The sequence below is a fragment of the Streptomyces fuscigenes genome (assembly GCF_021556455.1).
GTDB lineage: Bacteria > Actinomycetota > Actinomycetes > Streptomycetales > Streptomycetaceae > Streptomyces > Streptomyces fuscigenes.
Genome location: NZ_JAKGCV010000003.1, coordinates 1 through 57,671, shown reverse-complemented (window position 1 = coordinate 57,671; position 57,671 = coordinate 1). Strand labels below are relative to the sequence as shown.

Sequence of the window (57,671 nt, the reverse complement as noted above, 5' to 3'; positions counted from 1 at the left end):
TGGTCACGGACCCGGGGCCCCAGATCATCGGAACGTAGTCGACGCCCTTCGGCCTGGCCAGGGCTCCGGTGCTGGACGTCCAGTTGTAGTACCAGCTCACGCCGGACTCGGCGAGGGCCTTCCCGGCTCCGTCGACGGGGTTGAGCCCGACGCCCCGCTTGTCCCCCTCGTTCCCGGCCGGCTTGGCCGGTGTGCCGTGGTGCGGCGGGGTGGGGGGACCGGCTTCTTGACCGGGTGCGGCTTCGTGTGGACGGGGGGCCGCACGGTGTGCGCCGGTCCCCCGGTCCCGCTCCCGACTCCGAAGGTGATGGTCATCCCGTGACACCTGGAGCAGCTGCGCATCGTCTGGTTGCCCTGCTCATGATCCTGGGCGGACCAGGCGTACGCGGTGGGGCACCTCTTCTCGATCGCGTCACTGTACGGGGTCGGGGCATCGCGGTTCGGGTTGACGCAGACGAGTGGCCTTCCCGTGGCGGGGTCCTTCGTGAGGTTCGCGGGAGGGCAGGAGGACAGGAGGTCGATGGCGCACCCGGTCGCGGAACACTCGCCGTCGGTGGGCCCGTTCACGTCGTTCGGCGTGATGGTGACCGGCGTCGACACCGCGTCGACGTAGCTGGCGTCGTACCAGACCCCCGCCGGATCACTCGGGTTGAAATTGAACTCGGCCAGACTCGCCGGCTGTTCACCGACGGAGCAGTGGTCGACGTACGGTCCGCAGTCGCCGACCGCGCAGTGGAACGTGGAGCCGTTCTCACCGCCGCACCCCTGGCGGGCGAAGATCCTGCCCCGCCAGAATCCGGGGCCCGTGTGCTCGGGAATGGCGATGGGCTCGGACTTCGCGCCCGGGGCGAGTTGCGGCAGCCCCGTGAGCGGGATCGATCCGTCCCCGTTGACCACACTGCCGACCCAGATGGGCGCGTCGGTGTTGTTCACGATGGTGAGGGTGTGATCCGCGGAGCCGGCCGTCGCGGCCTCGTTGATGGGGGTGGCCGAGCGGCTGAAGTGCACGGCGGTGGCCGTGCCCGACACACCGACGATGACGAGCAGGAGGGCCAGCAGGAGTGAACGTGTTCGTCTGCGCATGGGCATGCCTCACGGGTCGAGTGGTGAGCGCACGATCTGGGCGTGTGCGCCGGTGAGGGCGATCGGCGATCGCTCGCGCCCGCACGACGGATGGCCGGGGTGGGTGGTTCACGGCCCGCCCCGGTCCGGCGGCGTCGCGCGGCGCGCGTGCTCGACGGGGTCAGCCTCGGCGGCCAGGGGACTTCGCCCTCGTGGGCGTGCCGGGACGCCGGACGGGCTCGTGAGGGGGCTGGGTCGCGTTCGCCCCGTGCGCCCCGCGTCGCGGCTCAGCAGCCGACGACGACGCGTGGCGGGCCACCAAGGCGTTGGCCGGCGCCTTACTCACCGGGAGCACGGGACTTGACGGGGTGGACATCGGCGACACGTCCCCGGAGCCTCGCGGGGACGGGGAGGCCTCCGGCTGCTTCCGCGCGAGTGGCGGCGCGGGTGAGGGCGGCGGTGCTTCCCGTCTGTCTCTCGACGGCGGAGGCTCACTCGCGGTTTGCCGGGCGGAGCCACCCCGCTTCTGCTCCCGTCCCTGCTCCCGCTGCTGTCCGCGTGCCTGGACCTGCGGCCCGGCTTCCCGTTCGAGGAGGAACGCTCGTATCCCGGCAAGGTGCCGCGCCTCCGCCTCCGCCTCCTCCTGGAGGCCCGTCAGCCGACTGAGCAACCACGCGTTCCTCGGAGGCAGGCGCAGGGACCGGTGTGCGTCGAGCCGGGACCCGACGGCCTCCGCCAACTGCGCCAGCTCGTCCGGCGGCAGCTGTTCCAATGGCCGCCCCCGCACGACGGGAACCCGGCCGCGGTGCGCGGCGTCCTGCCTCCCGGCCTGGTCACCGGGCATCCGGGGCGGCCGATCCGGCGGTGCGGGCCCGGCCCGCCGTGCGCCGATGATCCGGCGCAGCAGCCGTACCAGCTCCTGCCACAGCGAAGGCCGCCCGCTGCCTCCCGCCGGCTGCGGCCCCGCCTCGGTGTCCTGACCGGGCGACGAGCTGAACACCTCTCCCAGCCGCGAGGCCCCACGCCGCAGACGGCGTTTCGCCTCGCCCCACACCGCGCCTCTGCGGGTGCCCAGGAGCTTGTCGGCCTCCTGCCGCCAGTACGCGGTGGCCCTCGTCCTGGGCGGGACATCCCGCTTCCACCGGAGCCGGTTCCCGGCCGCCTGCTCGGCCATGTCACTCTCCCCTCGCCCTCGCCCTCGCGCCCCCAGGGGCCGAGGTCACTCCCTCACGAGGGTCCACTGGTGGTCGTCCAGGTCGCTGCATCCCCAGACGGTGATCTTGACGTGCGCGTTCTTCCTGCCCGTGCGCGCGACGTCGAGGCACTGGTCGCCGCTCTTCTGGTTGCGGATCCAGTACGTTCCGTCCGAGCGCTTGTCGAACCACCAGAGCTGGTTGTCGCTGGGCGTGTTGTAGCAGTGGTACTCGCTCACCGAGGTGCCCGACTCCCTGGGCCCGCTGGCTGGCAGGTCAAGGCAGAGGCCGTCCTTGACATTGCGGATCAGGTAGAGATCGGCTCCTCCGGTCCCCTTGGCGCTCGGGTTCTTCTTCAGCGTCCACCGCTGGTTGTCACCACTCGACGGGTGGCACGTGCCGTCCTGGAGGGGCTGCGACGGCTTGCCCTTGCCGGTTCCCGGCAGATCCAGGCAGGAGCCCCACTTCTTGTTCTTGAGCACGACCGGGCCGGCGGGGAGCTTCGGACCGTGCCGGCGGGGCGGGGCGATCTCGGGATGCGGAGCCGGCGGGACCGCGATGACCGGTGGAGGGCCGGAAGGGGACGAGGAGGCCCTGCGGGAGGCCGACGGGGAGGGCGAGGCCGGGGCCGACTTCTTGGGAGAAGGGGAGGGCGACAGAGCCGGCGACGGAACAAGGTCGGCGGGCGGCAGCACACGGTGCGGGGCGTCACTCGGAGAGGGAGGCGTCTCCCTGACCGAACCGGTGGCCTGATCCCGGCTCCCGCCCCCCGAACCGCTGCCGACCACGATGAGGGGCACGACCACCAGGAAGGCCACCACGACGCCCGCCGCCCCGACGACCACCGGCCGCTTGAACAGCGGAGGCGACTCGTACTCGTCGTCCGACTGCCCGCTTCCCCTGCCGCGTGACGAAACGGCCGGGGGCGGGGTGACGCCGGACGATCCGCCACGCGGCAGAACGGGGCCGAGTGCCCTGCGTGCCATGTCACCGACAGCGGAGAAGCGGGGGGTCTCCGGACTGCCGGAGGCGGCTGGGCTCTCGGCACGTGCGTCGGGATCCGTGGGACCGGCGGGGTGGGGAGACTCCTCGGTCTCCCCACCCTGCCCGTCGAGTCGGCCGGCCGGGCCGTCCGGCCGCTCCGTTCCGGGCCCGTCATCGGCGTACGAACCCGGAACGATGTCGCCGGCTGCTTCGCCCGCGCCCTCCTGCCGCTGCCCCACCAGCCTGCTCGAGCCGTCGGGAGCCACCTCGACGATCGCCACGTAGTCCGCCGCCGGGTCGGTGATGGCCGCCGTGACGGCGGCGTTCCGGCTGCGCGCGTAGCCGTGGAGGGTGTCCAGGACCGCGACGTCCGCCTCCTCACCCCCGATTCTGGGCACGCGGACTCCATCCACGACGGCGTCCCCGTCCTCGCCGATGAGCACGGCGATGAGGGCGGGTCCCCCAGTCGCCGCGGAAGCTTCCGCCTTGCCGAGGTCCACGCCCTGCCCGATCCTGGGATCCGTCCGCCCCGTGCTCGGCCCCTGCGGCCCGTCCGACTCCTCACGCGGGCCCATGGCCCCTCCCCTCTCGATGCCGCGCCACGGAAATCGCACCCGTCACACGACGGTGCCGCTCGCGGCGTATCGACGAACGGCAACGGCACCAGGGCCGCGGTGGTTCACCGGCCCCCGCCCGAAGGGCCTTTGCCCACGCGCCGACCGGTGGATCGGCGCCTGCGCGCATCCGGATCAGCCGGGGCCGACCCGCCACCGGGCCGCACGCGCCACTCCCCCAGGACGCGGTGGCCCCTTGACGGCCCGTCGCCCTCGATGCGCGCCCGAAGGAGCGGAGCTTGCCGCACAGAGGAAGCCGCGGCGGAAGGGGGTTGCCGGACAGGTGGCAATCAGGCTGATAATCACTGTGGTCTCTGGGGACTCAGCAACCCTGTGCCCGAAAGACCCGTGGAGACCCTTTCGTCGGCATGTGCATATCCCTTCGGCCACCTCCGGCCGAGGCGTGACCATGGACGGACGATTCGGCACAGTCGAGGGGATCGATGATGAACGCCGGGCGCAAGCAGCAACAACGGGCGGACGGACGGCCGCCTTTAGCGGCATCGGGAGACCAGCGTCAGTCCAGGTCCGTCATCTGGACGGTGGCTCTCGCGGCCGTGTTCGCACTGGTCGGTGGCGGAACCGTGGGAGTAGCGGTACTTCGCTCGCACATGGGGGCGGACTCCCGGGCGACGAGCAGCGCGCAGTCGACCCCACCGGCCTCTTCGTCGCCTCCCTCACCCATCGCCCCCGCGTCCCCCCGGCCCTCACCCCGTCGCGAGCCGGAGCGCAAGAGCAGTCCGGCTGCCGCCCCGACGCCGACCGAGCGGCCGAATCCGCCTCACTCGCCGGTGACATCAGCCGGCCCGCCCGCGAAGGCCGAGCCGACCACCGGTCGGATCACGGGACCGGGCGACGTGCACACCTGCGTGGACGTCACGGCGACAGGCAGGTCCGCCGCCAAAGGGACAGCCGTCATCCTGTCGCACTGCGACGACTCGCCGGGGCAGCAGTGGACGATGGCGGGAGATCACACGATCCGCAGCCTGGGAAAGTGCATCGACATCGTCGGGAGCAGTTTCGGCGAGAACTCCAAGCTCCAACTGTGGTCCTGCGACGGCCGATACGGCGAGCAGTGGGTCCCGGTGGACGACGGAGCGCTGCGGAATCCCAGCGCGGGACTGTGCATCGACGATCCCGCGGCGGAGACGAATTCCGGCACGCGGCTCCAGCTCTGGGAGTGCAACCATCTCTACACGCAGAGCTGGACGACTCCCCGTGTCCCGGACACGAACACGCCGATCCGCGGTGCCCGGCCCTCGTGAGGGATCACACGTCCCGTCCACGGCAGTCCGGTGGTCGTCGCCGGCTCCACCCAGGGGCGCTCGGCGCCGCGGGTCCGGCTGGGCAGACCCCACCATGCCCTGCCGCATCCCCCTTCCGCGGCCCGGACCGGTGCGGGTGACCTCCTGCCGGGGCAGGGCGCACACCTTCCGCACCGCACCGTCCTGTCGGCGGCCGCGTACGGACCCGGAAGGCACTGTCTCAGGCTCGGCTGCCGGCGTGCGTACGGCTGGACGGCCGGAGGAGGACGCCGCGCCCGCGCGTGCACGTCCCGCGGGCCGCACCTCCGCGCAGCGCGCGGCCGTCGGCCACGCGGGGCGGGAGGCATCCGCCGAGGAAGGCTCCGGCGGGGTCGTGCCCCTGCCACCGGGTGACGCCTCCGGGTCAGGGCGCTGCATGATCAGCCGGAGTTGCTTCAACGCGTTGTGCAGACGCGACTTCACCGTGCCCGCCGGTATGCGCAGGACACCGGACACCTCCTGCACGGTCCTTCCGACGAAGTACATCTCGTAGAGCACCTCCCGGTGCCCGGGCGTCAGCCGGCGAAGCGCGTCACCGATGACAACGGAGCTGAGAGCCTGCTCGATGTCGTCGTGCTCCGTCGAACACCCCTCGAGCCACGGATTGCCGTTGACCTCGGAGGGTCTTGCCCGGCGCAACCGGTACTCGTCGATGACCAGGTTCCGCGCCACACGGAACGCCCACGGACGCAGCGGGGTCGCTCCATCGAGACTGTGCTTGCGCCAGCAGCGCAGCATCGTCTCCTGGACGATGTCCTCGGCCTTGTACTGATCCCCTCCCAGCAGACGCAGCACATAGGAGTACAAGTCGGAGCGGTGCTCGTCGAACAGCGCCCGGACTGCCTTCTCCCGTCCGTCCAGCACACCGACGGATCCGAGGACTGTCCCATTCACGAGGTGTTCCCTCCCTTGCGTGCACACCCGCGGCACCAGGCCCACCGTGCGGAACCCGGTGACCCCTCGTCCGGCCGGTCGCGCGGACCTGCAGGGAGCGGGGGGACACCGGGGCGACGATGCGTCAGTGGGGCAGTGGGGCAGTGGCCTGCACGAACGTCTTGCGTCGGGACAAGACGATCTCACCGGGGCTCGCGCGGGGTCATCACACCGTGGAATGAACGGAGCCCGTGAAACCCGGCCGTTCGGCCGGGGCGGGACCCCGGCCAAAAGGCCGGGGTGGTCGGGGCCTCATGCCCCATCGCCGCGTCCCGGCAGGCTTTCGGGCAGGCCGGCGCGGGGTTCCCGAGCGGATCCCCCGAAGCCTGGCCCCAGGGCCGGGGTCGCGCGGTGGGTGGGGAGCAGGCAGGGTGCCTGCCCGGTGAGGGATGTGATGGGCGGTGGCGGCGACCCCGGCGCGGCTCAACGCACCAGACGGGACTCCCACGCCCACACCGCGACCTCGGTGCGATTGCGCAGCCCGATCTTCCGCTGGGCACTGGTGAGATGAGCCTTGACAGTGGTGGCCGAGAGGCTCAGGCTCTCGCAGATCTCGGCGTTCGTGCGCCCATGGGCCACCTCCCGGACCACGTCCAGCTCCCGTGGTGTCAGATCGGCGGACGCGGTCCGGCGAGCGGGCCGGGCGGCGCCGTCGTCGGTGAAGTGCTTCAGCAGGCGGGTGGTGACCGAGGGGGCCAGCAGTGAGTCGCCCTTGGCCGCCGCTTGTACCGCCTCGATGAGGAAGTGCGGGCCGGAGTCCTTGAGGAGGAACCCGCACGCGCCGGCGCGCAGGGCCGCGTACACGTTCTCGTCGAGATCGTACGTGGTGACCACGACCACTCTCAGCGGATCGGCCACGTCGGGGCCCGCGAGCCTGCGGGTGGCCTCGAGGCCGTCGAGAACGGGCATGCTCACGTCCATCAGCGTGACGTCCGGGCGAAGTTCCGTGGCGAGGCGTACCGCCTGGCCGCCGTCGGCCGCCTCACCGACCACCTCGATGCCCTGCTGGGCCTGGAGGATGAGCCGGAAGCCGGTGCGCACCAATTCCTGGTCGTCCGCGAGCAGCACCCGGATCGTCACGGCCGCTCCTTCCGCGGGCGCGGCGGGGCCATGTGCCTGCCGGGCAGCGGCAGCCGGGCGCTGACCCGCCAGCGGTCCGGCGGCTCCGTACCGGCCTCGACGGTGCCCGCCACCGCATCGACGCGCTCGCGCATGCCCATCAGGCCGAACCCGTGGCCCTCGCGTGCCTGGCCGGTCACTCCGTCGTTGACAATGTCCACCAGCAACACTCCGCTCCTCGTTTTCTGCTGGATACGCAGGGCGACACCGACGAAGCCCGCTCGCGGTGCGTGACGCCGGGCGTTCGTCAGGGACTCCAGGACGACCCGGTGGACGATGGTGGCCAGTTCGGGGACAAGGAAGAGGCGGTCCGCGTCCGAGGGCAGCTCAAGCCGCACCCGATCGTCGTCTCCCACGGCCCTTCGTACGGCCTCGCGAAGACTCGTGGGGCGATCAAGGGCGTCCTCCCGGAGCATACCGACGAGTTGGCGCATGGCCTTCACCGCGCTGCCGCCCGCCTGTTCGATCTCGTCGTAGAAAGCCTCGTCCTGGGCAGGCAGCGCACCCCTTGCCGAGGCGACGACCCGGGCTGCCTGGGTGCGCACCACGATGCCTGTGACGTAGTGGATGACCAGGTCGTGCAGATCGCGTGCGAGACCGAGTCGTTCCGAGGTGCGGGCGTGGGAGATCTCGGCGGTCCTCCTGCGATCGGCGTCACGCAGCAGGAGGCCGACGGCCACGGCGATCCCCCACGTCTGCGCCGCGGGGGCAGCAAGCAGCGACCACCCCGACCCGGCGTCGCGCACGAGGGGCGCGGCCACCGCCAACAGTCCGGCGCAGACGGGGAAGGCACCCTGCGACCATCGTTGGAGACGGCGGCAGGCCGCGCCCGTCAGCACGGCGAGGGCCAGCATCTCGGAGAAGGACGACTGCGGTTGCACGGACCGGTCGGCCAGGTCGGCCACGGCCGCCGCCCAGGATGCGAGGAAGGAGGCGAAGGCCGTGCACCACCCGAGGGCCGTAAGACGGTCGGGCAAGGGACGGCGGGACATGGCCAGTACGGCGACGACGGGCCCGACCAGGATGTTCAAGGTCGCCATCATCCCGAACAGGCCATGCGGCAATGCCTGCCGGAAGTTCCAGGAGAGATCGACAACCACCGCCCCGGCGAGTCCGAGGAACTCCACCACAAGCGCGCCGCGCTGGAGCGCGGACGGCTTCGCACCGGTGGCGGAGGCTGTGTTCACGTTGGTCAGCGGACCTCGTGGCTCGTGGAGGTGTGGGAGAGGGGCGGGGCCGGGGGCAGGCAAACGCCGCGTCCGTGAGTCTCCTCTTCCCCGTGACTCGGGCCGGACCCGGCGGCCGGAACCGCTGGACGGCGCCGCGTGCCGCACGGTTGCGAACGGTACGGCCCATCCGGACGGCAGTTTAACGGGTCGGCCCGGGCAGAGGATCACTTTCCCGGCGAACCGTGAACTGCAGGGGCACGTCGAGTCGGTGACCCCAGCCCACCGGAACGCCCCGGAACGCACCCGGAAAGAGAGCAGGCCGCCTATGTCCATCGACGATCCCCAGCCCCCCGACCCCGACGAGAGCCGGGAGGACGCCACACCCGGGAAGCCCGGGAGCGACGAGACGCCGGCCGCCGCCGTCGGCGAGGAGCCCCCGCCACCACGTTTCATCCTCTACCGCGAGGGCCCGGCGTACGGGAGGGAACTGCGTCAGCTGACGCTGTGGACCCACCACGTGCTGCTTCCCGTGTACGGCAGAGAGGTGGACTCCAGCGCTCCCTGGTGCTCCGCCTGGTGGCAACACCCCGAGGCGGTCGCCCAGTTGCACGGCCTGTGGCTGGCCTGGGCGGAACTGACCGGCCCCGGCTCAAGCCTCACGGGCCCGGCCAACTGGCACCGGGACTTCCTGGGTCCCGTGATGGCGAGCCTGCGCGACCCGTCGGGCCCCTTCGCGGGCTGCAAGCCCGGCGCCCACCGCGCGAAGCCGAGTCCGCCGGTGGACGCGGTGGATCCGTTCGGGCCGGCATGAGATTCGGCAAATATGCCGGCAAGACCCGTTCGGTCCGGAAGTTGTCCAAGGATATGATCCTCAATGCCGGTTGTTCGAAATGACGAGCCTATCCTGAAAGGTTGGATTTTCGACGAAAAGGCCTCGTTTCTCGCTCGATGACCTCGCACGACTGGTTTCTGATATCCGTGGCTCAACCGGTCTACGCATACGATATCCCTGCGTTTCTCCCGGCTGCGGCTGCGGCTGCGGCTGCGGCTGCGGCTGCGGCTGCGGCTGCGATCAGATACCGTGCCGGACCCGAACAAGCACCTTCCGCCCGTGTTCACGCAGAGACATGAGGCTGCACCAACCCTGCCCTGTCGTCATACATCCCCCGGAACGTCAGACACGCAGCGCGTGCATCCGCCTCCGTACATGCCGCAAGCCGGCTTCCCGTAGGAACGGGAAGCCGGCTTGCGGCATTGGCTCATCAGGCGACCTCTATCCCCGGCCCTTGCCCTTGTCCTTGCCCTTGGTCTTCAATTTGCCGGACGAATGCCGCCCGCCCCCTTGGTCGCGGGCCGGAGCCGACCTGCTGGACGAAGCCACGGCGTCGTCCGTCGTATGACGCCGACGACTGGTGCTGCTCGACGGGACGAACCCCCCCCCCCCCCCCCCCCGCCGGCGCAGTGGTGGGTGACTGAGGCTGCATCGAGATGACAGACCCCCGCTCAGAGCCTACCGGGGAGTCGAGCGCCTGAGGGATTTGCCCCGGCTGAATCTGGCCCGGCCCGGAACCGATAACTGGGTTGTAGCGCTGAAGATACATCTCCCCGCCGGGATCCAACGGCCGTCGCGCGCTCTCGCTGGCGTGGCGCGTCACGTCGATGCCGGTGGCGAGCGCGCCCGTGTAGGTGCCGACACCGCTCAATACACTGTGGGCGGGCTCCTCGACGAAGTTCGAGATGGTGTTTGCTCCCCCCGAGACAAGCCTGAGCCCGATCGCCCATCGCTTCGCCGTGTTGGCATAGGCGCCGGCATTATGCGTTTCCCGGAATTCCGTATATGACTCCCAGGCCGCAGCGACGACCTGCCCGGCATTACCTCCGTACATGAGGATATTTCTTGCCAGACCGTTCACCAGCGGAGCGGTTCCCATCGCGAGGGTGGGCAACGTATCCCTGGCGAGCTCGGGGAACGGCAGGTTCGCCACGAACTGGATTGCCTCCGGAACACTCCTGCTGATTCCCTCCATGGTCCACTGTGACCGCCTGGCGCTCCACCGCGCGACGTTTTCCCCATCAGACGCGTAGTACCGCCCCGAGTTCCCGTCGTACACCGCTGTGGTGGCTTCGTCGAACAGAGGGGGTGCGTCCTCTGGGACGAGACGGTCGGACAGATGGGGAACTCCATCGACGATATCGTAAGAGCTGTAGGAGGAAGCGCTGGAATTACCGCTTCCATCAGACAGATCTGAGCCTGGCATCTGATCCCTCCTCTACGCGCACGGATTGTCTCGAACAGAGCCGCCGACCGACCCGGCCTCTATCCAGACGGCGCCGAACCCGACACAACGAACTCCGCTCCGCATGCACAACGTTTGCGCGCTACCAACGGTTCGGCGTTTGCCACCTTTCCGTCCCGCCCTTCCTGACAGCCGCGGACCGGTTGATACGCCACGTGGCGTCATGACCTGAAGCGTCGACTGAGCCCTGAGAGCGACGGGCGGGGTGTGCAAGAGCGGCAAGTTCTCTTCAGCCGCGCGGCTGCGGACGCCACCTCTTGTTCGTGTCGTTGACCGCCAGTTCGGCCTCCGTCAGGTCCACGTGCAGGGCGATGCCCGGCCGGTTGCCCACCTTGATGAGGAAGTTGCCGAGACCCGGCGGGTCGCTGCGGCGGCCGCCCGCGCCGTCCCAGGCGGGTGGGGTGGACCAGTCCACCAGCAGGCGCTGCTCCGCCTCGGACAGCTCGACCACCTGGGCCAGTTGGGGCATCTCGGCCGGGGGCAGGCCCGCGCACACCACCATGCCGGCCCGCTCGACGAAGCCCCTGGCCTTCGTGCGGTCCTCCTCGGTCGGCAGGGCGAGGAGGTCGTCCAGGCTGTGGGTGATCATCGCGAGGCCCACGCCCCGCTGGCGGTCGAGGCGGGTCAGGGCGTTGACCCGGTCGACCAGGCCCCTGCCCGCCTGGAGGACGCGCCACAACTCGTCCATGACGACGAAGTAGTTGCGCCGGGGCTCCAGGCCCGCGTCGGCGAGTGCGTGCGCGGCCGAGACGGCGCCGAAGCCGTAGGACCAGCAGGACAGCAGTGCCGCGGCCTGGAGCAGCACCTCGCTGTCGTCGATGCCGCTGATGTCGAAGCAGACCGGGCGGTCGAGCTTCATCGCCTCGGTGGTCGGCGCGGCGAACGTGCCGCCGAGGCGCCCGTTGCCCAGCAGCGCCGTCAAGGACGCCTCCAGGCTCTCGGTGATGTCCCGGTAGCGGGTGAGGTCGCCCCGGTCGAGCGCCACGGAACGCACCGGCTCGGGCGCGTCCTTGAGGACCTGTACGAGGTCGCCGAGCAGCGGGACGCGGCCGTCTCGGTGCCGGTCGTCCAGGACGTCCAGCGCGGCGGAGAGGATGGTCTCCTCGCGGTCGGTCGGCGGTGCCGAGCGCAGGATGGTGATCAGCGCGGACACCATGTGCAGCCGCCGGCCGTGGACGTCGGCGAGCAGCCGGTCGCGGGCGCTGCCGGTGAGCCGGGCCGCGGCGTGGACGGACTCGCCGGGGTCCAGGACGTTGAGGCTGCCACGGCCCCGCCCCAGGCTGATGACCTGTCCCCCGATCGCCCGGATCAGGTCCGTGTAGTCGGGCTTGAGGTCGCCGAAGATCAGCGGGTGCACGCCGTATCCCGACAGGCCGAGCGCCATACGCCGCACGGCGGTGGACTTGCCGAGCCCGGGCCGGCCCAGCACGAACATGGACGGGCTCGCGAGCAGGCCGGTGCGGGTGAACCACGACACCGGGTCGCAGCACACCGTGGCGCCGGAGTCGAGGTCGCGGCCGAGCGGTACGCCGACCATCGGGGTCCCGGCACCGGCGCCGAACGGCCACAGGCCGCACACCTGGACGGTGGTGCCGCGCCACTCGGGCGCGGGGTCGACGTAGCCGACCGTCCCTCCGCCGGGTCCGGGCCAGCCGCGGTGCGTGGGGCGGGTGGGACGGCGGTCCCTGGTCTGGTGTGCCATTGAAGGGTCCCTGCTCTCAGCCGGGGTCGGGGGAACGGAGTGGATCGCCACGGCATCGCCGGGCGCGGCGGCGGCCGGTGTCCGGCCGGATCGGAGGGCGGGGCCCTACATCGAGTCCCGTACGGTCTGAGGGAGGGCGGTGTGCAGGGGCAGGACGAGGCCCAGTGGCAGCGCCGCGGCGAACGCGGCGGCCTGGGAGCCGTAGACCGGGCGTACCGCGATGCGGGCGGCCGGGGCGAGGTTGTCGACGGCGGCCGCCGCCGCGGGCAGCTCGGCCGCCGAGGTGACGGTCGCCGTGATGAGCAGGCCGAAGCGGATCACGCCGTGCCCCTGGGCCTGTTCCTCGCTGGTCCTGCGGGTCGCGGTCACCTCCGCGTCGTCCCTGGCGTGCCCGATGGCCGACTGCTGCGCGGTGAACAGCGCGTTCTTGTAGTCCTGCTGGACGACGCGGGCCCCCTCGGCACGGGTGTGCGGGCGGTAGAGCAGTGTGACGCGCTTGCGGGCGATGTCGCGGTGCGGCTGCACGAGCGCGGTCAGGACGTTCGAGAAGACCTCGCCCTGCGGGGCCTCGGTCATGGCCCAGGTGACGCTGTACGCGCCGTCGTGGCGGTAGTGGTCCCAGCCCTCCTGGGCCGCCATGGGGCCGGCCTGGTCCCAGGTCAGCCCGGTCCCGCCGGAGGCGCGCGCCCGCTCGACCAGGGTGGCCACGGTCGGGTCGTAGGCGAGTCGCACGGCCTCGGCCAGCTCGGTCGCGGTCATGGGCACAGCGGTGCCCGCGCCGGTCGCGGACAGCGCCGCGGTCAGACCCGGCAGGCGGGTGCCGATGTGCAGTGCCATGTCCTCGGCGCTGCGCCGCGGTGCGCCGGGCCGGGCGGCGCCCGAGTAGGTCAGGGCGATCCTGGTGGCTATGCGCGCCGAGCCGGCGGGGTACGCCGCCAGCACCTCGCGCAGCATCGAGGTGGCCAACTCGGCCGCACCCTCGACGACGTTGCCCGCGATCTCCTGCTGGAGCCGGACGCCGGAGTCGGGGGCGGTCTCCACGGAGACGCTGGCGGCGACGAGGGAGGGCTCGGAGCCGAGGGCCGAGAGCCACTGGCCCCAGTGCGCGACCCAGGTGTCGACCTGCCGCTGGTCGACGAGCGCGGCGCCGTCGGCCGCACAGGAGATGACGACGGTGTGGTGCCCGGTGGACGGGATCGTGATCACGGCGAAGGGCCGGCCGTAGCCGTCCTGCGCCTGGGTCAGCGAGGAGGCGGCGGCGAGCCCCGGCAGCGTGCAGGTGCCGTAGCCGGCCCGGCCCATCGGGCCCGAGCGGTACAGGTGGCCGCCGGACGCGGTGGTACGGCGCCACGCCAGGCGGACCCCCGCGCGCTGCATGAGCGTTCTGCCGTGCCGGTCGCGTACGGCGAGCGGGGCCGTGGCGAGGGCCAGCACCACCGCCAGGGCGAGCGCGGCCCATACGGAGACCAGCGTGGCCAGCACGACGGCCACCAGCCCGGCGAACAGCAGCAGGGTCGCCCCGAGCGACAGGCCGCGCAGCCCCGAGGTGCGGGGCCTGCGGAAGTTGCCGTAGGTACGGGCGGTCGGTGCTTCAGTGGCGGACACGGGGTTCCTCCTGGTCGTCGGTGTGGGGCCGGGGCGCGGCCGGGTCGCCGGTCTGGTGGTCGTCTGCGTGGTGGTCGCCCGCCGGGCTCCCCCCGGCCCCCGGCCGTGCGGACTCCGTGGCCGTGCCCGCCTGTTCATGGGTGGGCTCCGGCCTGCCGGCGCGCGATCCGCCCTCCGGCGTGTCGCGCCCGCTGTCGGTGCCCGGGGCGCGAGCGGCGCCGTCCGCCGCCGTGTGGCTCCGCGCTGCGACCGGTGCGTGGCGGGCGCCGCCGGTGGTCCGGACCGGCCCGAGTGCGGCGCCGGAGACGGACCGGCCGGCCGCAAGGCCCCGCAGGTGCGGGACCGGGAGCGCACCGGTGACCGGGGCGGCCTCGCCCCTGCCCTGGGCGCTGCCGGCCGCGCGGCGCGCGCCGGACACCGCGGCCTGCATCACGGGTGCGGCGAAGCGCAGCAGGGCGGGCAGGGTGAAGCAGGAGAGGACGATCAGCACCACGCCGGAGACCATGGAGACGACCTGGTTGTCGTCGCGCTGCCGGCCCGCCATGGCGAAGGCGGCCGCGTACACGACGGCGGCGGCCGGTTTGTACAGGATGAACGCGAACAGCCAGCCGAGCGACCTGCGGAAGAGGATCCGCCCGGTGGGCGTGGTGCCGGCCGCGGCGGTCAGCGGCAGGGTGCCGGTGAGGATCACCAGCATGGCCGTGCGCGTCACGACGAGGGCGATCTGCGCCACACTGGCCACGACCACCAGCAGAGCCATGAACAGCACGAGGAACGACGAGTCGGTGCCGCCGAGCGCCAGCATCGCCGAGGTGCGCTTGTCGAACTCGGCGACACACTCCGCGACGGGTTCGCCCGCGGGGCTGATCTGCCGGCATCCGGTGGACCTGTCGATGATCCAGACGCCGAACCGGTCTCCCGCGACGGTCAGCAGGTTGACGACGGCGACCCCCGCCGAGGAGGCCACCACCAGCCCGAGAAGCCCTTGGAGCGCCTGCCGCGCCGGCTCGCTGCGGCGCTGCCAGGCGAGGTGCCCGGCCGCGACGAGCAGGCACAGCACCGCGGTGAACGTGGTGAGCCACAGCGTCGAGCCGCGCAGGAACGCCACCGGTCCCCCGGCCGCGCTCAGATCGGCCCCGCCCAGGTTCATCCAGGCGCCGCCCAGCGCCTTGACCGTGGTGCTCGCGGCCTGGGCGGCGCTCTCCGCGATGGCGTCGAAGCCGCTGTTCCCGAGGTCCGTGGGCGCGGTGCCCCTGCCATCGCCCACGCAGTACCCGCCGACGGTGGGCGCGACGAAGCCGAAGTCACAGCCGGCCATCACACACCCGCCCAGGGGGTGTGCCCGGCGAGCGAGTCGACGGGCACGGGCGCGGGCGGGTCGGCGGGGAAATCGAGTCGCCAGTCGCCGTCCTGCCAGCGCACGGTCGTGGTGGCGCCCTGCATCCTGCCGTCGGGGAAGCGCCAGACGGTCTCGATCTCGGCTGCGTCGGCGGCGTAGGAGACGAAGTCGAAACCGGCGATCTGGCCGAAGGCCGCGGGATCCTGGTCCGGGGGCGCCGTCTTCTCGGCGGCCGTCCGGCCGGCCACGTAGGCGTCGCGGCCCGCGCCGACGAGCTGGGTACGGGCCACCGTGCGCCAGTCGTGCGCCGCGAGGTAGCGGACGCTGATCTGGCCGGTGGCGAGGAGGGCCCCGACGGGCGTGTGCGCGTAGCAGCGGGCCACGTCTCCGTCCACCTCGGCGGGGCCCGAGCCGGTGGAGGAGGGCAGGGCGACGGAGCCGTACAGGGACCAGGTCACCCCCGCCGGCGCCGAGGTGGGCACGCTCTGGCTCCGGTCCTTGAGGCGCGGGCAGGGGTCGCGGTCACCGGTGCGTACGGCCGGGGCCGGAGCGGCCCCGTGTGCGGCGGCCTGCACCGCAGCCGGTCCGTTGCCGCCCGGGTCGCCGGCGGTGAGGGCGACGAAGCCTCCCCCGACGGCGACGAAGCCGAGGAATGCGGCGGCGAGGACGAAGCCGGTGCGCAGCCAGGGGCTGCGCGGCTCGTCACCCGCCGCCCGGTTGGCGGGTTCTGCCATGGTGGGTCCGTTCGTCGGGGAGGTGGGGGTGGTGACCTGGCGTCGGGTTCCCCGTCCGCGGGGCCACCGGAGTGTGTTCCGCAGGCGTCGGGGGCTCGGGCGGGTGCGTGCGTGCTCCGCGGCCGCCCCCGGTGACGCGGCCGCGAGGCTCACACGAGCGCGCTGACGATGCCGGAGGCCGAGCCGACCAGCACGCACGCCCCGAGGACGAACCCGAGCCCCCGCACGTGTTCACGTGCGCCGCCGCGTGAGTGGTCGACCGCCATCCTCGCGGCGGTGGCGAAGAGGCCCGCGACGCACAGGGCGGTGACGGACCAGGCGACCCATCTCAGCACCGTGAGCAGGCCGTCGGCGCCGGGCGGCGCCTCTCCCGCGCCGACGTCGGGCACGCCCGAGGGGCCCGGGGACCCGGCTGCCAGATGTGTCAGGGGGGCGAGGTGCGGTGCGGCGTCCAGGGCGGCCGCCAGCAGGCTGGACATCGTGGTTCCTTCCTACACGGTGTGGGTGAGTCGGGCCAGGTCGCGCGCGAGGGCCAGGCACGGGGCCGGCCGGTGTGCCGAGGGTGCCTCTATGTCTTTCGTCAAGCGAGGTGTGGGGTTCGGGGTTGGTAGAAGGTGCCGTCTCGGAGCATGGCGAACAGGACGCTGATGCGGTGGCGGGCGAGGCGGAGGAGGGCTTGCGTGTGGGTTTTGCCTCTGGCTCGGCATTTGTCGTAGTAGGTGCGGGAGGCGGGATCGTGCAGGGCTGCGAAGGCGGAGAGGAACATGGCCCGTTTGAGTTGCCGGTTTCCTCCTCGGGGTGCGTGTTCGCCGTGGATGGAGGTGCCTGATTGCCGGGTGGTGGGGGCGAGGCCGGCGTAAGAGGCCAGGTGGGCGGCGGTGGGAAAGCTGCTGGCGTCGCCGATGGTGGCCAGGAGGATGGCGGCGGTCCTGACGCCGATGCCGGGCATCGAGGTCAGGACCTGGGAAAGAGGGTGGGCCTCCAGCAGGCCCTCGATCTGGACCTCCAGGGCCCGTCGTTGTTCGTGGACGGTGGCCAGCGATTTCGCCAACGACGGCACGATCACGTCCAGGGTGCCGGTGCCGGGGACGATGACGGTCTGTTCGTCGAGGGCGTCGAAGATGTCCTCGACCAGCCGCTGAGCCATGCGTGGGGCTCTGGGGCGCACGAGTTCGACGAGCCTGCGGCGGCCTGCTGTGCGCAGTGCGGCGGGGGATCCGTGGCGTTCGAGGAGCCAGGTGATGGCCTTGTGGTCCAGGCGGGGGCCCAGGACGCGTTCGAGGCTGGGGTGGAATTGGGTGAGCAGGCCGCGGATGCGGTTGGAGGTGCGGGTGGCCTCGGCGGCGAGGTCCTGGTCGAATCCGGTGAGCATGGTCAGCTCGGCGGTGATCTCGTCGCCGAGTTCCAGTGAGCGCAGGGTGTGGGGCATGGTGCGGGCGGCGTCCGCGATCACAGCGGCGTCTTTCGCATCGGTCTTGGCCTCACCCGGATAGAGATCGGCGATCCGCCGCATGGCCAAGCCGGGCAGGTAGGCGACCTTGCAGCCGGCGTCGCGGGCGACGGTCAGCGGCAGGGCGCCGATCGAGGCGGGCTGGTCCACGATGACCAGCACGGTGGTGAACTTCTCGCGGAGCTTGTCGAAGACCGCCCTCAGTTTCGGTTCACTGTTGGGCAGCTGCTTGTCGAAGACGGTCTTGCCGCTGGGTGTGAGGCCGTGGCCGTGATGTGTGCTCTTGCCGACGTCCAGGCCGAAGAAGACGCCCACCTGATTGATCTCGATCACCGTGCCCCCATCAGGTTCGATCCCGTGCCGGCCTGGGCTTCGGTGCCGTTCACGCGCATCCACGTTATGCAGACCTACCGCCTTAGGTTGGCTGGGCCTTGCGCCCGGCCGGGCGGTGGTCGGGCCTCTGATCAGCGTCTCCGACGGCACCTGCCGGACCCGGCGACACCCCCCCCAGGTCATCCCATCCAATGCCGTTGCTTTAGTGGTCGTGCCACCGGTTGTTGAGAGTGACGACAACCGGAGGGCGGCGGCTGGAGGCGGGTTCGCCCGGGGCTTTGCTGCCGTAGCCGGTGATACACGACCGGATCTTTCGCGGGCAGCTACGTGATCTTCGGCGGGGCAGCAGGTTGCGGCCGATCTCGGCGAGTCCGAGGCGCCGGTCCCGTTTGATCGCTGAGGGGGGAAAAGCCGCTCGGTGAGATCACTGAGCGGCGGACGACGTGCAGGGCTCGGGTGAACGAGGTCCGCTCGGCGGTGCTGCGGTGCAGGTGAGCGGCCTCGTTCAACAAGTCCCGGGTGGCGTGGTGCACGATCAAGTGTGCGTAGATTTCCTGCCGCACGCCGTCCGGTGTCTGCGATCTGAGGACCGGCCGGCCGCGTTGGTGGGTCTTGATCTCGTCGAAGACGAGCTCGATCTCCCAGCGCCGGGCATAGAGGACGGCAAGCTCTCCGGCAGGGTATTTCTCATGATCGAGCAGGCTGGTGATGAGCCGCACGACATCGGGCTGTCCATCGACGCGGTACTCGATCACCCGGACCAGCACCGGCGGGGCCTTGACCGTCCCGGCTGCCTTGCTGTGCTTGTTCGCCTCGATCCGGGCGAGGTAGCTGCCGTCGGCCAGGACGTCCTGGACCCGGCGAGCCTTGCGCCGCTCGATCCGCCAGAGCAGATGCGTACCCTGGCCCCGGAGCCGGTGCCAGCGGGCCAGACCCCACAGGCCCCGGTCGGCCAGTAGCAGCGTCCCCGTCCCGACATGGGTGTCCAGGGCGTCGGAGACGATGCGCTCGGAGTCCTGGAACCCGCCAATCGCGGCGTCCAGCACGGCGTGGGAGGAACACTCGGCCACCGCGACAACTCTGGCCTGCGGGTACCCCATGGGACTGCGTTGGGAGCCGGACTTGCCGAAGGCGTCGTTGTTGCCCGCGGAGTCGGGCACGGCCAGCAACATCCCATCCAGGGCCAGCACCCGCAGTCCCCGAAACAGCTCACCCTCCGTGCCGAGCGGCCGGGCCACGGACCGAAACAGCTCCCGCATCACCGGCCAGCCGAGCCGTTGCCGGGCCCTGGTCAATGACGACTTGTTTACCCCGGACCAGGTCCGCAGGCCCTTGTCGCCGGTCTTCACCAGCCGCAAGACCTCCAGGTAGTCGGCCTGCGGAAACAAGCACATCGCCAGCACGAAGTAGACCGTGAACCGGGCGGACAGCAGACGCCGGCGCTTCTCCAAGCACCCCGCCTCACCCACCACCCGGTCCACCAATTCAGGCGGACACGACCGAGTCAGGACTCCCAACCCCAGCCGCTCCAGTCGCGATATCAGCACACCGCTTCAACCGCCCGACCCCCTCAAAAGCAACGGCATTGTCATCCCATCGACAGGGGGCAACAGTCATACCGGGCCCGGAGGCCAGCGGCCCTCTTGCAGGACCGCCAAAAAGATAACGGGGCCGTTTTCCCTTTCCTCGCCTCTATGGCGGGTACCGCGCATTCGCCGAGCGAAGCAGCCTCGGTTCGGGTACGCGATGTGGCGCTCCTGGACGGGGAGTTCGGGGAGGTGCTGGTCCGTGCCGCCGAGGGCCGGAGGGTTCCTGTCCCCTCTGCCGTTGGCGTCCTCGGTTCCCCACGGAGGCTGGGGCCACCTCCCGGACCAATACGCACGTCGGTGAGACGGGTGCAATTGTGCTGGAGAAAAATCGGGCGGGTACGGCCAGGTAGGTTTCTGGACCGAGGGGGCCCTGACTGTCAGTCGATCAGGTCAGATGGTCGGCGAGCCTCCGCGCCATTCGATGAGGAAGATCGTCGCGTCGTCACTGGTATTTCCGCCGCGCGCGAGCTTCAGAGTGTGGGACAGCTCCCGCACTGTGGCACGGACGCCCCGGCGGTGGCCCCCGACCTCGGAGATGATGCCGGTCAGCTGTTCCAATCCGAACTCCTCCTCTCCCCTGAAGTGTTCCTCCACCAGCCCATCGGTGTAACACAGCACGCGGTCGCCGCGCCGCAGGCGGTGCTCGCTGACCAGGGGCTCTCGTCCACCGAAACCGACGGGCAGCGTCGTGCGCCCCGGCAGCTCGCCGACCACCGCTCCGTCGCTGATCAGCAGTGGAGACGGGTGCCCCGCGTTGACCCATTGCAGCCGGCCTGTCGAGACGTCCAGCTGCAGCATCTGGGCTGTCACGAATTTCTCGGGGCCAAACTGCCCTGCGATGACCTCGTCCATGAACGCGTAGATCTCCGGCAGTCTGACGAGCGCCCGGCGTGAGTGGCGGTAGGCGCCGATGGCGGCGGTGGCCATGATCGCGGCGTCCAGGCCGTGCCCCATCGCGTCGATCATGGCAATGTGCAGGATGTCGCCGTTGAGGGCGTAGTCGAAGCTGTCGCCTGCCACGTCGTAGGCGGGTTCCAGGATGCCCGCGACTTCCACCTGCGGGACGGACATGCTCAGCGGTGGCAGCAGCGACCACTGGATCTCGGCGGCCACGGTCATCCGGGTGCGACGGCGGGCCACGGTGAAGATGTCGCTGTAGGTGTTCTTCGTCACCAGCAGGTCGGCGACGAGTCCCGCGAGCCGTCGCAGAAGCCGCCGATCGTCGCCATCCACCCTGTCGAAAGTCAGGGCCATGACACCCAGCTGATCACTCCCGGCAAGCAGGGGCAGGTATATCCGCACACCGTCGGACTGCGGCACCTCGACCGCCGTCCCATCGAGGAACGCCTCGCCCGCGTGCGTCGCCCACACGTCATGGGGAACATCTGTCGCCAGTCCCCTGCCCGGAAGCGGCACGAGCGTCACCTGCTCGTAGTCCTGAACGAGGATCGCCATGTCGCGTCCGCCCATCCGCACGACCTCGTCGGCGACCAGGGGCGCGATCAGGTCGGGCGGCATCTCGTGGGCGCGCTCCAACAGCAGGCCCAGCAGCCGCTCGCCGAACCCCTCGGACCGATCGGTCCCCCTGTTGCCGCCGGCCAGCGCCCAGTCGTTCTCGTCCATGAGATCAGATGCCACCATGTATGGGCGGGTTTTGCAGGCCTCACGCCCCGCGTGTCCCTCCCGGTTACGGCCAGATCTGCCGCGCCCCCGCCACGGCGCTGCCCACGGGCACGGATGGCCTGTCCTGGTGAGCTTGCGCGACCCCGATGGTGTCCAGGATCAGTTCAAGGCGGGTTCCCGTACCGAACTCTCCTGCCGGGTAGCTGCGTTGTTCTGTGCTCGCGAACCGGGCGCGCAGTGTCTGAGCCACCAGCCTGGCGGCATCGGGCGTGGCCGCTGTGATGTGGACCACGGCGAAGCCGGGTCCCGGAAGAGTGTTCTCGGATGTCATGAGATGCCGCCTTGCTGTTCGCGACGCTGTTTCCGCTGCGCCAGTTCGCTATCGGTAGTTGTGTCTCCCCGTACGGCGGGGCCTGGCGCCGCAGGGACCCGTGAACCCCGCGGCGGGAGGGTGTCGCCATTCGGAACAATTCAGTGTCCGCCACGCGACGCCCTGTCTTGGTCGGCGTCACGATGCCCCTGTCGGGTGCAGGTGTCGTGCTCGCGCCGCCACGCCCCCCGGCGTGGGCCCGTTCTGGACCGGCGCGCCACCTTCGTCCTCCCAGGCCTCCTCGCAACCCGCGGCCGAGACGATGTCCGGATCCTGTCACGCACGGGCGTTCGCGGGCTCCGCCAGCTCACGGCCTTCGTCCTCCGCCACGAGCGCGCTTGCCGATCGGGGCAGACCTTCGGCAACTGCTGCCATCAGTCGATCCGCCGCAGCAGAGCTGGTCTGCGGCGGAATCACCAGGAGGTGCCAGCGACCCACGGTGTAGGTGAGGAGGAGGATTTTGTGGCGTCGAGTTCCGGCGTGAACCACCCCACCTTGATCACGTGTCCTGCCACGGCGACCTTGCGGCAGAGGTAGCCGGTAGAGAGGGTGCCCAGCGACCCGGGTGATCCGGTGCCACGTCGGATCGAGCACTCCTGCCAGGGCTGGGAGCTCCTGCGCCAGGTCCCGGGAGCGGGGCCACCACGCACCGTCCAGGAGGCCTCGCGGAGCGGTGGCTTCCTTCAGACGCAGGCGGACGGGGGGATCAGCTGCCGGACGCTGCCGCACATTGGTTTCGGTTGTCGCGATCATGGCGCGAACCCGTCTCCGGCCCAAGCCGAGGCAGGACCGATGTTCGTGACTCGTCGAGAACGCGTCCGCGTGAAAGCCGACGTACGACAGACCCTCGATACTCTCAGCGTACTGCTTCGGCAAGCCGAGCGATTCCGCTCCAGCCCTTGCCTCCTCAAGTTGTCCGTGGTCCTGCAAGAGGGCCGCTGGTCTCCGGGCCCGGTATGACTGCTTCCCCCTGTGGCTGTCGATGATCTGGGGGTGGTGTCACCGGGTCCGAGAGGCGCCGTTGGAGACGCTGACAAGAGGTCCGACCATCGCCCGGCCCGGCTCAGTGCCCGGCCGCTTGCGGACGACAGGTCCGCATGAGGCGGATACGCGCAACCGACGCCGAACCCTGGCCGGCACACACCGTGTCTCGGGAGGACGGGTGCCGCCTGGCGCTGCGGCGGACCGCGGACCTTTGTCCGGGCGAGGCGAAGACCGACGCGAAGGCCGCCGCGGGGATCGCGGACGCCGCCCGCACGATGCCCCACACCCTGCGCTGGCCGACCACTACTCTGCGCATGGGCATCGTGCTCGCCGGATTCCGCCGTATCACCCACGCCTGACCGCAGTCGGCCGGTCCACGCTCGGTAAGCACACGATGGACAACGACCGGCCGACTCCACCGCTCCCCACAAGCAGCGGCACCGAAGGAGGCGGACGAGACGGCCTCGCCGGACAGGGAGCGTCCAGAGCGCCGAGCGCACCTGCCCACGCTGCCCCCGACGCTGCACGCGGCCGCGCGCTTCCCCCCCCCCGGGTACCTGGCTCCTGCAGATGAGGAAATGGGGCGGCCGTCGCCGTCATCTCCCAGGCAGACCTGAATTGGCTCGCCCGCGGGTTGCCGCCTTGCGGGGCGAGGGCGGCGCCGGACGCCACAGTGCCCCTCATAGCCGCAACTCCCGGGGCCCGCAGCCGGGCAATGCGCGGGTCTCACGATCGTTCCCAGGGACGAGTGACGACGTGTGAGACCGCCGGTGCAGGGAAGTCGCGTACAGCGGAGGCATGTGTCGTCGCGGAGACGTCACTTGTGCGCGTCGAGCCGCGACGCCCCTTTCTCCGGACTCCTCCGAGTCCACCCGCCCGCCTCTCAGAAGGCTTTCCCACCATGAGCACTGTCACGATCCCCGAGCCGCGTTCCGGCACACCGGGCAGCGATTTCGCCCGGCTGTCGAAAAGGATCACGGATGCGGGGCTGCTGGGGCGCCGCCCCGGCTACTACACATTGCGGATCACCGCCGTGGGGGGCCTCTACGCCATGGGGTGGGCCGTGTTCGCGGTTCTCGGTCCTTCCTGGTGGACCCTGGCGATCGCGGCCTTCCTGGCTGTCATGTATGGGCAAGTGGCCTTGATCGCGCATGACTTGGCTCATCGGCAGGTATTCAGCCGTCGTCGGCCCAGCGAGGTGTCCGGGAGGATCGCCGGGTCGTTGGTCGGCATGAGCTACGGCTGGTGGCAGGACAAGCACACCCGCCACCATGCCCATCCGAACACCGAGGATCTCGACCCCGACATCAATCCCGATCTGCTCGTCTGGACCTCGGATCAAGCTCGCGCAGCCACGGGCCTTCCGCGGCTTCTGGGTCGCTGGCAGGCGTTTTTGTTCTTCCCGCTGCTCACGCTGGAGGGGTTCAACCTTCACGTGTCGAGCGGCAGGGCGATCGCCGACCGCCGGCTCAAACACCGGACGCTCGACGGCGCCGCACTGTTCGCACACTGCGCGATCTACCTGACCGCGCTGCTGTGGATTCTGCCGCCCGGCATGGCGATCGCCTTCCTCGCCGTCCACCAGTGCCTTTTCGGCGTCTACCTCGGTTCCGCTTTCGCGCCCAACCACAAGGGCATGCCGATCTTCTCCCGCGAAGACCGCCCCGACTTCCTCCGCCGTCAGGTGCTCACCTCACGCAACGTCAACGGCGGCCGCATCACCGATCTCGTGCTCGGCGGCCTCAACCACCAGATAGAGCACCATCTGTTCCCGAGCATGCCGAGCCCGAATCTGCGCAAGGCCCGTCCGATCGTCCGGCGGTACTGCCGGGAGCTGGACGTCGAGTACACGGAGACGGGGTCGGTCGCCTCGTACCGGATGGCGCTCACCAGCCTCCACCAGGCCGGTGCACCGCTCCGGCGGCCCCGCGTCCGGTGGTAGCCCCCGGTTGTCGGTGCGACGGTCGCCGGTGTTCCACATCAGCCCCCGCGGTCCGATCAGGCACGTGAGGACCGAGAGGCGTGTGCGGTCGGCACCGGAGGGAGCGTGGCGGCGGGGCGGGTGTCGTGCCCGTCCAGACGCCCGCTGCATGCCTCAAAGCCACTCGGCCGGCGCGCGCGGGCGCACACCGGAGGCATCACGACACGGTGTGACGACCGATGATTCGCTCCGGCCGAGCATCTGCGGCAGTCCGCTTCCGGTAACCGTGCGGTCGACAGGCCCGGTCACCACTCCCGCTGAGCGTCTTCGGATTCTTGACTGACCGGTTCGTAGCCGGGGAACCGCGCGCAGAGGTGCTCGAAGCGCCTCTGGGCCGCGACGGGGCCGCCGTACGCGCCGGCGTCGGCGATCCGTTGCCAGTCACGGTGCCGGGCTTGGGCGTGATCCATCAACATCATCTCGTCGTAGTCGAGGCTTCTGCGGGCGGCCGAGACGAGCACTAGCGCGGCCACCAGGTCGTCGTCCTCGGTGGGCTCGCCGTGCAAGGGGTGATTGTCGCCGTAGCGCAGCGAGGAGACGACCATCTGCAGAGCCTGCTGTGGTGTGGCTGCCATGTAAGCGTCAGGGCTGTTGCCCTCGTTGATCCGGTGGAAGAGGTCGCCACCGTGGCGGCGGGTAATCCGCTCGCAGGCCGCCTCCTCCCGTTCGTGCTGCCGATATCCGTCCATAGGAAAAGGGTAGTGAACGGGCAGCGGCCCTGGAGAGCGTGCGGGCGTCGACGCCCGCCGTCGGTGTGTCGGTCTTCGAGCGTGGCGACGGCGCAGGCAGTCCCGGCTGAAGGGCTGTGCCTCCACGAGTCCGCATGCGCCGGCCACCCGTGCCCCAGAAGGTGAGAAAGCCGGATCAGCCGTACTCATCAGCCCACACCGCCAGGCCGTCGCGGGGAGCGGGCCTCGGCCTCGACCGCAACAGGCCGCGACGACCGCCAAAGGTTTTTTCCACACCGGTCGCACCGCACTGCGGCGGCCCCATGTCTGTCGCGTCCATGCAGACGGTCGTCTACCGCGGCCGGACCGCCATCCGCCCCGTCGCCGAGCCCGCCCTACCTCTTTGCGGTCGGTGCGAGTGGAATGCGGGCCGTGATGCGTTTCCCGACCGGTTCGCGTTGGATCTCCAGGCTTTCGCACAGGGCCTGGACGATCTCCAAGCCGTGCTGTCCGACCCTCGCCGGCTCGAACGCCAGCGCCTGTGGCAGCAGGACCTCGCTGTCCCACACCTCCACGACCACGAAGACTCCGTCGGTCTCGACGCTCACGACGCAGGGCCCGGGGGCGTACTTGACGGAATTCGTGACCAGTTCGCTGACGACGAGCTGCCCAAAGTCGATCGCGTCGCGCGAGACGGACAGACCGTGGACGGCCTGGAGGTCCGTCAAAAAAGCGGCGACGATGTCGCGGGCGGCGGCGATGCAGGAGGGGGCACCGTCGTAGACGGCGGCCGCCCGGGGGTAGCGGCCACTCACGCCCGCGCATTGTCGCATGGTGCCGCCTGCCGTCCGCATCGCCGTGGGGCCTCGTGTTCCGCGTGTGTGCTTCCAGGCCCTGTTCGGATACCCGCCGGTAGCAGGCTCACACATGGGTCGCGTGGACCGACTGCTGGATGAGGTTACAGCCTCGCCCTGTCTCGGCACACCCGTCGGGGCGACGCCGGCCCGGCCACTCCTGCTTCCTTCCGCCATCAGCCAACGGCCTGGTCGACGCTGTCGAACACGCGCAGGATGTGATCGGCGCCGGTCACCTGGAACAGGCGAAGCAGGGATGCGGACGGAGCGGCGATGCGCAGGTCGGTCGCCTGCGGGGCGATCAGGATCAGGTTGAGGGCGCTGGAATCGGCGAAAATCACGCGGCTGGCATCGAGGATCGTGGTCGGGTGCGTGATGGCGGCGCTTTCGAGGGCGTGGCGCAGGGGCGGGAGGGTGTCGAGGTCGAGCTTGCCGCGGACTTCAAGCACCCACTGAGCGTTCAGGATGTATTGCTCGCCCACCACAGGCACGGTGGCATCGGTGGTGGTCTCATTGTCCTCTGGCGTTGCGGGCACAGTCCGGAGCCCGACGCCGCTACCAGGCGCCGTCCCGGGGCCGGTCGATTCCACGGCCGGGGTTCAGCGTTCGGCGAGCAGGCCGTCACGCAAGGTAGCGAGGGTATGGGTCAGCAGGCGTGAGACGTGCATTTGGGAGTAGCCCAGGACCTCTCCGATCTGCGCCTGGGTTCGCTCGTGGACGGCTGCGGTCAGCCCGCAAGCCTCCGAGGCCCCGAAGGGCTGCCCGAGCACTTCTCGTGCCGCAGGAAGCATGAGGCGTGAGCTATCGGCCACCGCTGACCGTTCCTCGCCGCGTCACCTGATGCCAGACCCCCTGACCGGTTCGGGGGGATGTGGTGCTTCCATCCGACATGCCAGTCGTGCCACAGTGGGCGCAGGACACCCATCACCAGCAGGACACCCTCGCCGACCACATTGTGACGTTCGTCAGCCGGGTCCCCCTCGCACTCCGGAACTTGGCCGACTCGGCTGACAGTGAGGATGTGACGTGGTGACGCTGCCGGCGGGTCTGCCCCCTCGGCTGACTGACGTCTTGACTGTCCCTGACCCGACGACCCATCAGTTATCAAGATCAACGAGCGTCAAGACACCTCTGAGAGCGTCATTTCAGCGTCAAGATATCGCCCGTAACGCACATAGCGCGCATCACGCACACCCATAAAGTCGCAGATCAGCGGCCCTTTACGGCAGGTTCAAGGATCGCGACGCACTCCACGTGGTGCGTCATCGGGAAGAGGCCGGCCTGAGCACGTCTTGGAAAAGACCAGGTCAGGGCCGGTTTCTTGGCTCGCTGTCCTGCGGGTGAGCGGCTGAAGCGTCAAACGAGCGTCACGGTCGACAAGCAGCAGGACGTCCCGATGGCCAGGGTGAGCGGTGATGTGTTCGGTGACGAAGTCAGCATCCGTAAAGGTCGGCAAACGCATGGCGCTGGAGTGCATCAACTCCAGGAATGCCCTCTCGGCGATGGCCGCGTCGGCGAACGCACCGACTCCGACCAGCGTGCCAACAAGGCAGATCGGCGGCGAGCACGGCACGTCGCAGGTCCATCGCCGCCCGCACCCGTACCTGCCCGGCCAGCGTGAGAGGACTATCGGCGTGTGGCCTGCGGATGGTGATCGTCTTCAGCAGCCCGCAAACCGCGGCAACACCGTCGCCTTCCTCGGTGTCGCCTGTTCGGCATAGCAGCTCCAGAAAGCGCGGCTACGCTTCTCACGGCGGAGCGGTTCGTCGGCTGTACCGCGGGCCCGGCCGCGTGGGCGGGGGCGCGTCGAGGACCACCTTGCTCTTGCAGGCGGGTCACCGTGCGGATCGATGGTGCCGAACGGATCGCACCTCGGCTCAGGCACCCGAGCGCCCACTCGCACCCATTGAAACGAAGGCGACCCAGCCGTCCGCCGGAAACGCGAGCATCGGCCCTTGGGGAACCCGACTGCCCTGTACGAGCTTGCCACACCCCGCCATCGGAGAAGGAAACGGGAAACAGCTTCGATCGCCTTGTCCGTCCGGGAGTTGGTGCTGCACTCTTCGGTGCAGCACCGCCTCGGCCCGGACGACCGGGTTTAGGAGGTTCCCGTGCCACATCCGTCCACACCGTTCGGTGAGGAACTGAGGAAGCGGCGTCTGGAGGCAGGACTGAGCCTTACGGACCTGTCCGGTCTCGTGCACTACAGCAAGGCACAGCTCAGCAAGGTCGAGCGGGGCATCAAGGCACCCAGCCGTGATCTTGCGCGGCTGTGCGACGCCGCACTCGGTGCCGACGGGGCACTGATCGCCCTGAGCGCCCCTACCGCTGTCGACTCACCTGCCGTGTCGGCGCCAGGCCGGGTCGAGGAGGAGAACTGGATGATGCACTTGACACCGGACGGCCCGAGCTCCTTCGTGCCCGTGGGCCGGCGTGCGGTGATGAACGCCGGTGTCGCCTCGCTGATGACCTGGAGGTCGGACGGATCGAGTCCAGCTTCCCCGGTCGCCGGCGCCGGCATGCTGGAAGCCTCACGCTCCCTGTTCACGCACTACCGCAGACTCGGTCAGACCGTGGAACCCGGCCTGCTCCTGCCCGTTCTGATCGCGCAGACACACACGCTACGGGAGCTGTCGGCGCAGAGCGACAGCGGCACCAGTCGCCGCCTGCTGGCGCTCGGTTCCCGGTACGCCGAGTACGTGGGCTGGCTGGTGCAGGAGACCGGGGACGAGCGGGCGGCGCTGTGGTGGACACAGCGTGCGGTCGACCTGGCCGCCGCCGGCGGTGATCAGGCACTGGCCAGTTACGCGCTGGTTCGCCGGGCGTTGGTCACTCTGTACCGGGAGGACGCCGAGCAGACGATCGCGCTGGCCCGCCGGGCGCAGAGTGGCGTGCTGCCGTCACGGATCCGCGGTCTCGCCGCACAGCGCGAAGCGCAGGGTCATGCCCTCGCTGGTGATGTCGGCGCCTGTCTGCATGCCCTGGACCGGGCTCGTACTCTGCTCTCCCGCCGGAACGACGATGCCGACGGCCCGGTGATCGGCTCTATGCATCTTCCCGATTCGGTCGGCATGGTCACCGGCTGGTGCCTCCTCGATCTCGGGCGACCGCGCGAGGCGGGCGAGGAACTGGACCGGCAGCTCACTCTGGTCGGCCCCGACGCGGTGCGTACGCAGGTCCGGTACGGCGTACGCCGCGCACTCGCCTATGCCTCCGCCGGTGAGATCGACCACGCCTGCGCGCTGACGGAGCCACTGCTCGACGGCGTGACGGCGGTGCGCTCGGCGACCGTCACGATCGATCTCCGACGGCTCGCCCGGGTGTTGGCCCGCTACCCGGACCATCCACCGGTACGCCGGCTGGCGCCGCGGCTCGGCACCTTGTCACGCCCGACCAGCCCTTTTGAGGAGTCATCGTCGTGAGCGAAATCTTCATCAACTACCGGACCGGGGACGGAGAGAAGACCGCGGCCCTACTACGTCAAGGGCTGTCGCACCGCTTCGGCCCGGGGCATGCGTTCCACGCGTCGCAGTCCATCGTCCCCGGTGAACGCTGGCCCGAACGGCTACTGGCCGCGGTAAGGCGCAGCTCCGTACTCCTGGCCGTCATCGGACCGGACTGGGCGAACTTCCGTAGCCGGGTGGAGGATCCTGAGGACTGGGTGCGCAAGGAGATCGAGGAGGCTTTCACGTGTGAGGTCCCGGTGGTCCCCGTTCTCGACGGACGCAAAACCAGCCGGCTGAGCAAGGCCGATCTCCCGCCGGCGTTGCGGCGGCTCGCAGATCTCCAGTCCATCGCGTTCGACTCCGGTGACACCGAGGTGTGCGTCGCGCGCATCGGTGATCTGATGGCCGACCTGATTCCCGGCCTTGCCGACCGGTCCGGGACCGAGGCGGGAACGCCTGCGCCGGGCAGCGTGAGCAATTCCATCGGGACCGTGAGCGGCACAGCCGTACAGAGCAGTGACTTCACCGGTGACGTCGGCATGGTAGTCAAAGGCGCCCACGGTCCTGTCCACACCGGGAACGGCAACATCTACTCGCATTCACGTCACGTCTCGGGCGGTGACGGGATGACGTACTCCGAGGGGGACCACCATGGTGCCGTCCAGCACCGGTTCGGTGAACGGGACGGTCACGAGGACAAGGACCGGTGAACCAGCACACCGGCACCTGGGTCCGGGCCTCGGGCATCACGGTCACGGGCCCTGGCGACGTCCACATCGGAACGCAACTGCAGGACTCGGACAAGCCGGCCTTCCGCCGAGTCGCCGAGGACCAATTGCGTCGACTGCGCTACGCACTTGTCCCCCCGCCGCGTATGGGCGAGGCTCGTGCCGTACTCGCCGACACCGGCACCGTCATCCTGGAGGGTGACCCGGGCAGCGGCCGGTCGGCCGCGGCCCGCGTCCTGCTGCACGAACATCACCGGGACAGTGGTGTCTTCCACGAACTCCTGCCGGGTGAGGAGGAGGAGCTCTCCCTCCAGGACCCCGCTCTGGTCGGGACCGGTGACCAGTTGCTGTTGGATCTGGCCGCCGCGGACGACCGCCGCTGGGCAGCGGCCCAGGCCGACCTCCCGGCGCTGCGCAAGGCCGTGCACGAGCAGCGGGCTCATCTGGTCGTGGTCATGCCGCACCGCGGCGTTCTCGACCCGGACCTGCAATACTGTCGCGTGGTGCTCGAACGGCCATCCGGCATCGGCGTTCTCCGGCGGCATCTGCGCCTGCACGGTGTGCTGCCTGAGCAATATCTCCGACTGGACGGCACCGTCACCGGGTTCCTGACGGCGAACAGGCCGATGCGGGAGATCGCGGAATTCGCCGACCTGGTGCGCCGAGCACGTGAGGCCGGTCAGCCCGGGGACGGATTCGGTCAGTGGTGCGAGGCGGCCGGGCGGGCGCGAAACGACGGTCGACGGGAGGCCGCCGCGCTCGTCACCAAGCTGCGGGAGGCGCCGCAACGAGCCCTGCTGATCGCGGTGGCCATGCTGCACGGGGCGCATGCCGATGTCGTTCACCGGGCGGCCGGGCAACTGCTGAGCACCCTCGGGTCTCCGTCGGAGGGCGACTCGCCGCTGCAGCAGCGGGACCTCGCTGAGCGACTCCTCGAGATCTCAGCCACTGCCACCCCCAGCGGACAGGTCCGGTTCGAGAGGCTGGACTTCGACTCCGCCGTTCGTGCCCATTTCTGGGACCATATGCCCGATCTCCGTCCCCACCTGGGCACTTGGGCGGTGAGTCTGGTGGAGCTGGACGACCCGCATGTCGTCCCCGTCGTACGCGACGGCCTGGTGGAACGAGTGGCCGGTGAATATCTGCGGACCGGACGTGCGGACGGACTGGGGACTCTCATCGAAGGATGGAGCACCGGTGGGACGAGCCGCGCCCGCCTGGAAGCAGCCGTTCATGCGCTCACCCGCGGGCTTGCGGACCCGGTGCACGCCAGTGACTTCCGCGAGCAGATGTACCAGTGGTGTGCCAAGCGGCGCCTCAAGGGGGAGTTCGCGCAGGTGCTGGTCCGCGTCTGTGCCGACGTCCTCGCGACCAGTCATCCCGATCAAGCCCTGGTCAGGCTCTACCACCTGGCCCGGCGTGAGCGCGGCACGACGCATGCCCGGCAGGCGCTGTGCGAGCTGGTGGCACGTAGCCGCCGGCTGCACCGCGTGCTGCTCGACCGTCTCGCCCGTTCCGACTTCTCACCCGCCAATCTCGGGATCTTTCTCCAAGCCAGCGACCCCGAACTGTTGACGCGGCGCGCCGGCGCCTCGCACGCGCTCGTCGACGAACAGGGCGCGCAGCGCTCCCTGACAACCTGTTGGCACGCGGTACTGACCGAGCTGTCTCCTTCGCAGTGGCAGGCCGGAGCACGACATTGGCTCCATTGGGCGGCCGCCGACACCGGACCGCACGGCGGGCTCCTGCTCGACCTCCTCGTCAGCGCGGCACAGCAGTGCACGGAGAAGCGGGGCAAGGTCCTCGCTCTGCTGTACGCATGCGCCCGCGACGCCGAGCGCACCGGCTCGGGGGATGCGGCGCGGGCCGCGGAGACCACCGGACTGCTGCTCCACAAGATCAGCGCGGCTCAAGGCATCGCTCCGGCCACACCGCAGACGACCTCCCCCAGGGGGACTCGACCATGACCACCGCACGGAAAACCACAACCGTCTTCCTCACCGTTCTGAGCGGTCTCCTGCTGAGCATCGTCGGTCTGACGCAGCGATGGCCGGCATGGGCTTGGCCACTGCTGGCCGTGCTGCTGCTCGTCCTCCCCGCGACCATCTTCCGGATCGCCGCGATGCGGCGCGGCACGGTACCGGTGGCTTTCGAGGAGCAGCTCACGGCCGCCCCCGTGGAACGCACGAACCACCGCGTCAGCCAGGTAGTGCTGCCCAGCAAGTGGGCCGATTACGACTTCGTCTTCTCCGCGACGGTGCGCTGGTACCTCATCGACGCTCCCGCGAATGCCCCCGTTCTCAACCCCGCGGGTCTCGCCGTCGACGCGGTCTTGAAGCGGGCCCGCGCCATCACCGAACAACGAGAACCGGGGCGGGCCTCACTCGTCGAGCAGGAACTGTCCGGCACCCTCAGCCGGATGCTGCCTGAGCCCACCGGGCACCTCCAGGCGATGGCGGAGAACATCCAGCTCGTCCTGGCGCAGCAGGACCAGGAGCGCCTCGACAAGCTCGCCGACATACGCAAGGACGAGGAGGTCTGGGCGCACCAGCGCAAGTACGAGCAGAGTAGACGCCGGTACTTGGGCGAGGACGTCCTCAAGGACACCGGCAGCGCCGTGGTCTGGTGGCTCACCAAGAACGACGAACACGTGGAACGTACGGTGAACGACCTGGCCCTGCTCGCTCAACTCACATCGGCGGCCAACGACACCGACGTTCCCGAAAGGCTTCAGGATCTGATCTCTCAGCAGGCCGGCGAGCCGACTACGCCGGACTTTCCCGGGGAGGGGCCTCCCCCACTGCCACAGGGACGGGAGACGGCCACGATGCATCTCTCCGGCTTCCTCGACAGCATCGGTTTCACCGACGGAGACGTACGCCGCCCGATGCTCGCCGCCCAGATCGCCGGCCTCGTCAAGGAGCAGAACCGCCACGAGACCGCCGAGGAGATCCAGCACCGCTTCGATCCGCCGGCGTCCATTGCTCCGGACGACGACGAGGCGCCCGCCTCCGGCTCCCCCCTCGCCTAGGAGAAGACACATGGACAGCGAACTGGCCGTACTCGCGGCGTCGGGTGCCACCACACTGGTCTCCCTCATGGTTACCGACTCCTGGACACCCGCCCGGGAACTCATCAAGCGGTTCCTGACCCGCACAGACGCGGACCCCGACACGTTCGACGACCTGCAGGACGCGAGGACCCGGCTCCTCGCCGCCGACGCCACGGAACGCGAACGGACCGCCCACGAGATCAGCCAGCGATACGGTGACCGTCTGCGCCGGCTCGCGGAAGCCGGCAACGGCAGCGACGAGGCCCTGCCCGCTCTGCTGACCTCGTTACTGCAACTCTCAGCATCCGCGGCAGACAGCCGGCGCACGGTGGACAACCGCATCAGCGGGGGAGTCCAGCACGGTCCCGTCGTCCAGTCGGGCAGCGTTACCGGGCTTACCTTCCACGTCGATCGCCAGTAGCGCCGGCGCAGGGAGGGCACCGCGCGGTCCTGTGCTCGGTCAACCCGTCCCTGTCGCGGCTCGGACGATACGGGTGTCGTGGGCAACGCGAGTCGGACGAGCCGGCAAGGGAGACGGGCGGTGGAACGGTACTGGCACCGACGCCGTTGAACGCAGAAAGACACGCATGGCGAGCCAGGCGGTGCGCCCATGCCGTCTGCGTACCGGCGGGTGGGATGCGCACGGCATCGGAAGCCGCCGCGACCTCATGCAGCGTGGGATACAGCTCGGGTCCGAACACGTTCGTCCAGGGTCGCTCGATCGCTGACACCAGAAGCTTTTCGGTTCCATTTGGGGGGCCCAGGCTCGCAGAGCGTCAAATGAGCTTCACGGCGGAGAAACAGAACGGCGCCCGCCGCGAGCCTCCAAGGCGTTACACGAGACGCCGTCGGCCGTGTTCAGGTTAGCCTTTGGCACTCGTACGGGGGACCAGCGCGCCTCGATCGCCAGCCGCCCATTCTATGTTGGCGATCCTATCCGCACCCCGTCGAGTTGAGCCGGAGTGGTGAAGTACGCAGTGTCTGCACCGCAAGCCGACTTGCTGCGCGACGCTGGAGCAACGCGGGCTGATCAAGAGGACCTGGCACGGCAGCGGCCACGTCGCCGTGGTTACTGCTGACGGCCGCTACTACCTCAAACATGGCAAGCATCCCCAGCAGGCCCAGGCAGAGAAGGAGCGGCTGGAGGGCGACAGCGCTCAAGCCGCGCTCTCCCGGCCGACGGGGCCGAGCTGGTGTCCCGTCTGCAATCTGCATCAGGGACCCTCACGGTCGCTGATCCTGCGCCTCAGACCCGGGGGCGGTGGCGGGCTGCCTACTATGAGGCACTCCACCACGGGCACGTTCCGGAAGCTCACAAGCTGCGGTGGAACGGTCGCCAGCGCGGCGACTGTGTCTTCACGCTGGTTGATGAGGAGGCTGAGAAGGCAGCCCAGCCTCCTCCCGTGCCGGCCGTCGACGTGCCGGAGACCCTCGATCGCCCTCATCGTCTCGTTCGTGCGACGCGCAAGTCTGTGGGCCGATCCAAGACGGTGGTCGACACCCGGGGCAAGCCGGAAGTCATCCCGCTGTACGTGTCGCGCCCACTCGCCGACCGGGCCCTGCGGATCATGCACGCACTGTTGACGGAAGCGGAAGGCCGCGGCTACGCGGTCGAGACCCAGAGCGACCTGAAACGCGGTGAAGCCCTACACATGGTCGCCATCGTGATCCGGTGCCGGGCCTTTCCCCTCGCTCTCATGGAGCGGAAGACCAAGGTCCCGCACGAGCCGACCCCGCAGGAGCTCCGTCAGCAGGAGCGCAATCCCTGGACGCGCCTGCCCAAGTACGACGAAGGGTTCAACGGCTGCCTCGCTCTCGGCGCGCCTCGGGGAGCTGGTACCAGCATTCGTACTCTTACAGCGACGGTGCCCGGTGGACGCTGGAGTCACGGCTGGGACATCTACTGCAGGATCTCGAACGTCTTGCGGCGGAAGCCGACCGCCGGGAGCAGGAGAAGGAGCTTCGTGAGGCCGAACAGCGGCGCCGCTGGTATGCGGCCGTCGCGCGCGCTCGCGAGCAGCAGATCGAGCAGCACCGGGCGACGGTTCTTACCGGGCAGATTCGGGCCTGGCCGAAGGCCGACGAGATTCGCGCCTTCTGCCAGGCAGCCCGCGCCCGAGCCGGCGACACGCCGGTTGCGGCGGACGAGGCGGATTGGCTGGAATGGGCTGAGGCGCACGCGGTGCAAGTCGACCCCCTGCAGGAACCCTTGCGCACTCCTGTGGATCCGCCGGCCGGTCGGGAGGTACTGCGTGAGCTGGCGAAGATCGATGCCTACGCCTACCCGTGGCCGTTCGACACCGACAGCCGCTGGACACTTTCCGACGACCGGCCAACCGACCCGCGAACGTGACCCGGCCCTGTCCAACCGGGAAACCCCTTCGCCCTGTCCGGGGAGGACAGGGCGAAGGAACGTTCATGAGGCGATGGTGAGCGGGGTTTCCATGCGTTCCCATGCTCCGAGGACGGCCTTGTGGGCGTCCGGCTGGAGGTGGGCGTAGCGCTGGGTGGTCTGGAAGCTCTCGTGGCCGAGGAGGTGCTGGACCTCGTAGAGCGAGACTCCCCTCTGGACCAGCCACGAAGCACACGTGTGACGCATGGAGTGCGGCGGGTAGTGCGGGACGAGCTGCAACTCGCCGTCGTCGCCGAAGTGGTAGGCGGCCTCAACCGCGGGCCACCAGGTCTGCCGACGCCAGTTGCTGTCGGCGAGTAGGCGTCCGGAACGCCCCTTGGTGATGGTCGTGAAGACCACTGCGTCGCGGTCGAGCCGGTGGATGTGGCGTTCGAGGGCCTCCAGGGCGTGGGGCGGGAGCGGCACCTCCCGGCGGCTCTTGGAACTCTTGGGGTACTCCTTGATGCCGGAGTTGGTGTTGACCTCCACCACGAACAAGCGGGAGCGGCGTGTGTCGATGCGGTGGCGGTGCAGGCCAGAGAGCTCTCCCCAGCGCAGTCCGGTGTAGAAGCCGAGCAGGCACATCGTCCTCCAGGCGGGGGCGAGTCCGTCGAGGATGCTCTGCGCCTGGTCGGGCGTGAACCACTGCGGCGGTTTGACCGCGATGGGCGGCAGATCGATGCTGCGGCACGGGCTCACCGCGATCACATCGTCGTCGACAGCAGCGCGCATGATGGACGACGTCAGGTTGTAGGCCCGCTTGATCGCGGCAGGGCCTGCACCCTTCTCGACCAGGGAGCGTATCCAGCTCTGGACGTCCATACGGGTGATGGCCCGCATCTCCCAGTCCGCCCAGCAGGGCATGACGTGGTTCTTGATGCTGGACGCGTCGCCCCGCAGCGTGTGGGGTTCGACGATGCGGGCGTTCCACCACCGGTCGTGCCACTCCCGGAACGCGATCTCCCCGGCCCGCGGGTCGCGCATGCCTCCACGGGCGAACTGGGTCTCCAGCTCGATGCCCCAGGCCCGCGCCTGGGCCTTAAGGGGGAAGGACTCGCTGAACCGGTCTCCGGCCCGGTTACGTACGGTCACCTGCCACTTGCCGGACTTCAATTTGCGCAGGTACGCGGCACTACTCCTTCGTTCGGAAACGGCGAGAGCCGGCCTGGGTGCGAGGGATCACCGACGGGGGCGCGGGGAACCCACCAGCCTCCTGGCGATGAACTCCTCAAGCCCGACAGCAGGGACACGAACGCGAGATCGTTCCGTCCCGGTGCGCAGATCGACGACGGGGAGGTCGCCGGCGGCGATGAAGCGGTAGACGGTGCGGCGGTCGACATCCAGGGCGGCGGCGACAGCAGGGATGGACAACAAACGGGCAGGCATGCGCGAGTCCTCAACAACCGAGGTGGAAAGGGCGAGTCGGCGAATGGATCTCCAGCCGGGCTGTCGGCGGTGCACGGCGCAGGTCAAGTAGTCCTGTTAAGGCAGTGGGACCAGATCGCTGAGGGGCTGACCCACATGACACGGCCGCGTGAGGCGTGGACCGCCGACGTCCGGGATATATGCGGCGGGTGGTCCCGCGCTCGGATCATGAGCCGGAGCGCGGGACGGAAACTACCGCTCGGGAAAGTCCGGAAGGCCCATGATCTCTTCCAGCTGGTCCCAGTCGATCTCGACGTCTTCCAGCCGGAAGCGCTGCGGGTACCGCAGCGCAATCCAGCTCGCGCTCACACCAGCCCACTCGGCGACGGCCCATGCCGGGACGCCCGCCTCGAGCCAGCGATCCAGACAGGAGTCACGCAAGCTGGAAACCTGCTCCCCCAAACCCGCCTGCACCTCGTCCGGGCTCAACACCGCATGGCGAGCCTGCCTCCACGCCCTCTTGTACTCGGAGGACGCCAACGGCCCACCCAGGTCAGCCGGGAACAGCAGATCTTCAGCTTCCAAATTCGCCTCGTCGATCCAGCGCCTCAGCACACCCACGATGTCCGGAGAGACAGGAACCCTCCGGCCCTCGCCGGCACGGACCAGCACCTCCCCGAACTCCCCGTCCGGGAGCGCCACGTCGTGTACCCGAACCGAGGCTGCTTCCCCCGGTGAGAGCGCGGTGCCCGCCATAGAGGCGAGGAAAGAGAAAACGGCCCCCGAAGATTCCTGCTGGATCCACTCCAGAAGGGTGCGGACATGGCCCGCAGAGAGCAAGGACGATTCGTCTATTGCAGCCTTCGACAAGCTATGACTCCTCACACGAGACATCGGGACGCGACGGCGTCCCCTGGTCATCCAATGGTCCGGAGAAGCGCCGGTTTGGCCAACCGGCGATCGTCGGCTATGTTGCGCCCGCGACACACCTCTCACGGACCCGGTTGATGCGCAGAGAGCAGGTTCTACTCTCCCAAGACCGCTCTAGGTTTGCTTCCTTCGCCGAGTTAATCCAGTCCGTATGGGACTCAATGTGTCTGCTGTCGGCGAATCATCCCGAAACCACCCATACCTGCACCCCGGCGGCCAGGAAACAGGACGACAGAGCAGGCGCCTTCTAAGCGCCTACTCTGTAAGCGACGAACGTGCAGAATGCCGCGGAGAGCAAAATGCATACGCCCAAAGGTCGTCATCATTTAGGCTGCAGGGTCTCCCGCCACCCTTGACCCATGATTCTCCAAATTCAGGACTCGGCTCACACTCTCAGGTACTGGGCGCTTTGTAGCGGTGTGGAGAAAGAATTTGTCGATGCTCTGGACGGCCTGAATGAAGTCGTCAAGGTTGAAGGGCTTGGTGACGTGGGCGTTGGCGTGCTTGCGGTAGGCGTCCTCTAGAAGAAGGCACAGGGCAGTGGCCATGAGGTGCGACGAGCGAACCTCACGTGGGATCTCACCGTCTCCTCAGCCGAACGCGAGGCCCTCACCCAGATCGCGGACGGCTGCCCAGGCCAACCGATCCAGTACGCGCCAGCAGACTGACCAAAGCTTCGTAAGGTGCGCCGCATCCCTTTCGAGCCGGCATGCGTTAGTCTGGCAGGCGGATGCCCCAGACCCCGGCTTCGTAGTGCCCGAATAGGTGGTCACCAAGGCCGGCGGGCGAGAGATCGGCGGGCGTCTACCTCCTGAGGGCCGTGTTGACGCGCTTCGCGTCTCCTCGTCGCAGTGGACCTTCGTTACGCGGAGTCGGCTTTCTTCGTGTGACCGGGAGACCTCCCCCATGACGGCAGCATGCCGGTTCCCTGCGCCCCGCACCCGCGTGGCTTCCGCGACCGGCGCTGCTGCCTGACCGATCGGAGAGGCGGGGACGGATGTCCACGCATGCCCTCGACAGTACGCAGCAAGGATCACGGCACGATGCGGGCAGCGATTTCGCTCGCCTGTCCCGGCAGATCGCCTCGGCGGGTCTCCTGCGTAGGCGCCCTTTGTACTACGCGGCACGCATCGCTCTCGTCCTGGTGGCGTACTGCACGGCCTGGGCTGTCTTCGTCGTCGTGGGCAACAGCTGGTGGACGCTGGCTGTCGCGGCCCTGCTGGCCGCGATCTTCGGACAAGTGGCCCTGGTGGCGCATGATGTGGCGCACCGTCAGGTTTTCCGAATGCGGGGCGCCAGCGTCGTCGCGGGCAGGATGGCCGGCAACCTCGGTATCGGCATGGGGTACGGGTGGTGGCAGGACAAGCATTCACGGCACCACGCCAACCCGAACCACGAGGACCTCGATCCGGACGTCGCCCCGGACATCCTGGTCTGGAGTCAGGCGCAGGCACGGGACGCCAAGGGGATTTCGCGGGTGGTCGGGGCGTCGCAGGCGTACCTGTTCTTCCCGCTGCTCGCGCTCGAAGGCTTCAACCTCCACGTCGCGGGTGTACGGGGGTTGGCGAGGCGCACCCTCAAACAGCGCCGCCAGGAGGGGGTTCTGCTCTTCGCAAACTTCGCGTTCTACCTGACCGCGCTCTTCCTCGTCCTGCCGCCCGGCAAGGCGGTGGCCTTCCTCTTCGTCCACCAGTGCCTCTTCGGTCTCTACCTCGGCTCGATCTTCGCTCCCAACCACAAGGGCATGCCGACACTGACGGCGGGCGACCGGCGTCCCGACTTCCTGAGGCGTCAGGTCCTCACGTCGCGCAATGTGCGCGGTGGCTGGTTCACCGACATCGCGCTCGGCGGCCTCAACTACCAGATCGAACACCACCTCGTCCCGAGCATGCCCACGCCCCAGTTGCGCAAGGCACAACCCATGGTCCGGGACTACTGCCGGCAACTCGACGTGGACTACCTGGAAACCGGGCTCCTCGCCTCGTACCGTCAGGCTCTGACGAGTCTGCACGCCGCGGGCGCTCCCCTGCGCGCCACGGGGTCCCGCGCAGCGCTGCCTCAGGCACGGGGCATGTGACCCACCACTCTCCCTGTCGCCCTGGATACCTGTAGCCATGCGGGAGAAGGGAGGCTACGGTTCAGTCAACGCCCCTGCCCCCGGCGACCTTCATTCCACGGCCGCTGTAGGTGATAAGCATGAGGCAGGATTCTCCGGACGAATGCGCTGTTGAGGGCACTGTACGAAGCACGCCGGTTCGCCGAGAGGTCTCGGAAACACAGAGGTGTGCGTCCGTTCTCTACTGCCGGCACGCGGAGGCCCTGTACTCCCTCGCCTTGCTCCTGTACCACGACACAGGACAAGCCGGAGAAGCGCTTGTTACGACGCTGAGCTGGGCATCCACGACACAGCGGGACGGATCCGGCGACTGTGGTGAAGAGCGCCGCCTCCTCGCTTCACGGCTCGTGCAGAACCACCGGGAGCACACCGCGGACCATCCCCGCCCTCAGGGGCGCCAGGCCGGGGACCGCTCCTCGACGGTCCAACTCTCCGCCCAGGAAGAGGCCGTACTGGGGCTGATCCTGTTCGGGGAGCTGAACTACCGGCAAGCCGCGTCACTCACGGACGTATCTCCCACTTACGCCGCCCTCAGACTGCGGTCCCTCCTTAACCGAGCACACGCAGGACAGCACTTCACCCTCACCCCCACCGCGCAAGGAGATGCCCAGTGACGGCCTCAGCGCGCCACGCAAAGTCGTCGGATACACCTGCGATCGCCCTCTCCCGACGTGAATCGGCGGCCCGCTCCACGGATCCTCTGCCCTGGATCAAGGATCCCATGAGGGTCCCGCCGCAGGACGCACGTGAGTTGACGCCGATCTTCTTCGAGCGGCTCGCGGTGCTGGAGGAGGGCACGCCGGAGTACCAGTACACGCGCAACACACTGATCGAGATGAACGACTCCCTCGTGAAGTTCGTCGCCGGCCGGTTCCGCAACAGGGGCAGTGGCGAGATGGAGGACATCGTGCAGGTCGGCCAGGTCGGGCTGATCAAGGCGATCGACCGCTTCGACCTCAGCCGCGGCATCGATTTCAGCTCGCTCGCCGTCCCGTACATCGCGGGTGAGATCAAGCGGTACTTCCGGGACTCGACGTGGGCCGTCCACGTCCCGCGGTCTCTCCAGCAGTTCCGCATAGACCTCGCCAAGGCTGCCGACGAGCTGATGGAGCGCTTTGGCAGGCGTCCCACCGTGCAGGAGTTCGCGGAGCACCTCTATCTCAGTACGAAAGAGGTGACCGAGGGGTTGAAGGCCGCCAACGGTTACGTCGCCCAGTCACTCGACGCACCGCTGGAGAAGGACAGCGGCACCGGTCCGGTCCGCAAACATGCTCGCGCCTTCGGCGAGAGCATCGGCCGGCGCGAGTCGGCCATGGAACTCGTCGAGGATCTCCACGTCCTCGCTCCGCTCCTGGGCCGGCTCGACGCCAGGCAGCGCCGCATGGTGCAGCTCCGCTTCGGCGACGAGATGACACAGTCAGAGATAGGCGCACAACTCGGTATCTCACAGATGCACGTCTCGCGTCTGCTGCGGGACATCCTCGACGGGCTGCGCGCCGGCATGCTCACCGACTACTGAAGAGCGCATGCGCGGCCTCGGGAGGCCGGGATGTCAGAGAGAGGGTGACGGTGCCATGACCGGCGCGGGGGTCCGGTCACGGGCACCGTCGTGCTCCGCTTCGGACCGCGCCGTTGCGCGCACGTACGGCTACGTTCCGCGGTCAATGATCCTTCCCGTAGGGTGGAAGCACGATGAGAGGCGGCGGTCCGTGCTCAGTGCCGAGATGACCGAGATCCTCCGGCTCCTGCACGGCGAATCCGGAGCGCTTCCCGACTGCTGTGCCGCAGTACTGGGCGTGGATCACGTGGTCGTGTCCTTGGCGGTCGATGGTCAGATCACGGAGCAGCTGTGGTCCTCGGGTGCGACGGGTTCATCCTTCGAGGACTTGCAGTTCACCCTGGGTGAGGGCCCAGGGCTGGACGTGCTGCGCACTGGACGGATGATCCTGGAACACGATATGTCCAAGGTGGCGGCCGATCGGTGGCCGGCGCTCCTTCCCGCCATGGCCCATCTTCCCATCGCTGCCCTGTTCTGCCTCCCGCTGGCCCTGGGCGGCATCACCCTCGGTGTCCTGACCGCACTGCGTTCCACCGCAAGGCCCATGACCGGCCAGGAAATGGACGACGTCCTCGCCCTCGTCGGCGGCCTCACACTGCACTTCCTCGCCGCCGACGAGGACCGGGTCGATGCGTGGGTGGCAGTGTCGGCACCCTTGAACCGGGGGCTTCACCGGGAGGTCGTCCACCAGGCCACTGGCATGCTCAGCGTCCAGCTCGGCGTATCCCTCGCCCGGGCACTGTTGACGCTGCGCGCGTACACCTACAGTCACGGCAGGTCCATCATCGACGTCGCCCAGGACATCGTGTCCCGACGACTGCGGCTGGACGAAGACGATTCCGATCCGGACCCGGACCCACCCGAGGAGACAAGGGGATGACTACGATGTCCCGCGAGCAGCAAGTGTCGGCAGTCTTCGTGCAGGTCGCGGACTCCCTGATCGACGACTTCGACCTCATCGAATTCCTGCAGCAACTGTGCGGCCACTGCGTCATGCTTCTCGACGTGTCCGCAGCCGGCATCCTCCTCGCCGACGAGCGGGACATACTGCAGACCGTCGCGGCCTCCGACGAGACCACCGAGATGCTGGAGCTCTTCGCCCTGCAGCACGACCAAGGCCCGTGCCTGGAGTGCTACAGCAGTGGCAGGGCACGCACCAACATCGACCTCGGCAACAGCGCCGCGGTCAGCGCTTGGCCCGCCTTCGCAGCGCAGGCGCGGCGCAGCGGCCTGCACACCAGCCACGTCTTCCCCCTGCGCCTACGGGACCGTGCCGTCGGAGCCCTCAACCTCTTCCACCACGGTTCGCAGAGCCTCACATCGCAGGACGCCTCCCTCGCACAGGCCCTGGCCGACGTGGCAACCATCGCGCTTCTGCAACAGCGTGACATCGGCCGGGAACAGCAGGAAAAGGCCCAACTCCAGTACGCCCTGACCAGCCGCATCACCATCGAACAGGCCAAGGGGATCCTCGCGGAACGCTGGAACAGCACGCCCGACACCGCCTTCCGCGCCCTGCGCTCCTACGCCCGGACCCACCAGCTCCGAGTCTCCGACTGCGCCCGCGGCATCATCGACCAGACACTCGACACCGACGACATCCCGCACCCGTAGCCGCCGCGGCGAAGCTCGCGGGCCGGCATCGCGGGTGACACTCCCGGGCCCCCAAGCGGCACTCCACCGCCCCCGGCCTCGGGCCGGTGACGAACGGACCTGCGCGCGGGTCCGGAACACGCGCCCGTCCCCGCGTATGTGATGGACGCATCACACAGAGCCGGACGAGCCGAACCCCCACCGTCTGACCTGCCCGTCGGCCACCGGCCCCCGTACCTCGGCGCTGCCCCCAGCGCGTGCCACTGTCCGAGTGATGGCGCCGTCACCCACCGACGACATGCAGGACGCACCGGGCCCGCGCACACTGAAGTGGAGAGGGGGGCACTCGACGCGCCGTAGCGCAGGAATGACGCGGCACACTGTGCGTGCGGTGCACGAACAGTGCCACCACATATCTGTCTGGCAGGGATAAACGCGCAGCGGAGATGGTCGGCAATGACAGGCACAGGGCAGAATCCCTCGGTCATGGGCGAGTTGGCGGTGCGCCTTCTCCGGGAGGAGGGATCGCGGGCCTTCGATTCCGCCGTCGGCCGACTCGCGGAGGGCGCGAGCGGAACGGTGACCCGGGTCACCGGCCGTCTGACGGAGGTGGCGGAGAACGACGGCCGGCTTGCCGCCCCCGGGCCGACCGCAGGTATCGGAGAAGTGTCCACGGTCGCCACCCTGGTCGGACTGCACGAGGCGTCACTGAAAGGGCTCGCGGCGGGCAAGGCGAAGGACTTCCTCAAGGGAATAGCCAAGGACGCCGTCACGGGAAAGGTGAAGGACGCGGCCAAGGGAATGGCGAAGGACGCCGCGAAGGACTTCGCCGTCGGAAAGGTGAAGGACGTCACGGACAAGGTGACGGACGCGGCCCAGGGACTGACGGGTTCGGGCAGCGAGGGCAAGGCTGGTAACACGAAGGTCACCAGTGTCATCGAGGTCATGGACATCGGAGTCCCGCTGCGGACGGTGTACGACTTCTGGACGCAGTACGAGGAGTTCGGTGACTTCGCCAAGGGAGTGCAGAGCGTCGACAGGGACGACGACGTCACCAGCAAGTGGAAGGTGAAGATCGCCTTTTCGAACCGCAGCTTCGAGGCCACCGTCCAGGAGCAGGTACCCGACGACCGGATCGTGTGGCGGTCGGAGGGTTCCAAGGGATCCACGAACGGTGCCGTGAGCTTCCACGAACTCGCCCCGTCCCTCACGCGGGTCGTCACGGTCATCGAGTACTACCCGTCCGGCTTCTTCGAGAAGACGGGCAACCTGTGGCGTGCCCAGGGCCGCAGGATGCGGCTGGACCTCAAGCACTTCCAGCGCTACGTCACCCTCACCGACGAGGAGCCCGAGGGCTGGCGCGGTGAGATCCGGGACGGCGAGGTCGTGCGCACGGACGAAGAGGTGCGCGACGCCGAGTCGGCGGACGACGAGGACTCCGAGGACGAAGACGGCGCGGACGACGACTACCGCGACGAAGACGAAGAGTACGAGGAAGACACCGACAACGAAGACGACGAGGACGAGGACGAGGGCGAGAAGGCGGCAGCCCGCTGAGACGTGGCGGCGGAGGCCGGCCGGTGCGGGGAGCGCGGGGAAAGGACACGGCATGCGGCAAGACGTTCTCGGGATCTATCTCAACGACCACCTGGCCGGCGCCACGTACGGGACGGCGCTCGCGCGGCGTATCGCTCGGCAGCACCGCGGCTCGCCCGGCGGCGGGGACCTGGAGCGCATCGCCGAGGAGGTCGCGCAGGACCGGCAGTCACTGCTCCGCATCATGGAGAGGCTTGACGTCCCCGTGCGCGGCTACAAGATTTACGGAGGCATGGCGGCGGAGAAACTCAGCCGCCTGAAGCCGAACGGAGTCATCTACCGTCGCTCGGGGCTGAGTTTCGTCATCGAGCTGGAGACACTCCGCCTCGGCGTCGAGGGCAAGTCGCTCGTCTGGCGCACGCTGCTCACGATCGCCCCCGGCGACAGCCGCCTGGACACCGCCGAGTTGAACGGTCTGCTGCAACGGGCGCGCGACCAGATCGAGACCCTGAGCGCCCGGCGGCTCGCTGCCGCTGAAAGGATCTTCGGCCAGGGGAGGAGATGTATCACGGCAACCATCTGATCATGTCGCCGGTCACCGCAGCCATCCGTCGAAGCGAGGCAACCGAGGCGTCCTGGCCGCCGCGTAGTCGTTGCGCGGCACACCCTCGAAGTCGTCCACCTGCGGCTCCTATCGGGCCCAAGGCGGCAACCGTGCTAACCGGCGAGGGGCACAGCGCCGGGAGGGGCCTTGACCCCTGATGTTGGACACACAAGACGCTGGATCCTCTGAGAACGGAGATGTTGCACTCCTTTGTCTGTGACGGGCACATCCTCGCCGAGGAGCGGTGTCGACGCTGCACGGGTCGGTCCAGCGGCCTTCGGGCCATCGTGCCTGCGCAGACCAATATGAGAGGCAAGTATCTGCAGCTACGGGGCATCGTCGAGGATGGCAGATCGGCCGCTGGCGAAGACCAAGGCCGCTTCGCGCTTCTGCGTGCCACAGCACTCTCGTATGGAACCAGTGGGGCCAGGGACATGACGCGGTCACGTCGCGTACCGGACGACGGGCCTACCCCAGGGGCTGGCCCCCTCAGTGTCATCGTCCGAGAGTGGCCCGTTGCGTCTTTGACGGTTGCGAGGCGTCGGTGAGGTCGGCGCCGGTGGCTGCATCGCGCCAGGAGTGCGCGACGCCGTGCCAGTCCAGGCACATGACTGTGGCGTCGTCCTGCAGGTGGCCCTGATTGGCGTCGACGATAGCCCCGATGAGGGCGCGGGCCGCCTCGCGGGGATGCAGCGCGCGGGTGCGCACGATCAGGTCCGGCAGGTCAAGGCTGCTGGCGTTGCGCTCCAGCATGCCGTCGGTCAGCATCACCAACCGGTCCCCCGGTTGCAGGTCCAGCGACTGGATCCGGTAGGTGTTGATGTCCGGAGCCTGGACGCCGAACGGCCGATCCACCTTCGGGGTGATCTGCTGCACCTGCCCGTCCCGCATCCGCAGTGGCCAGGGATGCCCGGCGTTGATGAATTCGCTCTCACCGTCGCGCAGGCTGATGCGTAGCAGCTGGCCGGTGACGTAGCCCCGGCGACCGTGATCCCGCATGGCCTGGTCGGCTTGGCGGGCCTGTTCGTCGAGGCTGGCACCGGCCCGTCACGCCCGGCGCAGGGCGCCCACCACGAGAGTGGCCAGCAGCGCCGCGTCGACGTCGTGACCCATGGCGTCCGTAACGGAGAGCTGGACGGTCTCCCGGTCGATCACGTAGTCGAAGGTGTCACCCCCGACGTGGTCAGCGGGCTCCAAGGCGCCGGCGACCGCGAACTGTGCCGCCTCGCACGCCAGCGACGTCGGGAGCAGGCGGTGCTGGATCTCCGCGGCAAGGCTCAGTGGGAGGGTGCGCCGGCCCCACTGGTAGAGGTCGGTGAAGGGCCGGTTCGCAATGACGATGTAGGCCAGGGCGTGTGCGGTCTGGCCGATTTCCTGCATGGCCTGCGGGTCCGGCGCCGAGGGGAGGAATAGTTCGATGAGCCCGATGGCGTCCCCGCGGTTGGTCACGGGGACGACGATCCGCACCAGCTCGCCCCCGCCCTTGTCCTCCACGCTCGGGCGCTGCGTGCGGATGACGTCGTCGTACAGGGTGCCCCGCAGCGAGATACGCCGGGCAGGTTCGCCGGTCTCCACGCTGCCCGTAACCCCCAGCCGTACGACAGAGCTACCGGTGAAGTCGGTGATCAGGAACGAAACGGAGGCTGCCCCAAGCTGCTCCCTGAGCATGCGCGCGACCACGTCCACCGACTCAACAGGAGGCGCGGTCTCGGCCGCTTCCAGCGTCTCCGCCAGGGTTATCGCCTTGCTGGAGCGACTCCCCTTCCCGCCAGGGCGAGGAGCCCGTCGACCATCCGGCCCTGCTGCGGTCACAACAACCCCTCACCGCTCGAATCTCTGGCTCTGTCCCAGAGGTCCATTGCACCACGACTGAAGCTTCCCCTTGATCGTGGACACCTGGAGACTGGGATCTTGAGGTTCCAGAGGAAGTAGCGCCAGGTGGGAAGCAAGTACACGAAGCGGTACACCGAGGAGTTCAGGCGGGACGCGATCGCGCTCGTCGACTCCTCGGGCAAGACGGTCACCGCGGTCGCCCGGGAACTCGGCATCAGCTCCGAGTCTCTGCGCGGCTGGTACCGCAAGGCCAAGGCAGACCGGGGTGAGGGCGGCTCCGGTGAGCTGACCAGCGCTGAGCGCCAGGAGCTCAAGCGGCTGCGCAAGGAGGTCCGCGAACAGCACCAGACGATCGAGATCCTGAAAAAAGCGACGGCCTTCTTCGTGAAGGAGAACGACCGGTGAGCGAGCTGTACCGGTTGATCCACGCGGAGAAGGCGACGTACCCGATCGTCCTGCCGTGCCGGGTGCTGAAGGTCGCCCGCTCCTCCTACTACGCCTGGTGCGAGGGCGAGGCCGCTCGTCGTGCCCGGCAGGCGGCCGACGACGCGCTCGCGCACGAGATCACCGTGGTGCACATCGCCTCCCGACACACCTACGGCCTCCCGCGCATCCATGCCGAGCTGCGGCGCCTGGGCCGACGGGTGAACCGCAAACGCGTCGCCCGCGTGATGCGCGAGCGCGACATCCGCGGCGTCACCCGACGCAAGAGGCATTCGCTGACCCGGCCGGACGCGAAGGCCAAGCCGGCCCCGGACCTGGTCGGCCGCGACTTCCACGCTGGTCGGCGACATCACTTACCTGCCCACCGCCGGGGGCTGGCTCTACCTCGCCTGCTGGCTGGACCTGGCCACCCGCGAGATCGTCGGCTACGCCATGGCCGACCACCACCGTGCCGATCTCGTCGTCGACCCTCTCGACATGGCCCACGGCCGGGGCGGACTCGAGCCCGGCTGCGTGATACACAGCGATCGCGGCAGCGAATACACCTCGGCCCAATTCCGCAACTGAATAAGCGAGTTGGGGTTGCGGCAGAGCTGCGGACGCACCGGATCATGCTTCGACAACGCCACCGCGGAAAGCTTCTGGGCCCTGCTCAAAGAAGAGATCGGCACCCGCATCTGGCCCGACCGGGCCACCGCCCGCACCGAGGTCTTCTCCTTCATCGAGACCTTCTACAACCGCCGCCGCCTAGGCAAACACCGCACGTTCGGCTACCTCACACCGGCCGAGACCAGACAGCGGCACCAGCACACCCTCGCGGCATAACGATCACATGTCCGAGATCACGGGGAAACTTCACTTTGCCGGGACCCTGATTCCCCGGCCCTGATCGCAGCTCACCTCCTGCGCGGGGCCGGCAAATACCACGACGACGCTTCGGTCGTCGTTGCCCAAGGAACGTGGTGAACACGGACGCGAGCCCGCCTCATGCCCCAGCGGGCGCGGCAGGGGACGTCCTGCCGCTCCGATACCTACCCGGTCCGGACGGGACGCGGAGCGGTGCGGCGTAGCTGACGGCACGCCCACGCCGCCCGGTGCATCGAACAGAGGGAGCCGGTGACGTCACGGCGTGGTCGTGTCCCAGCACGGTCATTGCTATCCCTGGGCCGCGAACGTCGCGGCCCAGCTCGCACAACTTGCCTGTTCGCGGGCCCTGATGCCTCCGCGAAGACTTCGGAACCGCACCGTACCCGCTCCCCCTACGATCCAGCGTCGTACCCGGACCGGCGAGAATCCGCCAGTCAACGAATAGTGGATGGTCCCGGCGTTGGCAGACTACCTCTGCCCGCTTCGTCGACCGGCCGCCTTCCGCTCAGCGACTTCGCTGTCCGCCGCCTTCCTGGCCATCGCCTTTTTGGCGGGAGGGTTTTTCGGACCCGGCTTGCGTTGCGCCGCCTTCCTGGCCATCGCCCGCTTGGCAGGAGGATTCTTCGGACCCGCTTTGCGGTCGGTGGGCTTCTCGGCCCTACGAGCGGCACGATGACCTGAGGAGCTGGCAGGCTCAGGCGCCTCGGCCTCTTCCGGCTCCTCTTCCTCGTCGTCCGGTCCCTCTTCCTCGTCGGCCGGCTCCTCTTCCTCGTCGGGCTCCTCGTGCAGATCTTCTTCCTGCTCCTTGTATGTCTCGTCCTCTACCTCGTCCGTCGCGTCCTCGTCGGACGTGCCGTTTTCCTCTTCCTCCTCGTCGCTGTCAAGGAGCGAGCCCGTCCGACGCTGGAGGGTGTCAGTGAGGGAAGAGACACCTCGGCTGGTCGCAGCCGAAACAGCCGCACGCCCTGCATCGAGCAGCTCCCCGCGAATCTTTTCACTGAGCTCGGCAACCAGCGGGTTCTGCTCAAGTTTGCTGACCCCTTGACCGATAAGGGCAGCGGGATCCATTCCTCGGCCGACTACGGCGGAGAGAGCACCCAGGAGCAGCTTCCCCTGCTTCGTCCGGCCGGCAAGATAAGCGACCAATATGGCGGCGGCGAGCGTTGTCTTATTGCTATCCATAGTCATGACCCCTGTGGGAGAGTGCACTGCTTGCGTCCCCGGCTCTTCTCTTGACTCAGGGGACCCGGGCCTGACGGCCGCGTAATCTCCACGCACGAAGGTCACCTACGCGCCAGAGACAGCAGCCAGTCGCACGACGACGGCCTCCCCTCCAACCCTCCTCCACCTCACACGACAGTGCATCTTCGTCGGCTCGCAACACTCCCCTGCGCGATGGTCGTGCAGTGGCAGTCAGACGCTGGCTGGGCCCTGCGGGCCGTCGGTTTCACAGCTTCCCGGCCTGTCCACCGGTGGTGACCACGGGCCGGCGTCGCGCAGGTCGGCTGCCCAGAGACGGGCTGTGCCAGGAGCGACGCCACGTTCGCGATCCACATCTCACTCGTCGCCCCCGCAAGTGAAACCGACGCCCTGGAATGCCACCCCGCCACCCTGATGGCGCCACTCGCATGGCGGGGCTGACCGAAACGAAAATCGAACCTATATGGCAATCTTGAGGTGCTGGCGCTATTCGACGACTGCCGCCAAGCGCAGGCCACTTGGAACAGACCCTTACCGGGGACGCGCGGCTGTGCCGCGACGAGGTCCGTCGACCCGCTCGGAGCTGGAGCAGCGGGAGGGTCCGCCACCGCGACCACGTCAGCGACAGGCCCGACGGTCCTGCTGCTCCAGACGCCTCTAGCGTGTCCACAGCGCGTCCGGTTGCCACTGCCGGCTGTCCTCGGTTTCTGCGACCGTCCGCCGATGGTCGACAGCAGGGATCGTCCAGCGCTACGCATACTGGTTGAAGAGGCCCCACCGGGCGGGCATCGTGACGAGCGCGGCCGTGCCGCCGAGCGCCGGCGCCCCGCATGCCTGGAGGGAACTCAAGGCCGCCATTACCCTCTGCCGCTCCTGCCGCTTGGCCACCACCCTCGCCCACGAATACCGTCTGCCGACCTGCGGCATGCTGGTGATGCACTCCGACGGGCTGACTGATCGCTGGAGCGCCACCGACCTCGCCGGCCTGCTGCACCACCCGCCCGCGGTGATCGCCACGGGCCTGATGCGCCGGGCCGCGACCCGTCGTGACGACGCCAGCGCGGTGGTCGCCCAGTCGGCACAGTGATCACGCCCGCCCCCGATCCCGGCGTCCGCTCTCCCGTGCTGGTCACTCCTGTCCGGGCCGAGAGCGATGTGTTCGCCCTTCGCCGGCACGCCAAGACCGTCGCCGACGCGGTTGGCCTGGAGGGTCGGGACCACGTACGCCTGGCCACCGCTCTGAGCGAACTGGGCCGCGACCTGCTGCGCCCGGAGGTGATGACCGCGATCTTCAGCCTGGCCCAGGAACCCGCCGCGCTCCACGCGGTGCTGCGCTGGGACGATGACCGGGCTCCCAGCTCCGAGTCGCTCACGGCCGTCAGCCGGCTGCTGCCGCAAACCCGATACGAGACGGCCGCCGTCCGCCCCGCGCAGCACACCGGCGGCCTGATCGAGATCGTCTGCCCGATTCCCCCACTCGCCGCCCAAGACCTGAAAGCCGAAACGGTCCGTGCACTCCTCGAATCCGCCAGTCCGACCAGCGCGATCGACGACTTGCAGGCACAGACCCGCGACCTGATCGCCTCGCTCCAAGAAGCCCACGCCCAACGCGACGAACTCGAACGACTGAACGAGGAACTGACGGAGACCAATGCCGGCGTCATGGCCATGTACGCCGAACTCAGCGTCGAGCACGAAGATGTCGTAGAACGCTTCGGGCAGGAACACGAACTCGCCCTGACCCTGCAACGCACCTTCCTGCCCGCCACCCTTCCTGATGCGTTGGGCGTCGAACTCTCCTTGCGCTACCTGCCCGCGGCCGCGACGGCGGAGATCGGCGGCGACTTCTACGAGGCCATCGACACCCGCCAAGGGCTCCTTCTGGCCGTCGGTGACGTGGTCGGCCACTCCCTGAAACCGCCAGGGTCATGGGCGAACTCCGCCACGCTCTGCGCGCCTACGCCGCACAGAACCATCCACCGCACATCCTGCTGCAACACCTCGACCACCTCCTGGGCCTGCACCAGCCCGGATGGACCGCCACCGTCTGCATCGCCCTCGTCGAACCCGGCAACGCCCGCGTGCACGTGGCCAACGCCGGCCATCTCCCTCCACTTCTCATCGATCCCCGTGGCGCGCCGCACTACGTGATCGAACACGGCCCGCTGCTCGGCCTGGGCCTGCGCCAGCCCATCGCCACCACCCATGCCGTCGAGGCGGGCAACCGACACGCCGCGCAGCGCAAGAGGATCAGCTCCTCGCGGGCGCTGCCCGAAGGTTTCAACTCACGTCTGACGCTGCCGTCACCCCAGAAATATCGGGAGTTGTTGCCACGCACCGCCCCGGAGGGGACGCTCAACCCAGTCTCCGGCCTGCAAGGAGCAAGACCTGATGGCCCATCAGTTACCAAGATCAACGAGCGTCAAACGGGCGTCAAGATACCTCTGAGAGCGTCATTTCAGCGTCAAGATATCGCCCGTAACGCACATAGCGCGCATCATGCGCACCCATCAAAGCCGCAGGTCAGCGACCCTTTGCGACAGGTTCAAGGATCGCCACGCACTCCACATGGTGGGTCATCGGGAACAGGTCGAAGACCCGCAGCGTGCGCGGCTTGTAGCCGCCCTCCTTGAAGTACGCCAGGTCACGGGCCAGGGCCGCCGGGTCGCACGCGACGTACGCGATGCGGCGGGCGCCGAGCGTGGTGAGGTGGGCGACGGTCTTGCGGCCCGCGCCCGCGCGGGGCGGGTCGAGGACGATGAGGTCGGTCTCGGTGATGCGGGTGCGCGGGAGCACCTGGTCGACCTTGCCGTGCTCGATGCGGACGCGCGGCATCTCGCGCAGGTTGTGCACCGCGTCCTCGGCCGCGCGCTTGCCGGACTCGATGCCGAGGACGGCGCCGGTGTCGCCGACGCGTTCGGCGATGGCGCCCGCGAACAGGCCGACGCCGCAGTAGAGGTCGAGCGCCGTGTCGCCCTTGCGGGGCAGCAGGCCCTGCATGACGGCGTCCACCAGCATCTGCGGCGCCTGGGTGTGGACCTGCCAGAAGCCGCCCGCGCCGACCCGGTAGGTGCGGTCGTCGGCCCGCTCGCGGACGAAGTCGCGGCCGTGCACGCGATGCACTCCCCCGTCGCGCTCCTCGACGCGCAGCACCGAGACGGGCTTGTCCAGTTCGACGAGCGGGAGGCGGCCGCCGGGGCGGGGTGTGAGGACGACCTGGCGGTCGGCGGAGCCGGTGGCGGCGATGGCTTCGACGGTCGCGATGCCGGGCCAGTCGCGGCCCTCCACGCCCAGTTCGTCGACGCCGGGGGCCGCGATCATGCAGTGGTCGACGGGCTGGACGTCGTGCGAGCGGTGCTTGCGCAGGCCCGCGCGGCCGTCCTCGTCGATCGCGTACTGGACGCGGGTGCGCCAGGCGGGCACCTCGCCGGCCGGCAGCTTGTCGCCGGGGGCGGGCACGACCGTGCCGTCCCAGCCCGCCTGCTCGGGGGTGAGGCCCGCGAGGCGCTGGAGCTGTTCTGCGACCACTTCGCCCTTGAGGCGGCGCTGCGCCCCGGGCTTCGCGTGCTGCCAGTCGCAGCCGCCGCACATGCCGGGGCCCGCGTAGGGGCAGGGCGCCTCGACGCGGTCCTTGGAGGCGTCGAGGATCTTCACCGCGTCGGCGCGCAGGAAGCGGGAGTCCGCCTCGCCCTCCGTGATCCGCGCGACGACGCGCTCGCCGGGCAGCGCGTGCCGTACGAAGAGGACACGGCCCTCCTCGGTCCTCGCGACGCAGTGGCCGCCGTGCGCGACCGGGCCCACCTCGACCTCGTACTCGTCGCCGACCAGTGAGGGGGCGTTCGACTCGGTTGGCATGAGGGGGTGACTCCAGAGACTCGGGAGGGAGGATGCGGCCGGGAGGCATGCGGGGCAGCGGTCCAGCTTACGTCCCGCCGCCCGGTGCCGGAGCCGCGCGGCCGTCCGGGCCCGCCTGTGCGCGGGCGGTCCTTTCGCAATGCGGTGCCGGTCAATTCGGGCGGCGGGTTTTCGGGTAATTCCCGGGGCCGTTTCCGGAGGCCCCGCTTTTTGCGGGACACGGTCGGGATGCGCTGCCGGGCCGGTGGCCGTCCCCTCCGGTCGTACCCGCCGCTACCGGGCCCCCGCGCACGTGTAGCCTGAGGGCGGCCGGGTCCGGGGCCAGGGTCGCCTTCGGCGCACTTGAGGCGTCTGACCAGGCACGATACCGGGAGCTGAGGTCATGGGCCCGGGAGTCGGGGGGCCTGCCTCTGGTACGGTAGACTACCTTGGCGAAACTTTTGGTGCCTGGCTCGTAAACGGCTTGATCGCACCCCCTACCAACACGTGGAGAAAATTCCGATGTCTCAGCGTTGCGACTTTTGCGACAAGGCACCCGTTTTCGGCAGGACCGTCTCGCGTCTCGGTCGCCAGGCCATCAAGCGCCGCGTGAAGGGCCGCAGCCCCCGTCGCTTCAACCCGAACATCCAGTCGGTGCGCACCGTGATCAACGGCACGCCGAAGAAGATGAACGTCTGCACCTCCTGCCTGAAGGCCGGCAAGGCCACGCGCGCCGTGAGTGCCTGACGACTTGACGCGCCGGATGGTCCGCGTGATCGGTTCGAGCGTTCGAGCGAGAAGTACCGGAAGTACCAGCAGCACCACCGCGCTTGCTCCCCCTGGGAATTGACCGAGGGGGAGTTTCGCTTTTCCTGGCCCGCCTTCACGTTCAGGCCCACCTTCACGTTCAGGCCCACCTTCACGCTCGGGCCCGCCTTCACGTTCAGGCCCGCCTTCACGCTCGGGCCCGCCTTCGCGTTCGGGCCGCCGTCGCGTCCGGCCCGCCGTGGCGCTCGGCCCGTCGTGGCTCTCGGCCCCGGTGCCCGTGGCGGGCACGCGCGCGGTACGGGCGCCGGCGTGACCGGCCGGCCCGGTCGCCGCGTGGCGGACGGCGGAGGGGCCGGGGTGGGTACCAGGATCTCCTGGGGCCCGCCCCGGCCCCTCTTGCGTGCGACGAGGGCCCGCGCGCCGCCCAGGACCCGCGCGCCGCCCGCCGCGCTCAGCCCTTCCGGCTGCCGCCGCCCTGGGTCGTGTGCTCTCCGCCCGGGCCGCTCGGCTCCTTGGGACGGCGCACGTCGACGGGTCCCCGGCGCACCGAGCCGGGCGCGGTCCACTCGGCGCGCTTGCGCGCCCGGCGCTTGGCCAGTTCGGAGGATTCGAGCTGGAAGGGCACGGACGTGACCATCACACCCGGCATGAACAGCAGCCTGCCCTTGAGCCGCAGGGCGCTCTGGTTGTGCAGCAGGTGCTCGTACCAGTGGCCCACGACGTACTCGGGGATGAAGATGCTGATCGCGTCGCGCGGGTTCTCGGTGCGCAGGGTGCGGACGTACTCGATGATCGGGCGCGTGATCTCGCGGTAGGGCGAGTCGAGGATCTTGAGCGGCACGTTGATGTTGCGCCGCTCCCACTCCTGCCTCAGCGCCTTGGTCTCCGCCGGGTCGACGCTGATGCTGAGCGCCTCCAGCGTGCCGGTGCGCATGAGCTTCGCGTAGCCGAGGGCGCGCAGGGTGGGCCGGTGCAGCTTGGAGACCAGCACGATGGAGTGCACGCCCGAGGGCTTCACCGTGTCCTGGGAGGGCCCGTCCGGCGCCGCGAGTTCCTCGGCGATGCGGTCGTAGTGCTTCCGGATGGCCGTCATCGTGCCGTAGAAGATGACCATGCCGAGGACGGCCACCCAGGCGCCGTGCGTGAACTTGGTCGCGAGGACGACGACGAGGACGAGGCCCGTCAGGAACGCGCCGAAGGCGTTGATGGCGCGCGAGCGGATCATGCGGCGCCGCTTGGCGGGGTCGCGCTCGGTGCGCAGGTGCCGGTTCCAGTGCCGGACCATGCCGGTCTGGCTGAGCGTGAACGACACGAAGACGCCGACGATGTACAGCTGGATCAGCCGCGTCGAGTCGGCCCCGTAGATCACGACGAGCAGCGCGGCCGCGCCGGCCAGCAGGATGATGCCGTTGGAGAACGCGAGGCGGTCGCCGCGGGTGTGCAGCTGGCGGGGCAGGTAGCGGTCCTGGGCCAGGATCGAGCCGAGGAGCGGGAAGCCGTTGTACGCGGTGTTCGCGGCGAGGAAGAGCACGAGCGCGGTGGCCGCGGCGAGCACCACGAACAGGAACGTGCCCTCGCCGAAGACCGCCGACGCCACCTGCGTGATGACGGGGTCGACGACGAAGTGCCCGCCGACCGGGTGGCCGTTGGGCCGCAGCAGGTCGACCGCCGGGTTGTCCGCCATGCGGACCTTGGTGGTGATGGCGAGGGCCATGATCCCGCAGAACATGACGACGGCGAGGCCGCCCATCAGGGCGAGGGTGCTGGCCGCGTTCTTGCTCTTCGGCTTGCGGAAGGCGGGGACGCCGTTGCTGATGGCCTCGACGCCGGTGAGCGCCGCACAGCCGGAGGAGAACGCCCGCAGCAGCAGGAAGATCATCGCGAATCCGGCGAGGCCCGCGTGCTCGGGTTTGATGTGCAGGTCGGAGGTGGGGGCGTGCATGGTGTCGCCGAGTGCGAGGCCCTTGAAGGCGCCCCAGGCGATCATGACGAACACGCCGCCGACGAACACGTACGTCGGGATCGCGAACAGCTTCCCGGACTCGCGCACGCCCCGCAGGTTCATCAGGGTCAGGACCACGATGACGCCGACCGCGCAGATGACCTTGTGCTGCACGACGAAGGGGATCGCGGATCCCAGGTTCTCCACGCCGGAGGAGATCGAGACCGCGACCGTCATGACGTAGTCGACGAGCAGGGCGCTCGCCACGGTGAGGCCCGCCTTGGGGCCGAGGTTGGTCGTGGCGACCTCGTAGTCGCCGCCGCCGCTGGGGTACGCGTGCACGTTCTGCCGGTACGAGGCGACGACGGTGAACATGAGCACCGCGACGGCGATCGTGATCCAGATGGAGAAGTGGTACGCCGACACACCCGCCACCGAGAGCACGATCAGTACCTCGCCAGGCGCGTACGCCACGGAGGACAGCGGGTCGGAGGCGAACACGGGCAGCGCGATGCGCTTGGGGAGCAGCGTCTCCCCGAGCTTGTCGCTGCGGAGCGCCTGCCCGATGAGGATCCGTTTGGGCACGTCGGTCAGTTTGGACACGGGGAGGATGGTATGCGTTCGAACAGCTGAGTGTGCAGCCAGTACCCAAAATCTCCAGTTTCCCTGCTCACACCGCCTGCGGGAGTGACGCTTGCGGTCCTTGTACGTCCTCTTGTCGCACTTTTGTCGCTGCCTCGGTGCCGCGTACGACGTGGCCGGAAGCCGCCGTGGCCGGGAGCCGGGCCCGTGTCGCGGGCCGTCCGGGGTACCCGCGGTCGGCGCGCGTGCCCGGCGCTCGCGGCGGCCTCAACGGCGCGGTGGCGTTCGTCACCGTCCGTCGGTGGCCGACCCGTCCGTGCGCGTCCGCCGGGCGTCGCGGCGTACGCGCGTACGCCGCGTGTATCGGGCGGACGGACGCGGTGCAGGGATGGCGGCGGGCCGGGGTATGCCGATTAAGCTCGTCCCCCGGGGTCGCCGTGCGTGGCGGTCCCGGGTCGCAAGGCCCCAGGTGCCCGGCACGTCGACAAGGATGAGTGAACAGGTGTTTTCGCAGATCGGTGCGATCGGTGCGGCGACCAGGAGTGCGGGGTACGTCACGTGCATGTCGTGATCATGGGATGCGGGCGGGTGGGCGCCGCGCTCGCGCAGACCCTGGAGGAGCAGGGCCACTCGGTGGCCGTGATCGATCAGGACCCCACCGCGTTTCGCAGGCTGGGCTCCGGGTTCGGCGGCCGGCGGGTGAACGGGGTCGGCTTCGACCAGGACACCCTGCGCGAGGCGGGCATCGAGGAGGCCGGGGCGTTCGCCGCGGTCAGCAGCGGCGACAACTCCAACATCATCGCGGCCCGGGTGGCGCGCGAGATGTTCGGCATCGAGAACGTGGCCGCCCGCATCTACGACCCGCGCCGCGCGGAGGTCTACCAGCGGCTGGGCATCCCGACGGTGGCGACGGTCCGCTGGACGGCCGACCAGATGCTGCGGCGGCTGCTGCCGGCCGGCGCGGAGCCCCTGTG

The 57,671-nt window shown here is 69.3% G+C and carries 51 protein-coding genes and 3 pseudogenes (1 of these 54 running past the window's edge); 24 read left to right on the top strand and 30 right to left on the bottom strand.

Annotated features, from left to right (window positions below; translation table 11 throughout):
* The 3 genes from L1885_RS00965 to L1885_RS00955 all read right to left on the bottom strand — a co-directional run.
* A protein-coding gene (locus L1885_RS00965; RefSeq protein WP_235794972.1) for a glycoside hydrolase family protein crosses the window boundary here: on the bottom strand, positions 1-100 show its 5' portion. The gene continues 560 nt to the left of window position 1, outside the view; only the first 100 of its 660 coding nucleotides appear in the window; the start codon lies at positions 98-100; the stop codon falls past the left edge of the window.
* The gene (locus L1885_RS00960; RefSeq protein WP_235794971.1) at positions 97-1,083 is read right to left on the bottom strand and encodes a thaumatin family protein; all 987 of its coding nucleotides are present in this window, start codon (positions 1,081-1,083) and stop codon (positions 97-99) included. The genes L1885_RS00965 and L1885_RS00960 overlap by 4 nt, the downstream gene beginning before the upstream one ends.
* Positions 1,084-2,281: 1,198 nt before the next feature.
* A complete protein-coding gene (locus tag L1885_RS00955) occupies positions 2,282-3,814 on the bottom strand; it encodes an RICIN domain-containing protein (protein ID WP_235794970.1) in 1,533 nt (510 codons plus the stop codon).
* An 830-nt stretch (positions 3,815-4,644) separates the two neighbouring features.
* On the opposite strand from L1885_RS00955, the gene L1885_RS00950 reads away from it, so the two are divergent.
* A complete protein-coding gene (locus tag L1885_RS00950) occupies positions 4,645-5,118 on the top strand; it encodes a ricin-type beta-trefoil lectin domain protein (protein ID WP_235794969.1) in 474 nt (157 codons plus the stop codon).
* Positions 5,119-5,550: 432 nt separating this feature from the next.
* Here the strand turns inward: L1885_RS00950 and L1885_RS00945 are convergent.
* The 3 genes and pseudogenes from L1885_RS00945 to L1885_RS00935 form a co-directional block, all read right to left on the bottom strand.
* Positions 5,551-6,021: pseudogene (locus tag L1885_RS00945) on the bottom strand (sigma-70 family RNA polymerase sigma factor); the annotation flags it as partial.
* A gap of 492 nt (positions 6,022-6,513) precedes the next feature.
* Complete coding sequence (locus L1885_RS00940) at positions 6,514-7,170, bottom strand: response regulator (RefSeq protein ID WP_235794968.1); 657 nt, start codon at positions 7,168-7,170, stop codon at positions 6,514-6,516.
* On the bottom strand, positions 7,167-8,396 hold the full coding sequence (locus tag L1885_RS00935) for a sensor histidine kinase (RefSeq protein ID WP_235794967.1): 1,230 nt from the start codon (positions 8,394-8,396) through the stop codon (positions 7,167-7,169). Before L1885_RS00935 ends, L1885_RS00940 begins: the two co-directional genes overlap by 4 nt.
* Positions 8,397-8,703: 307 nt before the next feature.
* Between L1885_RS00935 and L1885_RS00930 the strand changes: the two genes are divergently transcribed.
* A complete protein-coding gene (locus L1885_RS00930) occupies positions 8,704-9,189 on the top strand; it encodes a DUF4913 domain-containing protein (RefSeq protein ID WP_235794966.1) in 486 nt (161 codons plus the stop codon).
* 451 nt (positions 9,190-9,640) lie between these two features.
* Here the strand turns inward: L1885_RS00930 and L1885_RS00925 are convergent, their stop codons facing one another.
* The 11 genes from L1885_RS00925 to L1885_RS29335 all read right to left on the bottom strand — a co-directional run bounded on the left by L1885_RS00925 (position 9,641) and on the right by L1885_RS29335 (position 22,173).
* A complete protein-coding gene (locus L1885_RS00925) occupies positions 9,641-10,636 on the bottom strand; it encodes a hypothetical protein (RefSeq protein ID WP_235794965.1) in 996 nt (331 codons plus the stop codon).
* A gap of 268 nt (positions 10,637-10,904) precedes the next feature.
* A complete protein-coding gene (locus tag L1885_RS00920; protein ID WP_235794964.1) occupies positions 10,905-12,377 on the bottom strand; it encodes a putative type IV secretion/conjugal transfer ATPase in 1,473 nt (490 codons plus the stop codon).
* A gap of 105 nt (positions 12,378-12,482) precedes the next feature.
* On the bottom strand, positions 12,483-13,982 hold the full coding sequence (locus L1885_RS00915; RefSeq protein ID WP_235794963.1) for an SCO6880 family protein: 1,500 nt from the start codon (positions 13,980-13,982) through the stop codon (positions 12,483-12,485).
* On the bottom strand, positions 13,969-15,300 hold the full coding sequence (locus tag L1885_RS00910; RefSeq protein ID WP_235794962.1) for a hypothetical protein: 1,332 nt from the start codon (positions 15,298-15,300) through the stop codon (positions 13,969-13,971). Before L1885_RS00910 ends, L1885_RS00915 begins: the two co-directional genes overlap by 14 nt.
* Complete coding sequence (locus L1885_RS00905; RefSeq protein ID WP_235794961.1) at positions 15,300-16,055, bottom strand: DUF8175 domain-containg protein; 756 nt, start codon at positions 16,053-16,055, stop codon at positions 15,300-15,302. The genes L1885_RS00910 and L1885_RS00905 overlap by 1 nt, the downstream gene beginning before the upstream one ends.
* 149 nt (positions 16,056-16,204) lie before the next feature.
* Positions 16,205-16,534: a hypothetical protein gene (locus tag L1885_RS00900; RefSeq protein ID WP_235794960.1), complete on the bottom strand. Its 330-nt coding sequence runs from the start codon at positions 16,532-16,534 to the stop codon at positions 16,205-16,207.
* Positions 16,535-16,635: 101 nt separating this feature from the next.
* A complete protein-coding gene (locus L1885_RS00895) occupies positions 16,636-17,838 on the bottom strand; it encodes an IS110 family RNA-guided transposase (RefSeq protein WP_235794959.1) in 1,203 nt (400 codons plus the stop codon).
* Positions 17,839-18,161: 323 nt separating this feature from the next.
* A complete protein-coding gene (locus L1885_RS00890; RefSeq protein ID WP_235794975.1) occupies positions 18,162-19,307 on the bottom strand; it encodes an IS4 family transposase in 1,146 nt (381 codons plus the stop codon).
* A 510-nt stretch (positions 19,308-19,817) separates the two neighbouring features.
* On the bottom strand, positions 19,818-21,050 hold the full coding sequence (locus tag L1885_RS00885; RefSeq protein WP_235794958.1) for a PP2C family protein-serine/threonine phosphatase: 1,233 nt from the start codon (positions 21,048-21,050) through the stop codon (positions 19,818-19,820).
* 64 nt (positions 21,051-21,114) lie between these two features.
* A complete protein-coding gene (locus L1885_RS00880; protein ID WP_235794957.1) occupies positions 21,115-21,381 on the bottom strand; it encodes a hypothetical protein in 267 nt (88 codons plus the stop codon).
* Between the two features lie 315 nt (positions 21,382-21,696).
* Positions 21,697-22,173, bottom strand: a complete 477-nt coding sequence (locus L1885_RS29335; RefSeq protein ID WP_372481835.1) for a DUF5994 family protein — start codon at positions 22,171-22,173, stop codon at positions 21,697-21,699.
* Positions 22,174-22,565: 392 nt separating this feature from the next.
* Between L1885_RS29335 and L1885_RS00875 the strand changes: the two genes are divergently transcribed.
* Together L1885_RS00875 and L1885_RS00870 are read left to right on the top strand one after the other, a co-directional pair.
* A complete protein-coding gene (locus L1885_RS00875; protein ID WP_235794978.1) occupies positions 22,566-22,763 on the top strand; it encodes a hypothetical protein in 198 nt (65 codons plus the stop codon).
* 542 nt (positions 22,764-23,305) lie between these two features.
* Complete coding sequence (locus L1885_RS00870) at positions 23,306-24,346, top strand: fatty acid desaturase family protein (protein ID WP_235794956.1); 1,041 nt, start codon at positions 23,306-23,308, stop codon at positions 24,344-24,346.
* Positions 24,347-24,630: 284 nt separating this feature from the next.
* On the opposite strand, the gene L1885_RS00865 is transcribed toward L1885_RS00870, so the two are convergent.
* The 4 genes from L1885_RS00865 to L1885_RS29330 form a co-directional block, all read right to left on the bottom strand.
* Positions 24,631-25,074: a hypothetical protein gene (locus L1885_RS00865; protein ID WP_235794955.1), complete on the bottom strand. Its 444-nt coding sequence runs from the start codon at positions 25,072-25,074 to the stop codon at positions 24,631-24,633.
* 374 nt (positions 25,075-25,448) lie between these two features.
* Positions 25,449-25,868 (bottom strand): ATP-binding protein, encoded by a 420-nt coding sequence (locus tag L1885_RS00860; RefSeq protein ID WP_235794954.1) that lies wholly within the window; start codon positions 25,866-25,868, stop codon positions 25,449-25,451.
* Positions 25,869-26,083: 215 nt separating this feature from the next.
* On the bottom strand, positions 26,084-26,389 hold the full coding sequence (locus L1885_RS00855; protein WP_235794953.1) for an STAS domain-containing protein: 306 nt from the start codon (positions 26,387-26,389) through the stop codon (positions 26,084-26,086).
* Between the two features lie 117 nt (positions 26,390-26,506).
* Positions 26,507-26,698, bottom strand: a complete 192-nt coding sequence (locus L1885_RS29330) for a sigma factor-like helix-turn-helix DNA-binding protein (RefSeq protein WP_372481836.1) — start codon at positions 26,696-26,698, stop codon at positions 26,507-26,509.
* Between the two features lie 633 nt (positions 26,699-27,331).
* Between L1885_RS29330 and L1885_RS00845 the strand changes: the two genes are divergently transcribed.
* The 6 genes from L1885_RS00845 (at position 27,332) to L1885_RS00820 (ending at position 33,554) form a co-directional block, all read left to right on the top strand.
* Positions 27,332-27,628: a hypothetical protein gene (locus L1885_RS00845; protein ID WP_235794952.1), complete on the top strand. Its 297-nt coding sequence runs from the start codon at positions 27,332-27,334 to the stop codon at positions 27,626-27,628.
* 390 nt (positions 27,629-28,018) lie between these two features.
* Complete coding sequence (locus L1885_RS00840; protein WP_235794951.1) at positions 28,019-29,329, top strand: helix-turn-helix domain-containing protein; 1,311 nt, start codon at positions 28,019-28,021, stop codon at positions 29,327-29,329.
* Complete coding sequence (locus tag L1885_RS00835) at positions 29,326-30,063, top strand: toll/interleukin-1 receptor domain-containing protein (RefSeq protein ID WP_235794950.1); 738 nt, start codon at positions 29,326-29,328, stop codon at positions 30,061-30,063. The genes L1885_RS00840 and L1885_RS00835 overlap by 4 nt, the downstream gene beginning before the upstream one ends.
* Positions 30,060-32,048 (top strand): hypothetical protein, encoded by a 1,989-nt coding sequence (locus L1885_RS00830; RefSeq protein WP_235794949.1) that lies wholly within the window; start codon positions 30,060-30,062, stop codon positions 32,046-32,048. Before L1885_RS00835 ends, L1885_RS00830 begins: the two co-directional genes overlap by 4 nt.
* The gene (locus L1885_RS00825; RefSeq protein WP_235794948.1) at positions 32,045-33,112 is read left to right on the top strand and encodes a hypothetical protein; all 1,068 of its coding nucleotides are present in this window, start codon (positions 32,045-32,047) and stop codon (positions 33,110-33,112) included. Before L1885_RS00830 ends, L1885_RS00825 begins: the two co-directional genes overlap by 4 nt.
* Before the next feature lie 10 nt (positions 33,113-33,122).
* Positions 33,123-33,554, top strand: coding sequence for a hypothetical protein (locus tag L1885_RS00820; RefSeq protein ID WP_235794947.1), 432 nt, complete (start codon positions 33,123-33,125; stop codon positions 33,552-33,554).
* A 1,479-nt stretch (positions 33,555-35,033) separates the two neighbouring features.
* On the opposite strand, the gene L1885_RS28750 is transcribed toward L1885_RS00820, so the two are convergent.
* From L1885_RS28750 to L1885_RS00805, 4 genes are all read right to left on the bottom strand, one after another.
* Positions 35,034-35,168 carry a hypothetical protein gene (locus L1885_RS28750; protein WP_268983434.1) on the bottom strand — a complete coding sequence of 45 codons (135 nt, stop codon included), beginning with the start codon at positions 35,166-35,168 and terminating at the stop codon, positions 35,034-35,036.
* A gap of 381 nt (positions 35,169-35,549) precedes the next feature.
* Positions 35,550-36,638: a tyrosine-type recombinase/integrase gene (locus L1885_RS00815; protein WP_235794946.1), complete on the bottom strand. Its 1,089-nt coding sequence runs from the start codon at positions 36,636-36,638 to the stop codon at positions 35,550-35,552.
* Positions 36,639-36,704: 66 nt separating this feature from the next.
* Positions 36,705-36,911: a helix-turn-helix domain-containing protein gene (locus L1885_RS00810; RefSeq protein WP_235794945.1), complete on the bottom strand. Its 207-nt coding sequence runs from the start codon at positions 36,909-36,911 to the stop codon at positions 36,705-36,707.
* A gap of 231 nt (positions 36,912-37,142) precedes the next feature.
* Positions 37,143-37,760, bottom strand: a complete 618-nt coding sequence (locus tag L1885_RS00805) for a tyrosine-type recombinase/integrase (RefSeq protein WP_235794944.1) — start codon at positions 37,758-37,760, stop codon at positions 37,143-37,145.
* 419 nt (positions 37,761-38,179) lie between these two features.
* Between L1885_RS00805 and L1885_RS29065 the strand changes: the two genes are divergently transcribed.
* From L1885_RS29065 to L1885_RS00770, 7 genes are all read left to right on the top strand, one after another.
* Positions 38,180-38,344: a hypothetical protein gene (locus L1885_RS29065; protein ID WP_308117262.1), complete on the top strand. Its 165-nt coding sequence runs from the start codon at positions 38,180-38,182 to the stop codon at positions 38,342-38,344.
* 473 nt (positions 38,345-38,817) lie between these two features.
* On the top strand, positions 38,818-39,897 hold the full coding sequence (locus L1885_RS00795; RefSeq protein WP_235794943.1) for a fatty acid desaturase family protein: 1,080 nt from the start codon (positions 38,818-38,820) through the stop codon (positions 39,895-39,897).
* Positions 39,898-40,657: 760 nt separating this feature from the next.
* On the top strand, positions 40,658-41,455 hold the full coding sequence (locus tag L1885_RS00790) for a SigB/SigF/SigG family RNA polymerase sigma factor (protein ID WP_235794942.1): 798 nt from the start codon (positions 40,658-40,660) through the stop codon (positions 41,453-41,455).
* Between the two features lie 205 nt (positions 41,456-41,660).
* Entirely contained in the window at positions 41,661-42,374 is a 714-nt protein-coding gene (locus L1885_RS00785) for a GAF and ANTAR domain-containing protein (RefSeq protein ID WP_235794941.1), read from the top strand.
* Positions 42,371-43,108, top strand: coding sequence for a GAF and ANTAR domain-containing protein (locus L1885_RS00780; protein WP_235794940.1), 738 nt, complete (start codon positions 42,371-42,373; stop codon positions 43,106-43,108). Before L1885_RS00785 ends, L1885_RS00780 begins: the two co-directional genes overlap by 4 nt.
* 435 nt (positions 43,109-43,543) lie before the next feature.
* Positions 43,544-44,644 carry an SRPBCC family protein gene (locus L1885_RS00775; protein ID WP_235794939.1) on the top strand — a complete coding sequence of 367 codons (1,101 nt, stop codon included), beginning with the start codon at positions 43,544-43,546 and terminating at the stop codon, positions 44,642-44,644.
* Between the two features lie 52 nt (positions 44,645-44,696).
* Entirely contained in the window at positions 44,697-45,206 is a 510-nt protein-coding gene (locus L1885_RS00770) for a hypothetical protein (protein ID WP_235794938.1), read from the top strand.
* A 516-nt stretch (positions 45,207-45,722) separates the two neighbouring features.
* Here the strand turns inward: L1885_RS00770 and L1885_RS00765 are convergent.
* Positions 45,723-46,967 (bottom strand): annotated as a pseudogene (locus L1885_RS00765) (PP2C family protein-serine/threonine phosphatase).
* Between the two features lie 198 nt (positions 46,968-47,165).
* On the opposite strand from L1885_RS00765, the gene L1885_RS00760 reads away from it, so the two are divergent.
* The 4 genes and pseudogenes from L1885_RS00760 to L1885_RS00750 all read left to right on the top strand — a co-directional run bounded on the left by L1885_RS00760 (position 47,166) and on the right by L1885_RS00750 (position 48,329).
* Positions 47,166-47,465, top strand: a complete 300-nt coding sequence (locus tag L1885_RS00760; protein WP_235794937.1) for a transposase — start codon at positions 47,166-47,168, stop codon at positions 47,463-47,465.
* Positions 47,462-47,761: pseudogene (locus L1885_RS29325) on the top strand (IS3 family transposase); the annotation flags it as partial. The gene L1885_RS00760 and the pseudogene L1885_RS29325, both read left to right, overlap by 4 nt.
* Before the next feature lie 79 nt (positions 47,762-47,840).
* Positions 47,841-48,071: a DDE-type integrase/transposase/recombinase gene (locus L1885_RS00755; protein ID WP_268983438.1), complete on the top strand. Its 231-nt coding sequence runs from the start codon at positions 47,841-47,843 to the stop codon at positions 48,069-48,071.
* Between the two features lie 15 nt (positions 48,072-48,086).
* Positions 48,087-48,329: an integrase core domain-containing protein gene (locus L1885_RS00750; RefSeq protein ID WP_235794936.1), complete on the top strand. Its 243-nt coding sequence runs from the start codon at positions 48,087-48,089 to the stop codon at positions 48,327-48,329.
* A 510-nt stretch (positions 48,330-48,839) separates the two neighbouring features.
* On the opposite strand, the gene L1885_RS00745 is transcribed toward L1885_RS00750, so the two are convergent.
* Both L1885_RS00745 and L1885_RS29320 read right to left on the bottom strand, forming a co-directional pair.
* Positions 48,840-49,553, bottom strand: a complete 714-nt coding sequence (locus tag L1885_RS00745) for a histone protein (RefSeq protein WP_235794935.1) — start codon at positions 49,551-49,553, stop codon at positions 48,840-48,842.
* 768 nt (positions 49,554-50,321) lie between these two features.
* Entirely contained in the window at positions 50,322-51,479 is a 1,158-nt protein-coding gene (locus L1885_RS29320) for a hypothetical protein (protein WP_372481834.1), read from the bottom strand.
* Positions 51,480-51,499: 20 nt separating this feature from the next.
* Between L1885_RS29320 and L1885_RS29315 the strand changes: the two genes are divergently transcribed.
* The gene (locus tag L1885_RS29315) at positions 51,500-52,204 is read left to right on the top strand and encodes a PP2C family protein-serine/threonine phosphatase (protein ID WP_372481833.1); all 705 of its coding nucleotides are present in this window, start codon (positions 51,500-51,502) and stop codon (positions 52,202-52,204) included.
* On the opposite strand, the gene L1885_RS00730 is transcribed toward L1885_RS29315, so the two are convergent.
* Positions 52,095-53,426 (bottom strand): class I SAM-dependent RNA methyltransferase, encoded by a 1,332-nt coding sequence (locus tag L1885_RS00730; protein WP_235794933.1) that lies wholly within the window; start codon positions 53,424-53,426, stop codon positions 52,095-52,097. The genes L1885_RS29315 and L1885_RS00730 overlap by 110 nt on opposite strands.
* A gap of 501 nt (positions 53,427-53,927) precedes the next feature.
* On the opposite strand from L1885_RS00730, the gene rpmB reads away from it, so the two are divergent.
* Positions 53,928-54,152, top strand: a complete 225-nt coding sequence (gene rpmB, locus L1885_RS00725) for a 50S ribosomal protein L28 (RefSeq protein ID WP_235794932.1) — start codon at positions 53,928-53,930, stop codon at positions 54,150-54,152.
* A 472-nt stretch (positions 54,153-54,624) separates the two neighbouring features.
* Here the strand turns inward: rpmB and L1885_RS00720 are convergent, their stop codons facing one another.
* A complete protein-coding gene (locus L1885_RS00720) occupies positions 54,625-56,718 on the bottom strand; it encodes an APC family permease (protein WP_235794931.1) in 2,094 nt (697 codons plus the stop codon).
* A 537-nt stretch (positions 56,719-57,255) separates the two neighbouring features.
* Here L1885_RS00720 and L1885_RS00715 point away from each other — a divergent pair.
* Positions 57,256-57,671: potassium channel family protein (locus L1885_RS00715; protein WP_235794930.1), on the top strand; the 416-nt coding region annotated here is incomplete at its 3' end.

Bases quoted from the DNA above. Each gene is read 5' to 3' on its own strand.
- L1885_RS00960 (WP_235794971.1), bottom strand. From the start codon at position 1,083: ATGCGCAGACGAACACGTTCACTCCTGCTGGCCCTCCTGCTCGTCATC.
- L1885_RS00955 (WP_235794970.1), bottom strand. From the start codon at position 3,814: ATGGGCCCGCGTGAGGAGTCGGACGGGCCGCAGGGGCCGAGCACGGGG.
- L1885_RS00930 (WP_235794966.1), top strand. From the start codon at position 8,704: ATGTCCATCGACGATCCCCAGCCCCCCGACCCCGACGAGAGCCGGGAG.
- L1885_RS00925 (WP_235794965.1), bottom strand. From the start codon at position 10,636: ATGCCAGGCTCAGATCTGTCTGATGGAAGCGGTAATTCCAGCGCTTCC.
- L1885_RS00920 (WP_235794964.1), bottom strand. From the start codon at position 12,377: ATGGCACACCAGACCAGGGACCGCCGTCCCACCCGCCCCACGCACCGC.
- L1885_RS00910 (WP_235794962.1), bottom strand. From the start codon at position 15,300: ATGGCCGGCTGTGACTTCGGCTTCGTCGCGCCCACCGTCGGCGGGTAC.
- L1885_RS00905 (WP_235794961.1), bottom strand. From the start codon at position 16,055: ATGGCAGAACCCGCCAACCGGGCGGCGGGTGACGAGCCGCGCAGCCCC.
- L1885_RS00900 (WP_235794960.1), bottom strand. From the start codon at position 16,534: ATGTCCAGCCTGCTGGCGGCCGCCCTGGACGCCGCACCGCACCTCGCC.
- L1885_RS00885 (WP_235794958.1), bottom strand. From the start codon at position 21,050: ATGGACGAGAACGACTGGGCGCTGGCCGGCGGCAACAGGGGGACCGAT.
- L1885_RS00880 (WP_235794957.1), bottom strand. From the start codon at position 21,381: ATGACATCCGAGAACACTCTTCCGGGACCCGGCTTCGCCGTGGTCCAC.
- L1885_RS29335 (WP_372481835.1), bottom strand. From the start codon at position 22,173: ATGATCGCGACAACCGAAACCAATGTGCGGCAGCGTCCGGCAGCTGAT.
- L1885_RS00870 (WP_235794956.1), top strand. From the start codon at position 23,306: ATGAGCACTGTCACGATCCCCGAGCCGCGTTCCGGCACACCGGGCAGC.
- L1885_RS00865 (WP_235794955.1), bottom strand. From the start codon at position 25,074: ATGGACGGATATCGGCAGCACGAACGGGAGGAGGCGGCCTGCGAGCGG.
- L1885_RS29330 (WP_372481836.1), bottom strand. From the start codon at position 26,698: ATGCTTCCTGCGGCACGAGAAGTGCTCGGGCAGCCCTTCGGGGCCTCG.
- L1885_RS00825 (WP_235794948.1), top strand. From the start codon at position 32,045: ATGACCACCGCACGGAAAACCACAACCGTCTTCCTCACCGTTCTGAGC.
- L1885_RS00820 (WP_235794947.1), top strand. From the start codon at position 33,123: ATGGACAGCGAACTGGCCGTACTCGCGGCGTCGGGTGCCACCACACTG.
- L1885_RS00810 (WP_235794945.1), bottom strand. From the start codon at position 36,911: ATGCCTGCCCGTTTGTTGTCCATCCCTGCTGTCGCCGCCGCCCTGGAT.
- L1885_RS29065 (WP_308117262.1), top strand. From the start codon at position 38,180: ATGATTCTCCAAATTCAGGACTCGGCTCACACTCTCAGGTACTGGGCG.
- L1885_RS00795 (WP_235794943.1), top strand. From the start codon at position 38,818: ATGTCCACGCATGCCCTCGACAGTACGCAGCAAGGATCACGGCACGAT.
- L1885_RS00790 (WP_235794942.1), top strand. From the start codon at position 40,658: ATGAGGGTCCCGCCGCAGGACGCACGTGAGTTGACGCCGATCTTCTTC.
- L1885_RS00785 (WP_235794941.1), top strand. From the start codon at position 41,661: ATGACCGAGATCCTCCGGCTCCTGCACGGCGAATCCGGAGCGCTTCCC.
- L1885_RS00780 (WP_235794940.1), top strand. From the start codon at position 42,371: ATGACTACGATGTCCCGCGAGCAGCAAGTGTCGGCAGTCTTCGTGCAG.
- L1885_RS00775 (WP_235794939.1), top strand. From the start codon at position 43,544: ATGACAGGCACAGGGCAGAATCCCTCGGTCATGGGCGAGTTGGCGGTG.
- L1885_RS00770 (WP_235794938.1), top strand. From the start codon at position 44,697: ATGCGGCAAGACGTTCTCGGGATCTATCTCAACGACCACCTGGCCGGC.
- L1885_RS00745 (WP_235794935.1), bottom strand. From the start codon at position 49,553: ATGGATAGCAATAAGACAACGCTCGCCGCCGCCATATTGGTCGCTTAT.
- L1885_RS29315 (WP_372481833.1), top strand. From the start codon at position 51,500: ATGGGCGAACTCCGCCACGCTCTGCGCGCCTACGCCGCACAGAACCAT.
- L1885_RS00730 (WP_235794933.1), bottom strand. From the start codon at position 53,426: ATGCCAACCGAGTCGAACGCCCCCTCACTGGTCGGCGACGAGTACGAG.
- rpmB (WP_235794932.1), top strand. From the start codon at position 53,928: ATGTCTCAGCGTTGCGACTTTTGCGACAAGGCACCCGTTTTCGGCAGG.